Below are 57671 nucleotides of genomic sequence, written 5' to 3' on the forward strand. Positions count from 1 at the left end.
CCATGCCGACGTGGTGCTGATCTCCGGCCACGACGGCGGCACCGGCGCGAGCCCCCTGAACTCGCTCAAGCACGCCGGCACCCCGTGGGAGCTGGGGCTGGCCGAGGCGCAGCAGACCCTGCTGCTCAACGGCCTGCGCGATCGCATCACCGTGCAGGTGGACGGGCAGATGAAGACTGGCCGCGACGTGGTGGTGGCGGCCCTGCTGGGCGCCGAGGAGTTCGGCTTCGCGACCGCCCCGCTGGTGGTCTCCGGCTGCATCATGATGCGGGTGTGCCACCTGGACACCTGCCCCGTGGGCGTCGCCACCCAGAACCCCGAGCTGCGTGAGCGGTACACCGGCACCCCCGAGTTCGTGATCACCTTCTTCGAGTTCATCGCCGAGCAGGTCCGCGAGCACCTGGCATCCCTCGGGCTGCGCTCCATCGACGAGGCCGTGGGTCGGATCGACCTGCTGGACGTGGACGACGCCGTGGGCCACTACAAGCAGCAGGGCCTGGACCTGAGCCCGGTGCTGTCCCAGCCGCAGGTGCGCGAGGGCGATCACGTGCGCCGCATGCGCGACCAGCACCACGCCCTGGAACTGGCCGCGGACCGCCCCTGGATCCAGCAGGCCGCACCGGCCCTCGACCGTGGCGAGCCCGTCGTCATCCGCGACACCCTGCGCAACACCCAGCGCAGCGCGGGAACGCAGCTCGGCCACGAGGTCACCCGTCGCTACCGCGGCGCGGGCCTGCCCGACGACACCATCCGCCTCGAGCTGGACGGCACCGGTGGTCAGTCGCTCGGCGCGTTCCTCCCCTCCGGTATCACCCTCGAGCTGCATGGCGATGCCAACGACTACGTGGGCAAGGGCCTGTCCGGAGGCATCATCGCCATCGGTCTGGGCGGGCAGACCACCTCGGAGCCCATGACCATCGCCGGCAACACCTGCGCCTACGGCGCTACCAGCGGCCGCATGTTCCTGGCCGGTGGTGCGGGGGAGCGGTTCGGCGTGCGCAACTCCGGCGCCACGCTCGTGGTGGAGAGCATCGGCGACCACGGCTGCGAGTACATGACCGGCGGCGCCGTGCTGGTGCTGGGCCCCACCGGCCGCAACCTCGGCGCCGGGATGAGCGGCGGCACCCTGTTCGTGCTGGACCTGGACCCCTCCCGCCTGAACCCCGCCGACGCCGACACCTTCGAGATCACCCCACTGCGCAAGGACCATCGCGGCTTCGTGCTGGAGGCCCTGACCGAGCACGCTCACCGCACCGGCTCCCCGCAGGCCGCAGCACTGCTGGAGGACCCTGAGACCACCCTCGCGCGGATCACCGAGATCGCCCCGCGGGAGTTCCTACGGGTGACCGCCCTGCGCGACCAGGCCGTCGAGAACGGCATCGACCCCGACTCCCACGAGGTGTGGAACACGATCCTGGAGGGCTCCCATGGCTGACCCCCGCGGCTTCCTCAAGCACCGCGACCGCGAACTGCCGCCGCGTCGCCCCGTTCCCGTGCGCCTGATGGACTGGCGTGAGGTGTACGAGATCCGGGAGAAGGGCGGACCCGACGGGCTCAGCCGCGTCTCCCGGCAGGCGGGCCGCTGCATGGACTGCGGGATCCCCTTCTGCCACCAGGGATGCCCCCTGGGCAACCTGATCCCTGAGTGGAACGAACTGGTGTACCGGGAGGACTGGCACGAAGCGGCCGAACGCCTCCACGCCACCAACAACTTCCCCGAGTTCACCGGCCGTGCCTGCCCCGCCCCCTGTGAGTCCAGCTGCGTGCTCGGCATCAACCAGCCCCCGGTGACCATCAAGAACATCGAGGTCTCCATCATCGACCGGGCCTTCGAGGAGGGCTGGGTGCAGCCGGTGGAGCCCACCCGGCAGACGGGGCGCACCGTCGCCGTGGTCGGCTCCGGGCCCGCAGGGCTTGCCGCCGCCCAGCAGCTCACCCGCGCCGGCCACACCGTGGTGGTGCTGGAGAAGGACGATCGCATCGGCGGTCTGCTCCGCTATGGGATCCCCGAGTTCAAGCTCGAGAAGCGCCACCTGGAGCGTCGCCTGGAGCAGATGCGCGCCGAGGGCACCTGCTTCCGCACCGGGATCGAGGTGGGCGGCACAGGGGAGGGTGCCCTCTCCGCTGCGGAGCTGCGTGCTCGCTTCGATGCCGTGATCCTCACCATCGGCGCCCAGGTGCCGCGGGACCTCCCGGTCGATGGACGCGAGGCCACCGGCATCCACCCGGCGATGGACTACCTCACCCAGGCGAACCGCTTCGTGGAGGGTGACTGGTTGGCGGACCCGCTCACCGCCGAGGGCAAGGACGTGGTGATCATCGGCGGCGGCGACACCGGTGCGGACTGCCTGGGCACCGCCCTGCGCCAAGGTGCACGCTCAGTGACCACCCTCGCCATCGGGCAGCAGCCCCCGGCCGAGCGCGACGCCGGCCACCCCTGGCCCACCCACCCGGTGCTGTTCGAGGTCAGCGGGTCCCATGAGGAGGGCGGGGACCGCTCCTTCCTGGCCTCCACCACCGGTTTCGAGGTGGACGAGGCCGGGGCCGTCTCCGGCATCCGGGTGGCCCGCACCCGGTTCGAGGACGGCCGGCGTGTCCCCACCCCCGGCACCGAGCAGGTGCTGCCCGCACAGCTCGTGCTGATCGCCATGGGGTTCTCCGGACCCGGAGGCGACAGCCTGCTCGACTCCCTCGGCGTGGCGCGCGACCGCCGGGGCAACATCGAGCACTCCGCGAACTGGGAGACCGACGTGCCCGGAGTGTTCACCGCAGGGGACTGCGCCCGAGGTCAGAGCCTGATCGTGTGGGCGATCGCCGAGGGACGCGCGGCCGCAGCAGCCGTCGATGCACATCTGATGGGGAGCTCGTCATTGCCGGTCCCGGTACACCCTTCAGCCTCGCCCCTTACACTGTGAACGGATCCCGGTGATGCGACCCCCTGTTCTCAGGAGCACCTACGGGCGTTCCTGTTTCCGGGGAACGCACCCGTACACGCTTCTACAGATGGGTTGACATGCGTAAAGCCAAGATCGTCTGCACACTCGGTCCGGCGACCAACACGTACGAGCAGATCCGGACGCTGATCGAGTCGGGCATGAACGTCGCCCGGATGAACCTCAGCCACGGCACGTACGACGATCACGAGCAGGTGTACGCGAACATCCGTCGCGCCGCCAAGGACCTCGACCGCAACGTGGCCGTCCTGGTGGACCTCCAGGGTCCGAAGATCCGTCTGGGCAAGTTCGAGAACGGCCCCCACCAGCTCGAGGTGGGCGACACCTTCGTTATCACCACCGATGACATCGTGGGCACCAAGGAGCGCGTCTCCACCACGTTCAAGGGTCTGCCCGGCGACTGCCGCCCCGGCGACGTCCTCCTGATTGACGACGGCAAGGTCACCGTGCGCGTCACCGACGTGAGCGACACCGACGTCACCACCGTGGTGGAGGTGCCCGGACCCGTCTCCAACAACAAGGGCATCAACCTCCCCGGCGTCGCCGTCTCCGTCCCCGCGATGAGCGAGAAGGACATCGCTGATCTCCGCTGGGGCTTGGCCCTCGGCGCCGACATGATCGCCCTGTCCTTCGTGCGCGATGCCCACGACATGGACGACGTGCTGCGCATCATGCAGGAGGAGGGGCGTCGTGTCCCCGTCATCGCGAAGATCGAGAAGCCGCAGGCCGTCCGGGCTCTGCGCTCCATCGTCGGTGCGTTCGACGGCATCATGGTGGCCCGTGGCGACCTCGGCGTCGAGCTGCCGCTGGAGCAGGTGCCCCTGGTCCAGAAGCGCGCCATCGAGCTGGCCCGCCGCAACGCCAAGCCCGTGATCGTGGCCACCCAGGTGCTGGAGTCGATGATCACCAGCCCCCGGCCCACCCGCGCCGAGGCCTCGGACTGCGCCAATGCCATCCTCGACGGTGCCGACGCCGTGATGCTCTCCGGTGAGACCAGCGTGGGCGCCTACCCCTTCGAGGCGGTGCGCACCATGGCGCGCATCATCACCAACACCGAGGAGAACGGCGCCGACCGGATCATGCCGCTGGGCACCATCCCGCACACCCGCGGCGGCGCCATCACCCGCGCGGCCGCCGAGATCGGCGACCAGCTCTCCGCGCAGTACCTGGTGACCTTCACCGAGTCCGGCGACACCGCGCGCCGTCTGGCCCGCCTGCGTCCCACCATCCCCCTGCTGGCCATGACCCCCTACGAGGAGGTCGCCCACCAGCTGGCGCTGTCCTGGGGCATCGAGGCGCACCTGGTGCCGATGCAGAAGGACACCGACGCCATGGTGGGCGTGGTGGACGAGCTGTTGCGCGAGCAGAAGGGTCTGCAGAACAACGACCTGGTCGTGATCGCGGCCGGTTCGCCCCCCGGTGTGCACGGCTCCACCAACTCGCTGCGCGTGCACCGCATCGGTGACCTCTCCGGCACCGAGTCGGCCCGCATCGAGGCCGATCGCATCGCCGCTGGGCCCGAGCAGCAGGCCTGATCAGATCCACTGATCACACGAGAACGGCGGCGCCCGGTCACAGGACCGGGCGCCGCCGTCGTCGAACGGTGCCGGGTGCGGGATTCGAACCCGCACGCCCTCACGGACAGTGCATTTTGAGTGCACCGCGTCTACCGTTCCGCCAACCCGGCGCAGCCGCTGAAGCGGCGCTGGACTAGGATAGCGCTGATGACCACCGGTCAGGACCGGCGGGGTTCCCCCCGTGTCCGACCCCCTCGAACGAGACACAGGGTGACATGAACGACGAGACCCCCACTTCCCCCGACGAAAAGCCCCGCCGCACTGCGATCGTCGCTGAGGACGAGTCCCTGATCCGGATGGACATCGTCGAGACCCTCACCGAGGCCGGCTACGAGGTGATCGCGGCGGTCGGCGATGGCGAGAGCGCCATCACGAAGACCCGCGAGCTGCGTCCCGACGTCGTGGTCATGGACGTGAAGATGCCGCAGGTCGACGGTGTCACCGCGGCCGAGAAGATCGGTGAGGAGTCGCTGGCGCCCGTGGTGATGCTCACCGCGTTCTCGCAGGCTGAACTGGTGGAGCGTGCCCGCGACGCGGGTGCCATGGCCTACGTGGTCAAGCCCTTCACCCCCGCCGACCTGCTGCCCGCGGTGGCGATCGCCATCTCCCGGCACGCACAGATCACCCAGCTCGAGTCCGAGATCCAGGACCTGGGGGAGCGCTTCGAGACCCGCAAGCGCGTGGACCGCGCCAAGGGCCTGCTGCAGACCAACATGGGCCTCAGCGAGCCGGAGGCGTTCCGCTGGATCCAGAAGACCTCCATGGACCGTCGTCTGACCATGCGCGAGGTGGCCGACGCTGTCGTCGACCAGCTCGGCGGGGGCCAGAGCAAGGACTGACCTGCCGCGGGGGAGCGGGGAAGGAGTCGGGGCCATGGCAATCTCGCGTCGTGCGCTGATGAGCTCGCTGGGCGCGAGCGTGCTCGGGGCCGGTGCGCTCAGCGGCTGCGGCGAGGGAGGGCTGCGCGGTCGCGGGCGTCGCAAGAAGACGACCCCGCCGCCGTCGGCCGATCCGCTCGCCGAGCCGGACCAGGCCCTCGTGCTGGGTTCGCTCGGGTCCGCACATGGGCGGTCCAGCACCTTCGAGAAGCAGATCTCCATCGCCGTGGAAGAGGCGATGATCGACGTCAACGCCCGCTGGGAAGGGCTGTTCGGTCACGACGTGACGATGGTGCCCCGCCATGTGATGGCCGACCCCGGTGAGGACATCTCCCAAGCGGTCGCCGCTCTGGCCGACCAGGGCGTCACCGCGGTGATCAGTTCCCTGGACGAGGATGCGCTGCTGGCCGCACTGCCGCACTTCGTCGAGGCGGACATCGCCGTGATCGACGTGTTCACCTCCGGAATGACCCTGAGGGGCCCCGAGGTCGACGCCGCCAACATGCTGACGCGTCTGACGCCGAACAACGACATCATCGCCACGATGATCGTGGATGAGTCCAAGAGCGGGGGCAACTCTCCACGCGTCGGTGCGAGCGGCACGATCGTGTACGTGTCGGAGGAGACCACCCAGGGCAAGGACCTGAAGGACAGGATCGTCCATTTCGGGAACCCGGCCCGTGTGAACGTGGTGGCCGAGCACTTCTACCCATTCGGCGAGATCGGGGACATCGGCGCCATCGTGCAGAAGGTGGTCTCCGCCCACCCCGCGCTGCTCGTGGTCAACAGCGGTGCCGAGGCCGGCCCGTTGCTCTCCGCCCTTCACGAGGCCACCCTGGACGAGGGCAACCGCCCCACCATCGAGATCCCGGTGCGCTTGAGCCCTGCGGCCACCGTCGACTACACCAAGGACGAGCTCGCTCCCGAGTGCCTCACCCGCGCCACCGGCTGGGAGCCCGGCGGCGAGCTGACCGATGATCACATCAACATGATGCTGGACCGCGACCGCAATCTGCTGGAGCTGGGCTACGCCTACTCCCAGCAGGCGTACGACGCCGTCGTCCTTGCCTGCCTCGCCGCGCAGAACGGTCTGTCCACCAAGGGCTCGAGCATCGCGGCCAATGTGCAGAAGGTTCTCACCGGCGACGCGGAGTGCACCGACTACGGCTTGTGCCGCCAGACCCTGCGCGATGAGCTCGCGAACGGGTCGCGCGGAACGATCGCCTACCAGGGTCGTACCGGTGCACTGGAAGTCGGCGGCGTCGGGGATGCGGCCAAGGGCAGCATGCGCACCTACACGTTCGGACCGGCCGGCGCACTGATCGCCGGCTCCGCCACCACGTTTGACTCATCGCAGTGACGCGCTGCGGTCGGCGGGGTCAGCGCGGCGGCAGCAGCATGGTGGAGACGATGACGGTGCTCAGCAGAGTGCCCCTGTCGTCGTGCACCTCCACCAGGTAGGTCGCCACCTGACGCCCCGCGTGGCGCACCGTGCAGGTAGCGGTCACCACACCGTCCCGCGCTGAGCGATGGTGCGTCGCGGCGACATTGGTGCCCACCGCCTGCGCGCCCTCGCCATGCACGGATCGGGCCTGCATGATCGCTGCCAGGGAAGCGATGGTCTCAGCCAGGGCGATGGTGGCGCCGCCGTGCAGTAGTCCGGCGGGCTGCGTGTTCCCCGCGACGGGCATGGTCATGGTGCCGCCGTCGGATCCCAGGGTCAGCACTTCCATGCCGCATCGCTCCACCAGGGTGCCCGCCATCAGCGGGGCGAGTCGGGCGGGGTCCGGCACCGGATCAGCAGTCTCAGGGGGCGCGTTCTCAGCCATGGGGACAGCTTTCCACAGTCACCGCCCGGTGCCGCTGTCATGGGAGACTGCTCCCCATGAGTGCGAGCGGAGCCAATGAGCAGCGGATCCTCCTCATCGACGGGCATGCGATGGCCTTCCGGGCATTCTTCGCCCTGCCTGCCGATGGGTTCAGCGACGGGCGCGGGCAGGCCACCAATGCGGTGTACGGCTTCACCCGGATGATCATTAACGTGGTCGCCTCCGAGCAGCCCACCCATGTGGCGGTCGCCTTCGACCTGCCCGGCGGGACCTTCCGCGACCGCATCTACGACCAGTACAAGGCCGGCCGCGAGGTCACCCCGCCGGAGTTCCACGGCCAGATCGCCCTGATCCAGCAGGTGCTGGATGCTCTCGGCGTCTCCTGGTTCACGGTGGAGGACTACGAGGCCGACGACATCATCGCCACCCTCGCCACTCGCACTGCCGCCGAGGGCGGCCAGGCCCTGATCGTCACCTCCGACCGTGACTCGATCCAGCTGGTGGGTGAGAACGTCACCCTGCTGCAGCCCATCAAGGGCGTCACCGAGATGCGGCGCATGGACCCGGCGGCGGTGGAGGAGAAGTATGGCATCCCTCCGGAGCGGTACCCCGATCTCGCCGCCCTGGTGGGGGAGAGCGCGGACAACCTGCCCGGCGTCCCCGGAGTGGGGCCCAAGACCGCCGCGAAGTGGATCACCGCCTACGGCGACCTGCAGGGGATCCTCGCCCACGCCGAGGAGATCAAGGGCAAGGCCGGGCAGTCGCTGCGCGACAACGTCGAGGCCGTGGAGCGGAACCGCCGGATGAACGCCGCGGTCACCGATCTCGAGCTGCCCCAGGACCCGGAGCGCTACTCGCTGGGCCGCGGTGACGCGGTGGCCCTGAACGCCGTGTTCGACGAGCTCGCCTTCGGGCCGACCATCCGCAAGGACGTGCCGGCGGTGCTGCTGGCCGACGGGGAGAGCGCCTCGACGGTCCCGGAGCGCGAGCTGCCTGCCCTGCAGCAGCCCACCGGGGAGCAGGTCGCCGAGGTCCTGGCCCGTGACTTCGCGGCGGGGGCAGCCCTGGTGATCGACGGCAGGTGGGAGCTCGGGCAGGGAGATGCGAGCGCGCTGGCCCTGGCCACCGACGACGCCCTGGCAGTGATCGATCTGGTGGATCTCGACGACACCGCCGAGCGGGCCCTGGCCACGTGGCTCGCCGATCCCGCGATCGCCAAGACCGCGCACGACACCAAGCTCGCCACCCATCAGCTGCGCGGCCGGGGCCTCGACGTCGCCGGCTGGAGCACCGACCTGGCGATCGCCGAGTTCCTGTGCCGCCCCGATCAGCGGCCCACGGACCTCGCCGGTCTCGCCATGCGCCACCTCCAGGAGGACCTCCAGGTCACCTCGGCCGCGGTGCAGCAGGAGCTGGACCTGGACCAGGACGAGTCCGGCAAGGACACCCTGGCCCGTGCCGCAGACGCCGTAGCACGTCTGGGGACCACCCTCCGCGAGGACCTCGAGCAACATGCCGCCGTGGAGCTGCACGACGACCTCGAACTGCCGCTGGCCCGGGTGATCGGCGTCATGGAGGCCACCGGTATCGCGGTGGACGACGACGTGCTCGCCGAGCTCGATGCCCAGCACGAGGCAGAGCAGGAACGGGTCGCGGAGTCGGCGTTCTCGCACCTGGGCGGTGACCGCATCAACCTGGGGTCCCCGAAGCAGCTGCAGGAAGTGCTGTTCGACCGCCTCGGCATGCCGAGGACCCGCCGCACCAAGACCGGGTTCTCCACCGATGCGGAATCGCTGGCGGATCTGCACGAGAAGACCCAGCACCCGTTCCTGACCGACCTGCTGGCCCACCGCGATGTGACCAAGATGCGTCAGATCATCGACACGCTGCGTCGCTTCATCTCGCCGACAGGTCGGATCCACACCACCTTCCACCAGAACATCGCCGCCACCGGGCGGTTGTCCTCGAACAACCCGAACCTGCAGAACATCCCCACCCGCACCGAGGAGGGCCGGCGGATCCGCTCCGCCTTCCGCGCCTCCGACGGCTTCGAGTCGCTGATGACAGCGGACTACTCGCAGATCGAGATGCGCATCATGGCGCACCTGTCGGAGGACGAGGGCCTGATCGAGGCATTCCGTTCCGGTGAGGACCTGCACCGGTACGTCGCCTCGAAGGTGTTCGACGTGGCCCCGGAGGACGTGGACGGCGCGATGCGCTCCAAGACGAAGGCGGTGAGCTACGGCCTCGCCTACGGCCTGAGCGCCTTCGGGCTGGCACGTCAGCTGCGGATCTCCCAGGCGGAGGCCACGGCCCTGCGCGACGGGTACTTCGAGCGCTTCGGCGGGGTGCGGGACTACCTGCGCGAGAGCGTGGAGAAGGCCCGCGCCATCGGGTACACCGAGACCATCCTGGGCCGCCGCAGGCCGCTGCCGGACCTCACCAGTGACAACCGCCAGCGCCGGGAGAACGCGGAGCGGGTGGCACTGAACTCCCCGATCCAGGGCAGCGCGGCCGATATCATCAAGCTCGCCATGCTGCGCGTGGACGAGGGGCTGCGCGATGCCGGGCTCACCTCCCGGGTACTGCTCCAGGTGCACGACGAACTGGTCCTGGACGTCGCCCCCGGTGAGGAGGAGCAGCTGCGGGAGGTCGTTGCAGCCGGTATGGGCTCCGCGTACGAGCTGTCGGTGCCGCTCGAGGTGGGCATCGGCGTGGGTCCGAACTGGCTGGCCGCCGCGCACTGATCAGCCCCGCTCAACCCGTCACGGCGCGCTTGGTCCTTGCCCGGGTTGAACCCACCCCCCTGGACGACACTCCTGCCGCTCCTGCTGCGACGTGCCGCTGAGCCATGTCGACTCGCCGTTCTCACGCTGCGGTGGTGAGGGTGGCGTTCAGGAGGGTGTCGACGCAGTCGGCGAGGCGGAAGCCGTAGCCGCCGGTGGTGCCGGTGATGCGGTCGGGGTGCCCGGTGGGTTCGGGCATGTCAGGGGTGGTGGGGGTGTGGGTGATGTGTTCGAGCATGGCGGGCCAGCGGGCGGTGACGGGCCGGCCGTGCTGGTCGATCACGGTGTAGCGGGGCAGGTGCGGAGCCGCGGGCTGGTCCTTCATGGGGACGAGGTGGTGGCCGCCCTCGTGGACGATCACGTGGTGGCGACGGCACAGCAGTGCCAGGCCGTCGATGTCGGTGGTGCCGCCCTCGGACCACGGGGTGACGTGGTGCGCGTCGAGGTGGCGGGACTGGTGACAGCCGGGGAAGCTGCAGGTGCGGTCCCGAAGGCGCAGGGCCCGACGCTGCGCAGGTGAGGCAAGGCGTCGTGACCTCCCCAGGTGGAGGATCTCGCCGGTGTCGCTGGTGATCTGCAGCGCGATCTTCCCGGTGCAGGCCAGACGCTCGGCGGTCGCCGGTTCGAGCGGGGCGTCGTGACCGACGACGTGGCAGAGGGGCGGGGACGTGGTGGGGTGCGGAGGCGTTCCCGCGGGAACGCTGCGGGTGAGGGCATCGGCGCTGACCTGGACGATCACCAGGTGACGGTCCTCGCCGCAGCGGTCGGTGGGAGCCTGCTCGAGGTAGCCGCGAGCCACGTGCACAAGCGCGTCGGCCTTCCGCTGCTCCACGGTGGGGGTCACGGTCGCCTCCGCGGCACGGGCGGCGAGGTCCTGGGCGTCAGCCTCGTCAACGTCGTCGGTGTCGCGGGGTGCATCGTGGCCGTCGCGGGCCAGGGCGGTGAGGAGTTCGGCGCCTTCTTCGGGTGGGAGTATCGCGCGGATCTCGATCATGCCGTCCTCTCTCGTCATCCAGCGGGCCTGGCGGATCGCGTCCTGGCCCAGCCGGGCCCCGTCCACTGCACGGAAGCTGGAGAGGGTACGGGCCAGTTGGGAGGCGGTCATCGCACACGCGAGGTCCACCAGGACCGTTTCGTCGACGCGGTCGGCGACCCGGGTCATCTCCCGCACCTTCGAGTAGGACAGGCGGCCCTGACTGAACGCGGCGACCGTCAGCGGCATCCCGGGCAGGGCGCGGGCAATGCGGACGTGCTCGCGTGCGGTGCCGGGGGACATGGAGCAGGCCCAGGACAGCCAGTGCGCGGTGGATTTCAGGCCGGCGTACCAGCCGGTGCCTTCCCGCTGGTCGAACTCGGCGAGCATGAGCAGGAACTGGCAGGTGGCCTCCGCGATCAACGCAGCCTGCTGCTGGATCCTGTCGCCGAGCGCTTCTGCGTCGGCACGTGCGAGACGCGCGGGCCCGGAGCTTGAAGGAGCGGGTTTGGTAGTCGGGTCGACGTGGGTAGGTCGGCTGCCGGTGTCGGGTGAGTGGCAAGCGTCCGTGTAGGGCGGGTCGGTGGTGAGAGTCATCGTCGTCTCCCGTCAAACGCCCAGCCCCCTGTACGGGCCAGGTCACGAGAGACCAGTCCACCAACCACCCCCGACAATCGAACCATTCCCGGCACGGGTGTGGACGACCCGCCTGTGGGGAGGAGCCGCGAGCTAGCGGTCCAAGGCCCTCAGGTACCGATCCGTGATCCGGTCCTGGATCTTCTCGGCCACGAAAGGGAAGCTCCGGGCGAGCCGGAACGCGGGCGCGGAGGTCACAGCGATGGTGAACCGGATACGGCCGTCGGCCTCCCGCTCCAGCAGGAATCCCTCGAGCCCGGTCTCCACGTGACCGGGCAGGGTGCCATAGGTGAAACCGGCGCGGTCGGCCTCGTCGATCACGCTGGTGACGCGGCACGGCACACGCAGCGAGAGGGCACCGGGTCCGAGCCGCAGCTGGACCACGCCGCCCTCCCGGACCCGGGGATCCGAGGTGAGGACCGTGAGCCCGGAGCGTGCCTGCACCTGCCAGCCGAGGAGATCCTCCACAGCGCCGGGGAAGTCCCTGCGCCTGAGCATCACGGACCGCACCAGCCGACGGTGGCCAGGATGGTCGAGGCCGGCGGCGGTGAGCCCCGCGGCGACCGCGAACGGGGCCGAACGCAGCCGCGACTGGATGCGGGGCGGAAGGGGACGGACGAGCATCGCCCTAGCGTGGCACGGGGACCTGCTCACGGGGACGAAGCTCACACGCATCGGCCCCGGAGGACATCGATCTACCCGTGCCTGTTAGCCGGAAGCCTGATAGGGTTGTTCAGGTCTGTGCTCAGCCGTGCCCGGATGCCTCTCGGGGCTCCGGCACGAGGATCCTTCCCGAGGGTTCATCGGCCGAGTCGCGGACCGGCCCACCCGGGCCGAGCATGCAACTGACCCTACTCATTTCCTGTCCCGACGGAGTTCTCGACTACATGACCGACACCACCACCCCCCAGATCGCCATCAACGACATCGGTAGCGCCGAAGACCTCATGGCCGCCATCGATTCGACCATCAAGTACTTCAACGATGGCGACATCGTCGAGGGCACCGTGGTGAAGGTGGATCACGACGAGGTCCTGCTGGACATCGGCTACAAGACCGAGGGCGTCATCCCCTCGCGCGAGCTGTCCATCAAGCACGACGTCGATCCCGGCGAGGTCGTCGGCGTCGGCGACGAGATCGAGGCCCTGGTCCTCCAGAAGGAGGATAAGGAAGGCCGCCTGATCCTGTCCAAGAAGCGCGCCCAGTACGAGCGCGCCTGGGGCACCATCGAGCAGATCAAGGAAGACGAGGGCGTCGTCACCGGCCACGTCATCGAGGTCGTCAAGGGTGGCCTCATCGTCGACATCGGCCTGCGCGGCTTCCTCCCCGCCTCCCTCGTGGAGATGCGCCGCGTGCGCGACCTGCAGCCCTACGTGGGCCAGGAGATCGAGGCGAAGATCATCGAGCTCGACAAGAACCGCAACAATGTGGTGCTGTCCCGCCGCGCCTACCTGGAGGAGACCCAGTCCGCGGTCCGCTCCGACTTCCTGCAGACCCTGCAGAAGTCCCAGGTGCGCGAGGGTGTCGTATCCTCCATCGTCAACTTCGGCGCCTTCGTGGACCTCGGCGGCGTCGACGGCCTGGTGCACGTCTCCGAGCTGTCCTGGAAGCACATCGACCACCCCTCCGAGGTCGTCGAGGTGGGCCAGAAGGTCAAGGTCGAGGTCCTGGACGTCGACATGGACCGCGAGCGTGTCTCCCTGTCGCTGAAGGCGACCCAGGAGGACCCGTGGCAGCTGTTCGCCCGCACCCACGCCATCGGCGAGGTCGTGCCCGGCAAGGTCACCAAGCTGGTTCCCTTCGGTGCGTTCGTGCGCGTCGAGGACGGCATCGAGGGCCTGGTGCACATCTCCGAGCTGGCTCAGCGCCACGTGGATCTGCCCGAGCAGGTCGTCACCGTGGACCAGGACGTCTTCGTCAAGGTCATTGACATCGACCTCGAGCGTCGTCGCATCTCCCTGTCGCTGAAGCAGGCCAACGAGGGTGTGGATCCCGAGGGTGACGACACCACCTTCGACCCGGCGCTGTACGGCATGGCCGCCGAGTACGACGAGAACGGCGAGTACAAGTACCCCGAGGGCTTCGACCCGGAGACCAACGAGTGGCTCGAGGGCTACGACACCCAGCGCGAGGAGTGGGAGGCCCAGTACGCGGCCGCCTACGAGCGCTGGAACGCCCACAAGGCCCAGGTCGCCGAGGCCATCAAGGCCGACGAGGAGTCCGCGAACGCTCCGGCCGCCGCGACCACCTCGTCCTCGTCCTCCTCGGAGTCCGCTGCTCCGGCGAGCCAGTCGTCCTACCAGTCCTCCTCCTCGGACGAGGGCACCCTGGCATCGGACGAGGCCCTGGCCGCGCTGCGCGCCAAGCTCACCGGCAACTGATCAGGACCTGATCCCACCGGTGCCCACGGCACCGGGACGACGGGGCGTCACCTTCGGGTGGCGCCCCGTCCTCGTGTGCGAGACTACCGGTATGAACACCGCGCTCGAGGACCGTCCCATCCACTCCTGGCTCACCGACATGGACGGCGTGCTCGTCCACGAGGAGCAGGCCCTGCCCGGTGCCGCCGAGTTCATCACCGAGCTGCGCCGACTGGGCCGCCGCTTCCTGGTGCTCACCAACAACTCCATGTTCACCCCGCGTGACCTCCGGGCCCGCCTCGCCCGCGCCGGGATCGACGTGGACGAGGACTCCCTGTGGACCAGCGCCCTGGCCACCGCGCAGTTCCTGTCCGAGCAGTCCCCGGGCGGCACCGCCTACGTGATCGGCGAGGCCGGGCTCACCAGCGCCATGCACGACGCGGGTTTCATCCTCTCGGACGTGGACGTGGAGTTCGTGGTGCTGGGGGAGACCCGCACCTACTCTTTCGAGGCGATCACCCGCGCGATCCGACTGGTGGGTGAGGGCGCGAAGTTCATCGCCACCAACCCCGACGTCACCGGACCGAGCCCCGCCGGGCCGCTTCCCGCCACCGGTGCGGTGGCCGCCATGATCACCGCCGCCACCGGCATCGAGCCCTACTACGTGGGCAAGCCCAACCCGTTGATGATGCGCACCGCCCTGAACCGGATCGAGGCGCACTCCGAGACCACCGTGATGATCGGCGACCGCATGGACACCGATGTGAAATCCGGGCTCGAGGCCGGCATGCGGTCGATCCTGGTGCTCACGGGCTCCACCCGCGAGGAGGCCATCACCTCCTTCCCCTTCCGCCCCACCACCGTGCTCCCGTCGATCGCCGAGGTGGCGTCGCTGGTGGAACGCACCGCGCCCACCCGGGAGCAGGAGCTCGGGGAGGACTGACCCTCCCGGCGCTCACCCACTGCGTGGACCTGCGGAACCGCCCACGGGCGGACGTGGAAGAATCGCCCCCATGCTGCGCTGGCTCACGGCCGGGGAATCCCACGGCCCCTCTCTCATCGCCCTGCTCGACGGCGTCCCCGCCGGGATCGAGCTGACCACCCAGGACCTGCGGGACGCCCTCGCGCGTCGCCGCCTCGGCCACGGCCGCGGCTCCCGCCAGAAGTTCGAGCAGGACGCGCTCACCGTCCACGGCGGCCTGCGGCACGGCCGCACCCTCGGCTCGCCCCTGGCGATCGAGATCGCCAACTCCGAATGGCCCAAGTGGGAGAAGGTGATGAGCGCCGACCCGGTGGCCCGCGAGGACCTGATGATCGACGCCGGCACCGGCGACGAGCGCGAGATCGCCCGCAACCGTCCCCTGACCAGGCCCCGGCCCGGGCACGCGGACCTTGCCGGCATGCTCAAGTACGGCTTCACCGAGGCCCGACCGGTGCTCGAGCGCGCCAGCGCCCGGGAGACCGCCGCCCGCGTCGTCGCCGGTCGCGTGGCCGCCGCGATCCTCGAGCAGACCGCCGGGATCCGCCTGGTCTCCCACACCCTGTCCGTCGGCCCCGTGCGCGTGCCGGACGACGCCGCGCTGCCCACCCCCGAAGACGTCACCGCGCTCGATGCGGACCCCCTGCGCTGCTTCCACCCGGCCACCTCCGAGGCGATGGTCGCCGAGGTCGATGCCGCCAAGGCCGACGGCGACACCCTGGGCGGTGTGGTGGAAGTGCTCGCCTACGGCGTCCCCGTGGGCCTGGGCTCCCACACCCAGTGGGACCGCCGGCTGGACGGGAAACTCGCCCAGGCGATCATGTCCATCCAGGCGATGAAGGGCGTGGAGATCGGTGACGGCTTCGCCACCGCCGCCCGCCGTGGCTCCGCCGCCCACGACGAGATCCTGACCGGGGACGGCACAGACGGGGCCGACGGCACCACCCGCCGCGAGTCCAACCGCGCCGGTGGCCTCGAGGGCGGCATCAGCAACGGCCAGGTCATCCGGGTGCGCGGGGCGCTGAAGCCCATCTCCACGGTGCCCCGGGCCCTGCGCACCGTGGACGTGGTCACCGGCGAGCAGACCACCGCCAATCACCAGCGCTCCGACGTGTGCGCCGTTGCGCCCGCCGCGGTGATCGCCGAGGCCGTGGTTGCCCTTGCCCTCGTGGATGCGCTGCTGGAGAAGACCGGCGGGGACAGTGTGGCCGAGATCCGTGCCCATCTCACCGGCACCGAGCAGCTGCAGGCAAGCCTGCTGCAGCGGGAGGACCGGTGAGCTCCACCGCCCTCAGCGCGGTGCTGATCGGACCGATGGCGGCCGGGAAGACGGCCGTGGGCCGGGAGCTCGCCCGGCGTCTCAGGGAGCCCTTCGCCGACCTGGACGCCCTGATCGTCGAGGCCGCCGGGAAGTCGATCCCCGAGATCTTCGCCGAGGACGGGGAGGGGTACTTCCGGGACCTGGAGGCGCGATTGCTGGCCGAAGCGCTCGTGGCCCGCACCGGAGTGCTGGCTCTCGGCGGTGGGGCGCCGGTCCGCTTCGAGTCCGGCGATCTGCTGCGCGGGGGGCCCGTGGTGCTGCTCCGGGTCGACGAGGAGACCGTGGCGACGCGCCTGCGCCGCACCCAGGACCGCCCGATGCTGGTCGGTGAGGACCCGATGCAGCGCTGGCGTGACATCACAGCCGAGCGCATGCCCCACTACCGCGACGTGGCCCGCTGGGTCGTCGACACGCACCGCCAGCCCCCAGCGGCCCTCGCGCGCCGCATCCACGACCTGATCCGTGAGGATCCCCCGAAGGAGACCGCATGAGCACCACCGTCATCCCTGTCACCACCCCCACCGGCGGCTACGAGGTACTGGTGGGCCGCGGGCTGCTGGGCAGCATCGCCGACCACGTGCCCGCTCGGGTGCGGCGCATCGTGGTGGTCCACCAGCCCTCCCTGCGCGGCGTCGCAGAGGAGGTGCGTGAGCAGCTTTCCACCGACGGCCGGCAGGCGTTCCTGGCCGAGGTTCCCGACGGTGAGGAGGCCAAGACCGCGCAGGTGGCCGGTTTCCTGTGGCAGGTGGCCGGGCAGGCCGAGATCGGCCGCACCGACCTTTTCGTGGGGCTCGGAGGCGGCGCCGCGACGGACCTGGCCGGTTTCGTGGCCGCTACCTGGCTGCGAGGCGTGGACGTGCTGCAGGTCCCCACCACCGTGGCCGCGATGGTCGATGCCGCGGTGGGAGGCAAGACGGGCATCAACACCTCCGAGGGCAAGAACCTGGTGGGCTCCTTCCACCCGCCGATCGCCGTGATCGAGGACCTCGACGTGCTCGCTGGGCTCGGCACCAATGACGTCACCGCCGGTCTCGCCGAAGCGGTCAAGGCCGGTTTCATCGAGGACCAGCGGATACTCGAGATCGTCGAAGCCGATCCGGCGGCCGCCCTGGATACCGGCTCCGATCAGTTCCGGGAGATCGTGGAGCGGGCCATCGCGGTCAAGGCCCGGGTGGTCTCGGCCGACCTGCGCGAGGCCGGGGAGAGGGAGATCCTCAACTACGGGCACACCCTCGCCCACGCCATCGAGCGCAACGAGCGGTACCTGTGGCGCCACGGTGCGGCCGTGTCCGTGGGGATGATGTTCGCCGCCGAGCTGTCCCACCTGGCCGGCAAGCTGTCCGAGGCCGAGGTGGACCGTCACCGGGAGATCCTCACCTCCCTGGGGCTGCCGGTCACCTACCGCGGCCGCCAGTGGCCCAAGCTCGAGGACTCGATCAAGCGCGACAAGAAGACCCGCGCCGGGCTGCTGCGATTCGTGGTGCTGGACCGCATCGGTCGCGCATCCCGCCTCGAGGGCCCGGATCCGGCGCTGCTGCTGTCCGCCTACGCCGCGATCACCGAGGACTGAGCGTGACGGCCACCGTGCGAGTGCCCGGGCGCAGCATCGTGCTGGGGGAGGGCAGGCCCGAGATCATCGTGCCACTGACCGGTGCGGACATCACCCGCGTGCTGGAGCAGGTGGAGTTGGCCCTGGAGGCCCCGGCACGGATCCTGGAGTGGCGCATCGACCTGTACCGCCAGGAGCTCGATGCCGTGCAGCACCGCGCCGAGGTCCTGGCGGCGCTACCCGCGGTGAGGGGGGCGATGGGGGAGAAGCATGCCCTGCTGGTCACGCTGCGCACCTCGGCCGAGGGCGGGGCGCGCGAGGTGAGCGACCAGGGGCTCGCTGAGATGCTCGAAGCCGTGATCGCCTCCGGCCACACCGATCTGGTGGACGTGGAGACCTCGCGGGGGGCCGAGGTAGTGGCGCACGTGGTGGCGGCCGCCCGGGAACAGGGTGTGCTGGTCGTCGGCTCCTTCCACGACTTCGACGCGACCCCGGGGGAGGACGAGCTGGTGGAGCTGCTGCGCTCCCAGCGCCGCGCAGGGGCCGACGTGCCCAAGATCGCTGTGACACCCCGCCATGCCAATGATGTGCTGCGGCTGCTCGCCGCGAGCCTGCGGGTCGCGGCCGACGGCGACGGTCCGCACATCGCCATCAGCATGGGCACGCTCGGTGCGGTCAGCCGGGTCGCGGCCGAGGTCTTCGGATCCGCGGCGACATTCGCGACCGTCGGGGACGCGGCGCAGGGAGGGGCCTCGGCGCCCGGTCAGCTCGCTGCCCGGGACGTGGAGCGGATGCTGGAACTGCTTCGACCCTGAGGGCTCCTCAGTGCCCGATGGGGTTCGGGATCTCGTTGCCCTCATCGTCCCGCCGGACCCACTGGTCCTCATCCGAGGCCATCTCTTCGTCGACCTTCTGCTCCACCTTCTCGTCGACCTTCTCCTCGACCTTCTGCGTGATCTCCTCGTCGACGGGGTCCTCGGCATCCGCCTCGGGGATCAGGTCCGGGCCGTCCTCGCCGAGCACGCGACGCGCGTACTCCTCGGCCGACTCCTCGAACGCGGTGTCGTCGGCCAGGTCGTCCTCATTGGCGGCCACGACGGAGATGGCGCCGGTCTCCTTGGCCACCTTCGCGCGCTCGGCCCGACGGATGCGGCGCACCATCGCCTTCAGCTGCGAGGCCGACATCGTCACCTCCCATTCGCTGTGCGCCGGAAGCGTCCAGCGCCGCCAGGCCGCCACCATCGCGAGGCCCGCGCCGGCCGCGACGGCCACCAGCACCCATGACGCGTCCAGCCCCAGGGCCACCACGGCCCAGGTGAGCACCGCGGTGACCAGGGCACCGGTGGCGTACAGGGGGCCGCCGCCGAACACCGCCGGGATGCGACCCACCATCACGTCACGCAGGATGCCGCCGCCGGTGGCGCTGGCGAGGCCCAGCAGGATCGCCGGAAGCACGTCCAGGCCGTACCCCAGGGACTTGGCGGTGCCGGTCGCAGCCCACAGGCCCATGGCGGTGATGTCCGTGGCGGTCACGATCCGGCGCCACCAGTGATGCTCGGAGTTCACCACGAAGGAGAAGGCGGACCCGGCCAGGGCGCAGGTGAGGTACCAGGGACCGGAGAACGCGGCCGGGACGCCGTAGTCGAGGATCAGGTCTCGCACCAGGCCCCCGCCGAGACCGGCGATGATCCCGATGATCGCGAAGCCCACCACATCGAAGTTCAGCCGCGCAGCGAGACCGCCGGCGGCCACGCCCATCACGAACACCCCGATGAGGTCGAGAGCGCGCAGGACGTCGTTGGTGATCAGCAGTTCGAGGGGATCCACAGGACGACGGTAGTGCCCATCCGCAGATCGTGTCAGAGGCGCCCGGCTGGCACGTGGCGAAGGCGACGTGGTTAGCATCGGGGCATGACTGCATCCTCGACCCCGCGCCGTATCGGATTGACCGGAGGCATCGGCTCGGGCAAGTCCACGGTGGCCGGGATCTGGCGCGAGGCCGGGCACCGGGTGATCGACCTGGACGCCTACTCGCGGGCCGTGCTCGACGAGCCGGGGCCGGGCGTGGAGGAGGCCGTGGCCCGCTTCGGGGAGCAGTACCGCACCGCCGGCGGCACCATCGATCGTGCGGCCCTGGCGCGGCTGGTGTTCGCCGATCCCGCAGCCCGCGCGGACCTGGAGGGGATCGTGCTGGGCCGGGTGGACCAGGCTGTGCGCGAGGAGGAGGAAGCGGCCCGTGCGGCGGGGGAGGCGGTGGTGGTCCATGACAACCCGCTGCTGCTGGAGAAGCACCGGGAGGGGGAGTACGACGCGGTGATCGGGGTGATCGCGCGGCACCGCGACCGTATCGACCGAGTGGTGCGCGACCGCGGACGTGATCGAGCGTACGTCGAGTCCGTGATGGCCGCACAGGTCACCGACCTGGAGCGGACACACCGCTGCGACCTGCTGATCCTCAACAACGCCGATCTGGGTGAGCTGCGGGAGCGGTCCCTGCGGGCGCTGCGTCGGGTCCTCGTGCCCAGGGCGTGATGCCCGGCCGTCAGGGGCGGGACGTAGCATCGACCCATGCGTCCTGTCACCGATCTGGTCCGCGCCGAGCACCCCTTCGAGGTGGTCTCGGAGTACTCACCCTCCGGCGATCAGCCGCAGGCGATCAAGGAGCTCACCGAGCGCATCAACAGCGGTGAGCAGGACGTGGTGCTGCTGGGTGCCACCGGCACCGGCAAGAGCGCCACCACCGCCTGGCTGATCGAGCAGGTGCAGCGCCCCACCCTGGTGATGGCGCACAACAAGACCCTCGCCGCGCAGCTGGCCAGCGAGTTCCGCGAACTGCTGCCCCACAACGCGGTGGAGTACTTCGTCTCCTACTACGACTACTACCAGCCCGAGGCGTACGTGCCGCAGTCGGACACGTACATCGAGAAGGACTCCTCGATCAACGCCGAGGTGGAGCGGCTGCGGCACAGCGCCACGAACTCCCTGCTCACCCGGCGGGACGTGGTGGTGGTGTCCTCGGTGTCATGCATCTACGGCCTGGGCACGCCCCAGGAGTACGTGGATCGCATGGTGCGCCTGGCCCGCGGGGACCAGATGGACCGCGACGACCTCCTGCGGCGCTTCGTGGACATGCAGTACGACCGCAACGACGTGGCCTTCGAGCGCGGCACCTTCCGGGTGCGCGGCGACACGGTGGAGATCATCCCCATGTACGAGGAGCTCGCACTGCGCATCGAGTTCTTCGGCGACGAGATCGACGCACTGTACACCCTGCACCCCATGACCGGGGAGGTGATCCGGGAGGAGGACCAGATCCACGTTTTCCCCGCCTCCCACTACGTGGCAGGTCCCGAACGGCTGGCCCGCGCGATCGACTCGATCGAGGTGGAGCTGGAGCAGCGCCTGGAGGAACTGGAAGGGCAGCAGAAGCTGCTGGAGGCGCAGCGGCTGCGGATGCGCACCAGCCACGACCTGGAGATGCTGAGGCAGACGGGCAGCACCAACGGTGTGGAGAACTACTCGCGGCACCTGGACGGCCGCGCACCCGGTACCGCGCCGAACACCCTGCTGGACTACTTCCCCGAGGACTTCCTGCTGGTGATCGACGAGTCCCACGTGACCGTCCCCCAGATCGGTGCGATGTTCGAGGGCGACCGCTCCCGCAAGCGCACCCTGGTGGACTTCGGGTTCCGCCTCCCCAGCGCGCTGGACAACCGCCCGCTCACCTTCGGGGAGTTCACCGAGCGCACCGGGCAGACGGTGTACCTCTCCGCCACCCCCGCCGCCTACGAGCTGGACCGGGCCAACGGGGTGGTCGAGCAGATCATCCGCCCCACGGGCCTGGTGGACCCCGAGGTGATCGTCAAGCCCGTCAAGGGACAGATCGACGACCTGCGCGAGGAGATCGAGAAGCGGGTCGCCGCCGACGAGCGCGTGCTGGTCACCACCCTCACCAAGCGCATGGCCGAGGACCTCACCGATTATCTGCTGGAGAACGGGGTACGGGTGCAGTACCTCCACTCCGACGTGGAGACCCTGCGCCGGGTGGAGCTGCTGCGGTCCCTGCGCAAGGGTGAGTACGACGTGCTGGTGGGCATCAACCTGCTGCGTGAGGGACTGGACCTGCCCGAGGTGTCACTGGTGTCGATCCTCGACGCCGACAAGGAGGGCTTCCTGCGCTCGCGCACCTCGCTGATCCAGACCATCGGCCGCGCGGCCCGCAACGTGTCCGGTCAGGTGCACATGTACGCCGACACCATCACCGACTCCATGCAGGCGGCGATCGACGAGACCAATCGCCGTCGTGAGAAGCAGATCGCGTACAACACCGAGCACGGCATCGACCCCACCCCGCTGCGCAAGCGCATCGCCGACGTCACCGACATGCTGGCCCGCGAGGACATCGACACCGACACCCTGATGTCCACCGACTACCGTTCGGGCAAGGAGCGGGTGGCCCGGGACAGGGCCCGCGCCAACGCGGTGGATGCCGTCAGCGGGCGCAGCGTGGACCTGGGCGACGACCCGGTGGGGGCGCTCACCGGGATGATCGACGAGATCACCGCACAGATGCACCAGGCGGCGGAGTCACTGCAGTTCGAGGTCGCTGCGAGGCTTCGTGACGAGGTGCAGGAGCTGAAGAAGGAGCTGCGGCGAGTTCAGCGCTCTTCGTGATCCTGGTGATCACGCGGAGCGCTACGGGGATGACGGCCACCGCGATGACCCCGGACAGCAGCTTGTCGGGCATCGATGTCGACAGGTTGGTGAGGAACACCGTCACCCACTCCGGTTCGATGCGGCCGTTGAAGATGTTCTGCAGCTGACCGGCCGTGTGTCCGCCGAAGCCGTGGAAGCGGAGCCACAGCATCGGGGTCGCCACCACCGAGCAGCACAGCCCGACCAACAGGTGCAGCCCGATCGGCGGGGTGAGTGCGCCTCGCTGACGGAGATGGCGCCAGACGTAGCCCCATACGAGGGCGAGGGCCGCGACGGCGATGCCGATGGTGTCGAAGTATAGCGGCAGGCCGGTCGCCCGGATGACCAGGATCCCCACCAGGTTGAGCACCACGCAGCCGGCCAGGAGCAGGAGCCTGGTCCCTTGCGCCGGTGCCGGGTCTGCGGGCGCCGGCGGCAGGGGATCCGCCGCAGGCACCGGGCCCGGCTCCGCATCCGGCGTCGGATCCCTGGTCGGCTCGTCGTCGACGTCATCGGTCGCTATCGGGCGGAGCCGGGACTCCTCGAGTGCATGCTGGATCCGTCCGCATCGATCCCGCCAGGACCGAGGGTCCGGAGCGTCCAGTGCTTCGGCGATGTCGGCGACCAGGGCACCGTCCATGCGGGAGCGGCCTGCACGGAACGTGTCGTAGACGGTGGTGCGTGCCGGGCGGGCCCGGCCCGGGTCCGTGCCCCGGGCCTCTCGCACCTGGCCCACGCGGACGGCGATCTCGGTGAAGGAGGGGGACCCGGCGGCATGGCGCAGGGCCCGGAGGTCCTCGGCGAGAGCGTCGTAGCTGTCTGTCCCTTCGACGGCGCTCATCCGATCCCCTTCCTGACGACCAGGAGCGGCCTCCTTCCAGGGATCTTACCGAGAGCTTCCAGGTGCTATGGGCCCCTTGGTCCCTGTGATGGCCCAGGGCGGGATCATCGACTCAGGGAGCAGCGGTCAGTCGATCCGTCCGTAGGAGCTGACGTGGTCGGAGAGCGGGTTGCTGCAGGTGGGCATGTGCACCTCGACGAGGTACGCGAGCTCGAGGACGTAATGGCGGGCGCAGAACGGGTGGGCCTCGGGCCGGTCCGTGCCCGGGTAGGTCACCTGGTGGGTGGGGGTCTCGGTGCACACGGAGCGCTCCCAGCTGCAGCCCCGTGGCCGATCTCCATCGAATCCGTCGAAGACGTCGATCCCGTCGTGGGTCAGTTCACTGCGCGTCGGCATGGCGCTCCCTCTCCTGCTGGATGTGGTGGTCGACGGCGGACTCGGCTCGCTCCATGGCAGCGGCCACGTTTGCGGGGTCCACCGGCCTGTCGTCGTCGAGGAACTCCCCCCAACGCCTGTCGAACCGGTCCTCGAGCTCGAGCCTCCGTGCACGCTGCTCGGAGGAGGCGACACGGATCGACACCTGGGAGCCGTCCCCGTCGACGTCCACGATCAGGTTGCTCACGGAGGCAGGGAACGGGAGCACGCACCGGGTCCCGGTGACGTGGATGAGCAGCCAGGGGGTCTCGCGTGCTCCCGACCCCGGGTTGTCGGTGAGATGCGGGAGCACGTCATCCGCATCCAGGACCAGATCTGCCCTGTGGCCCAGGATCGTGTGTCCGGAGGTGCGGACATGGATGTAGGGCGAGAGCCCGTGGGGGAAGCCAGGGATGCTGTAGAACTGGTCGACCGGCAGGTCGCTCGCCAGGGGAACCGGGCGGTACCCGGCGATCTGGTCGTCCTGGATCATGCAGAGCATCCGCCCGATGAGCTTGCCGTCGGTTCGCAGAGGCATGTCCGCCAGTGGATGGACCGTGACGGATACCTGGGTGTCGGCGAGGTTGGTGTCGAGCCATGCCTGCGCGTCGGCCACCCGGCGCAGTTCCGACCCGGAGCGCTCTCGCTGGTCGTACGCGGTGATGCCGTGCCCGGCGCGCTCCAGCATCGCCTGCACCGATGTGCGCTCCCAGCTGCGTTCGCGTCGAGGTGCGGACTCAGCCTGGAGTGCGCAGAAGTGGTCGAACCACTCCTGCGCGGTCGCCGCGGGCTCGTCGAGGGTCTTCCGGTAGGGATGGAGGAAGCTGTACGGCCGACCATCGAGCAGGCACGTCATCGCGTCCTTCTCACCCGTGAGACGGACGTCGAGCTCGGCGGCGGCCGTCAGCACCCGTGCTCGCCACCGGTCGTCGTGGTGCTCGAAGTCCTCGGCGCGCAGGGTGGACCCGTACACCGGCAGGGCATCGGGGTCCAGCAGCTCCCGGAAGGACGAGGCGGTGGAGCTGTCGCTGTGCGTCACCGTGGATCCTCCTGTTTCGATCGGGTTACCCGTGGCTCGATGAGAGAGTCCGCCTTCTGCGGTATGACCAGGGCGTGCTCCGAGTACCCGTCGGACCGGTGGCGTGGTGCAGCACCCCGGTCCCGTCACGGTGTCCGGCGCGGGCCGGGAACGTACGGAGTCGTCCGAGAAGGCCTGCGATTCTGGTCAGAGGCGGCCCCGGGGGCGGCTGCCTACTTCGCGGGGGACCGTTCGGTGATCTCCAGATCCAGGGGGAAGTCGACCGGTGACCCGGGGAACAGGAGCCGCCCGGCGGCGTCGGCCGCGTCCCGGACGGCCTGGGCCGCGGCTTCTGCCTGGGATGCGGGGGCGTGCACGATCACCTCGTCGTGCAGGAAGAAGGCGAGATGGGCGCGGCGGGAGAACGCCGGCCCCGAAGCGTGGGCGGCGTCCTCGACGGGCACCTCATCGAATCCGGCGAGGGCCAGCCTGAGCGCTGCCATCCAGCTGAGCGCCCATTCGGCCGCGGTTCCCTGCACCACGAAGTTGCGGGTGAAGCGCCCGCGATCCCTGGCCGAGCGCCGGGCCCGTTCCTGTTCGGCAGGGGTGGCCTCCGGCCGGTTGGAGTGCAGTTGAGCATCGGTCCAGGACTGCTCCGGGGGAGGGCTGGAGCGGCCCAGCAGCGTGGAGACGGTCCCGCCTCGTTCCCCGGTCTCGGCGGCCTGGTCCACCAGGCGCATGGCGTTGGGGAAGGTGCGTCGCAGGCGGGGCACGATCCGGCCGCTGTCGCCGGTGGTGCCGCCGTAGAGCGCGCCCAGCACACCAACCTTCGCCTCCTGCCGGGTGGTCACCACCCCAGCGGCGACGATCCCCGCGTACAGGTCGGTTCCGGCACCGGCCCGAGCCATCGCCCGATCACCGGCCATCGCGGCCAGCACCCGCGGTTCCAGCTGGGACACGTCGGCGCTGACCAGGCGCCACCCGGGATCAGCGCGCAGGGCGGGCCGCAGTTGACGTGGGATCTGCAGTGCGCCGCCACCGCTGGAGGCCCAGCGCCCGGTGACCACCCCGCCGGGGACATAGACCGGTCGGTACCGTCCCTCGCGGACCCACTCGTCCATCCATGCCCAGCCGTTCGCCGTGAGCAGGCGGGACATCTTCTTGTACCGCAGCAGCGGCTCGATCGCCGGATGCTCGTGAACGGCGAGCTCCCAGCGGGAGGTGGAGCGCACGTCGATCCCGGCGCGATGCAGTGCCCGCAGCAGCTTGGGTGGGGAATCGATGCTCAGCAAGGGGTCGCCCAAGGCCTCCCTGACCTGCGCGGCGACCTCGACCATCAGGGTGGGGGCGTGACCGGGTCGGGGGCGGGGGCCGAGGTCCGCCGTGAGGATGCGGTCGTGCTCGGCCACGTCCCAGGGGATCCCGGCGTTCTGCAGCTCCACGGCGATCAGTGCCCCGGCGCTCTCCGCCGCCACCAGCAGCCGCAGCCGCCCCGGATCGCGGGCGTCCTCGATCGCTCGGCGCTGGCGCTCGAACTCCTCGAGCACATCGTCGATCGCCATCGGGACGCCGCCGCGGGTCGAGGTACCGCCATCGAGATCGAACAGCGTCGCGCCGATGGGTTCGGTCCCCACAGGAGGCAGGACCGGGACGTCCCATCGTTCCGCAGCCCGGATCGGGCGCGGGTCAGTGACCAGCTGCGAGTGCCGCAGGACCGTATGGATCAGGCGCAGGTCGTGGCAGCGCTGCACCCGCACGCCGGAGGCGAGCAGTCCGGGGTACCAGGCGGGGGCGTCGGACCACACCCAGCGTGGGGGAGCGGCGCCCGCCTGCACGGCCCGGTGCTGCCTGCGAGTGATCTCGCTCGGCAGGTCCGCAGGTGCCAGGATGCGGGGGGAGCCCGGCGTGCCGTCATCGGCGATGTCGACGAGTGCCACCTGGCCGCCTGCCGTGCGGCCGATGGCGCACCAGGGCGGGACAGGTGCGTCGCGTTCACCGGGTCCGGTCAGACGCCCTGCATCCACGGCATCCCCCTCGTCCCTCGCTGCATCCGGTCCGTGACCGGACCGGGACCACACTACTGACAGGAGTCTCTCCCACCGCGCTGTGGATCCTCGAGCCGGAGCTGCACACCGCCCACTGAGACAGAGCTGATGCAGCGGCCCCCGATCACGGTCGGGCGCCGCTGTGCGCCCGCGTCAGCGGGGCAGGCCCGGACGGGAGCGGCCACCGGCCTTTCGACGGGTAGCCACCCCGACCACGACCCCCACCACCGCCAGCGCGGTCGCAGAGGCGAACATCGCCGCGTACGGAGCGGGGGAGGTCTCCCCGCGGTCCTGCAGCAGCACCTGGAACGCCACTCCCGTCAGGGCCAGCATCACCGACTGGGTGAGGGCCTCTGCCACCTGCAGTGCAGCAGAGTTGCGGCCCTGCCGGGCGGGATGGGAGCGGCGCATGGTGAGGATCGAGGTGGAGGTGAACGCCAGACCCATCCCCAGGCCCGTGAGGCACCAGGTGAGTCCTGCCAGCCAGGGGGAGTGACCGCCCAGCAGCAAAGCGGCGGTGGCGAGGGTGCCCACGGCCATCGCTGCGGCTCCCGCCGGGATCCGGGCGCGCTCCGGCAGCATCTCGCTGCCGGCCATCCAGGCCCCGACGAACCAGGTCACGGTGGAGACGGTGAGGATCAGGCCGGCGTGTGCCGGGCTCATGCCGTATCTGGCCACCAGCTGCAGGGGCAGGTACACCTCGGCCAGCACGAAGGATGCCGCCAGCACTCCGCGCGCCATCACCAGGCGTCCCACCCGGTCCGGGGAGAACAGCACCCGGCGCGGCAGCAGTCGCGGCACCGTGAGCGCTACCAGCACCAGTGCCACGAGCAGCAGGGGAACCGTGGCACCGGAGAGTGATCCCTCCGCCTGCTCACCGATCACCGAGAGCGCGGCCACGCCCAGGGCCGCCGCGCAGGCCGCGAGCAGCGGGGGACGGGTTGTGCTGGAGTCCGTCCCGGACGCGGACCCGGTCGGGGACCCCGTGGGGACGAGGTCGCCGTCGGCCGCTTCCTCGCCCGGCACGGAGGCGGCCCCGGTCGGGTCCTGCAGCAGCAGCCTGGCCGGCAGCACCAGGAACGGCACCGCGAGGAACACGATCCGCCAGCCCGCCACCTCGGTGACCCAGCCGGCCAGTGCCGGGCCAACGAGGCCGGGCACCACCCACGCCGCGGAGAGCACGGTGAACATGCGCGGCTGCAGCGACGGCGGGTACAGCCGGGCGATCAGCACGTACAGCGACACCGTCACGAAGCCCATGCCCAGGCCCTGCAGTGCTCGGCCCGCCACCAGCACCGCCATCGACGGCGCCAGGCCCACGACGAACAGGGCTGTGCAGAACACGACCAGGCCCACGGTCATCACCCGCATCGGGCCCTGCCGATCGTTCCACTGCCCGGCCACCACGATGCTCACCAGACTGGTGGCCAAGGGGGCCGCGAACACCAGCGGGTACAGGCTCACACCACCCAGCTCCTCCGCGGCGCGGGGCATCACGGTGGAGACCGCGAGCGCCTCGAAGGCCACCAGGAACGGCAGCGCCGCCAGAGCGATCGTCGAGCGGCGATGGGTGGGGGAGAACAGGGAGGGCGTGCTCACCATCCCCGTTCGCGCCACGTCGGCAGCTGCGGACGCTCCGCACCGAGGGTGGTGTCGTCGCCGTGCCCGGGGTACACCCAGGTCTCGTCCCCGAGGCGCTCGAAGATCCGGGCCTCGACGTCGGCCAGCAGCTGGTCGAAGCGCTCCCGGTCTCCCTGGGTGGCCCCCACCCCGCCGGGGAACAGGGAGTCTCCGGTGAACAGGTGGTCACCGTCTTCCCCGCCGCGCCACAGCAGCGCCACCGAGCCGGGGGTGTGGCCCCGCAGCGAGATCACCTCGAGGTCGTTGACGCCCACCCGCACGACGTCGCCGTGCTGCAGGGGGGTGGTGGTGGGGGTGCGGATGTCGGGCACGTCCGCGGCACCCGCGGCCGTGCGGGCACCGGTGGCGCCCACCATGGCGGCCAGTGCTCCCACGTGGTCGTGATGGCTGTGGGTGGTGACGATGGTGTCCAGCCGGCCGGTAGGGGAGCCCTCCCGCACCAGTTCCAGCAGGCGCGGGGCGTCCGCCGCGGCGTCGATCAGCAGCTGGGCTCCGGAGACCGAGCAGGTGAGCAGGTAGGCGTTGTTGTCCATCCCGCCCACCGACGCCTTGCGGATGGTCAGGGTGGAGCACACCCGCGTGTCGGAGGTGCCACCGGGCTCGACATGACCGTCGTACTCTCTGATGTCCATGTCAGAAGTATCTCCGGTCGGCGCCCTCTCGTGTGTCGGGCCCCGCTCGTAGGATGGGCCGGTGAGTGAAACGCTGGTCGTCCGTGGTGCCCGAGAGCACAACCTCAAGAACATCGACATCGAGATCCCCCGCAACAAGCTGGTGGTGTTCTCGGGTCTGTCCGGATCCGGGAAGAGCTCCCTGGCGTTCGACACCATCTTCGCCGAGGGGCAGCGGCGCTATGTCGAGTCCCTCTCCAGCTATGCCCGGCAGTTCCTGGGCCAGATGGACAAGCCCTCGGTCGATCTCATCGAGGGGCTGTCCCCGGCGGTCTCGATCGACCAGAAGTCCACCAACCGTAACCCCCGCTCGACCGTCGGCACCATCACCGAGGTGTACGACTACCTGCGCCTGCTGTTCTCCCGCACCGGCATCCAGCACTGCCCGGTGTGCGGTGAGGTGGTCCGCTCCAGCTCGGCCGAGCAGATCGTCGACACCCTCCTGGAGCAGGAGACCGGCACCCGCTTCCAGCTGCTGGCCCCGGTGATCCGCGGCCGCAAGGGCGAGCACGTGGAGCTGCTGAGCTCCCTGCGGTCCCAGGGCTATGCGCGTGCTCGCATCGACGGTGCCGTGCGACGGCTCGACGAGGAGATCACCCTCGATCGCAAGCTCAAGCACACCATCGAGGTGGTGGTGGACCGCCTGGCCGCCAAGCCCGATTCGCGCCGCCGCCTCACCGACTCGGTGGAGACCGCTCTGCGGCTGGCCGAGGGCCTGGTCGTCGTGGACTTCGTGGACCTGCCGGAGGACGATCCGGACCGTACCCGCCGCTTCTCCGAGAAGCTCTCCTGCCCCAACGACCACCCCCTGGCGGTCGACGACATCGAACCGCGGGCGTTCTCCTTCAACGCGCCCTACGGCGCCTGCCCCGAGTGCACGGGCCTGGGCGCCCGCCTCGAGGTGGACCCGGAACTGGTGATCCCGGACGAGGACCTCACCCTCGCCGAGGGCGCCATCGCCCCGTGGACCATGGGCTCCTCCGACCACCACCAGGAGATGATGGCGGGCCTGGCCGAGGAGCTGTCCTTCTCCATGGACACGCCGTGGCGGGCCCTGCCCGAGCGCGCCAGGGAGGCGCTGCTGCACGGCAAGGACCACAAGGTCCACGTGAAGTACCGCAACCGCTTCGGCCGGGAGCGCCGGTACTCCACCGGCTTCGAGGGCGTCATGCACTTCCTCTCCCGCCGCCACGACGACACCGAGTCGGACTGGGCCAAGGAGCGCTACGAGCAGTTCATGCGCGAGGTGCCCTGCCCCGCCTGCAAGGGCGCGCGCCTGCGCCCGGAGATCCTCGCGGTCACCGTGGGCGGCAAGTCCATCGCCGAGGTGTGCGAGCTGTCCATCCGCGACGCGCACGAGTTCGTCACCGGCCTCCAGCTGAGCGAACGCGATGCGACCGTGGCCGACGAGGTGCTGCGCGAGGTGCGCTCCCGCCTGGGCTTCCTGCTGGACGTGGGCCTGGAGTACCTGACCATGGCCCGCGCCGCCGGCACCCTGTCCGGCGGCGAGGCCCAGCGCATCCGCCTGGCCACCCAGATCGGCTCCGGCCTGGTGGGTGTGCTGTACGTGCTGGACGAGCCCTCCATCGGGCTGCACCAGCGCGACAACGAGCGCCTGATCGCCACCCTCACCCGCCTGCGGGACCTCGGCAACAGCCTGATCGTGGTCGAGCACGACGAGGACACCCTCGGCGCGGCCGACTGGGTGGTGGACATCGGCCCCCTGGCCGGCGAGCACGGCGGCAAGGTGGTCCACTCCGGCTCCGTCGAGGACCTCAAGAAGAACCCCGAGTCCCTCACCGGCCGGTACCTCTCCGGCGACCTCGAGATCCCCCTGCCGCTCACCCGGCGCCCGATCGACCCGGAGCGTGCCGTCACCGTCGTGGGCCCGAAGGCCAACAACCTGCGCGGCACCGACGTGTCCTTCCCGCTCGGGGTGCTCACCGCCGTCACCGGTGTGTCCGGCTCCGGCAAGTCCACCCTGGTCAACGACATCCTGTACTCGGTGATGGCCAAGGAGCTGAACCGGGCCCGCATCGTCCCCGGCCGCCACAAGCGCGTCATCGGGCTCGAGCACCTGGACAAGGTGGTCCACGTGGACCAGTCGCCCATCGGCCGCACCCCGCGCTCCAACCCCGCCACCTACACCGGGGTGTGGGACCGGGTGCGCACCCTGTTCGCGCAGACCACCGAGGCGAAGATGCGCGGCTACACCGCTGGGCGCTTCTCCTTCAACGTCAAGGGCGGCCGCTGCGAGGCATGCTCCGGTGACGGCACCCTGAAGATCGAGATGAACTTCCTGCCGGACGTGTACGTCCAGTGCGAGGTGTGCAAGGGCAAGCGGTACAACCGCGAGACCCTCGAGGTGCACTTCAAGGACAAGAACGTGGCCGAGGTGCTGGAGATGTCCATCGCCGATGCGCTGGAGTTCTTCGACGCCGTGCCCGCCATCCGCCGTCAGCTGCAGACCCTGGTGGACGTGGGCCTGGGCTACGTGCGCCTGGGCCAGTCGGCCACCACCCTGTCCGGCGGTGAGGCGCAGCGCGTCAAGCTCGCCTCCGAGCTGCACAAGCGCTCCAACGGCCGCACCGCCTATGTACTGGACGAGCCCACCACAGGCCTGCACTTCGAGGACGTGCGCAAGCTGCTGGAGGTCCTGGGCGGCCTGGTGGACAAGGGCAACACCGTGATCGTCATCGAGCACAACCTCGACGTGATCAAGAGCGCCGACCACATCATCGACCTGGGCCCCGAGGGCGGCGCCGGCGGTGGGCGGATCGTGGCCACCGGCACCCCGGAGGACGTCGCGAAGGTCAAGGGCTCCTACACCGGGCACTTCCTGGCGCCGATGCTCGGGGCAGGCCGCGCCGGCAAGGGCTGAGCATGGCCGATCCAGCCACCTACCGTCCCGCCACCGGCACCATCCCCACCTCCCCGGGGGTGTACCGGTTCCGGGACGACGACGGCCGCGTGATCTACGTGGGCAAGGCGAAGAACCTGCGTCAGCGCCTGACCAACTACTTCCAGGACCTCGCGGTGCTGCACGAGCGCACCCGCCGCATGGTCACCACCGCCTCCTCCGTGGAGTGGACGGTGGTGGGCACCGAGGTGGAGGCCCTGACCCTGGAGTACACCTGGATCAAGGAGTTCGACCCGCGGTTCAACGTCAAGTTCCGTGACGACAAGTCCTACCCCTACCTCGTGGTCACCATGGGGGAGGAGGTGCCGCGGGTGCACATCACCCGCCGCACCCCCCGCAAGGGCGACCGGGTCTTCGGCCCCTACACGCAGGTGTGGGCCATCCGGGAGACCCTGGACCTGATGCTGCGGGTGTTCTCCATCCGCTCCTGCAGCGCCGGGGTGTACCGCCGGGCCGAGCGCGCCGGTCGCCCCTGTCTGCTGGGCTTCATCGGCAAGTGCGCAGCCCCCTGCGTGGGGGAGATCTCCGTCCAGGAGCACCGCAAGCTCGCCGAGCAGTTCTGCGACTTCATGGCCGGGAACACCTCGACCTACACCCGCCGCATCGAGAAGCAGATGCGCGAGGCCGCCGCCGGGATGGACTACGAGGCCGCCGCCGCCCTGCGGGACGACCTGATCGCCCTGGACAAGGTGATGGAGAAGAACTCAGTGGTGCTCTCCGACGCCACCGACGCCGACCTGGTGGGCATGGTGCAGGACGAGCTCGAGGCCTCCGTGCAGGTGTTCCATGTGCGTGGTGGCCGGATCCGCGGTCAGCGCGGCTGGATCGCCGAGATCCTGGACGACTCCGGTCCAGCCGACCTCATGGAACGGGCCCTGACCACCCTGTACGCCGAAGGGACCGCTCCCAAGGAGGTGCTGGTCACCACGGAGCCCGCCAACCGCGATCAGGTGCAGGCACTGCTGGGTTCCCGCACCGACGTGCGGGTGCCTCGCCGCGGGGAGAAGAAGGACCTGCTGGGCACCGTCACCGCGAATGCCGACGAGGCGCTGCGCCTGCACCGCCTGCGCCGCACCGGGGACCTCACCGCTCGCACCAAGGCCCTGGAGGACCTGGGGCAGGCTCTGGACCTCGCCGAGCCGCCCCTGCGGATCGAGTGCTTCGACATCTCCCACTCCCAGGGCACCAACGTGGTGGGGTCGATGGTGGTGTTCGAGGACGGCCTGCCGCGCAAGAGCGAGTACCGGCGGTTCTCCGTCAGCGGTGACGCCGCCCGGGACGACACCGCCTCCATGCACGACGTCCTCACCCGGCGCCTCAAGCACCACCTGGACCCGCCGAAGCCCGAGAGCGAGGAGGAGAAGCGCCGCTTCGCCTACCCGCCCTCCCTGATCCTGGTGGACGGCGGGCCGCCGCAGGTCGCCGCCGCACAGCGGGTGATGGACGAGCTGGGCATCACCGACATCGCCCTGGCCGGTATCGCCAAGCGTCTGGAGGAGATCTGGCTGCCCGGTGACGACTACCCGGTGATCCTGCCGCGCACCAGCGAGGCGCTGTTCCTGGTGCAGCGCCTGCGCGACGAGGCGCACCGCTTCGCCATCTCCTACCACCGCTCCAAGCGCGGGCGGGCCATGCAGACCAGCGCGCTGGACGGCATCCCGGGCCTGGGGCCGGCCCGCCGCCGCGCCCTGCTGGACCGCTTCGTGACCGTCAAGGCCATCCGTGAGGCCGAGGTGGAGCAGCTGCAGGAGGTGGACGGCATCGGCCCCGCCCTCGCCGCCCAGATCAGCAGCGCGCTACGATCCGAGGGTGCGGAGGATGTCGCCGTCGACATGGCCACCGGTGAGATCATCGGTGGTTGACCTGGCTCGTACCCCCTCGAAGCCCACGCCCACCCGCAGCAGAAGGAGCAGCTCGTGAGCAAGGACCCGCACCCCGGTGACGACGCCTCCGTCGTCACCGATCAGCACCGCGGCGCCGGTGATGCCGCCCAGCGCAGGGGCGAGATCATCATCATCACGGGACTGGCCGGCGCCGGCCGGGAGACCGCCGCCCACGCGCTGGAGGACCTGGGCTGGTACGTGGTCTACAACATCGTCCCCCAGCTGATCCCCACCCTGTACGAGCTGCAGGCCACCGCCGAGGGGCGCGACAACCGCTTCGCCGTCGTGGTCGATCCTCGCTCCGGACCCTTCTTCGGGGAGCTCGCCGACGTCGTCGCCCAGCTGCGGGAGGCCGACCTGCGGCTGCGCCTGGTGTTCCTCACCGCCGACGAGGCGACCCTGGTGCGCCGCTTCGACTCGGTGCGCAGGCCCCACCCCCTGCAGGGCGAAGAGGGCGTGTTGGAAGGCATTCGCCGGGAGCGGGAGGTGCTGGCCCCCTACCGCCGCATGGCGGACGTGGTGATCGACACCTCGCCGCTGAACGTGCACGAGCTGACCATGAAGATGCGCTCGACCTTCGGCACCCAGGCCGAGCAGCGCCTCACCGTGACCATGCTGTCCTTCGGCTTCAAGTACGGGATCCCGCTGGAGGCGGACCATGTCAGCGACGTCCGCTTCATCCCCAACCCGTACTGGGTGCCGGAACTGCGCCCCAAGCGAGGCACCGACAAGGAGGTCTCCGACTTCGTCCTGGGCGACGCCAACGCCGCCGAGTTCGTGGACCGCTACCTGGAGATGATCATCCCCGTGCTGCGCGGCTACACCACCGAGAACAAGCACTCCACCACCCTCGCGATCGGGTGCACCGGCGGCAAGCACCGGTCCGTCGCGATCTCCGAGAAGATCGGTGAGGAGCTTCGCCGTGCCGGCCACGCGGTGCGGATCCGCCACCGGGATCTGGGGCGGGAATGAGCATCGCCCATCGCAAGGGCGGCGTGCGCCTGCGCAACGTCGACCGTGCCTCCAGCGCCCGCCGCGGCCGCCGCGACACCCCCGATGAGCCACTGCGGGTGGTCGCCCTGGGCGGCGGCCACGGCCTCGCCGCGAACCTGCGGGCGCTGCGCCTGCTGGCCGACGAGATCACCGCGGTGGTCACCGTCGCCGACAACGGCGGTTCCTCCGGTCGCATCCGCAACGAGATCCCCGTGCTCCCGCCCGGCGACCTGCGGATGGCGCTGGCGGCCCTGTGCGAGGACTCCGACTGGGGGTCCATCTGGGGCGACGTGATCCAGCACCGCTTCTCCACCGGCGGCCAGCTGGACGGTCACTCCCTGGGGAACCTGATGATCGTGGCCCTGTGGCAGATCCTCGAGGATCCCATCGAGGGCCTGGACCAGATGGCCGAGCTGCTCGGCGCCCGCGGCCGCGTGCTCCCGATGGCCCTGGACCCCCTGGACATCGAGGCCGACGTGCGCGGGGCCGACGGCACCGTGCGCACCGTCAGCGGGCAGTGGCAGGTCGCCACCGCCGAGGGCAAGGTCGAGGCGCTGCGCCTGTCCCCGCTGCGGCCCCGCGTGCCCGCGGCCACCCTGGAGGCCATCGAACGTGCCGACTGGATCATCGTCGGCCCGGGGTCCTGGTACACCTCCGTGCTGCCGCACCTGATGATCCCCGAGATCGCCGCCGCGATCCGCTCCAGCAGCGCCCGGCGCTGCATCACCATGAACCTCTCGGTGGGACAGCAGGAGGCCGAGGGCATGAGCAGTCAGAACCTCCTGGACACCGTGCTGGAGCACGCGGGCGGCACCCGCTTCGACGCCCTGATCGCCGACCCCACCGCACTCGAGGACGCCCTGGACCTCGCCCAGGCCGCACAGCAGCGCGGGCTGCGGGTGCTGCTGCGGCAGGTCAGTGTGGGCGACGGCTCCCCGAACCACGATCCGGTGCGCCTGGCAGCGGCGTACCGTGACCTGTTCGACGACGTGGTGGGGGACGTCGCCGGCGATACGTCCCCGCTGCCTGACCACGGCGAACCCGTTTCACAGGAGGATCATGATGGCGCTGACCGCTGACGCCAAGGAGGAGCTGAGCCACCTGGAGGTGAACCGGCCCTCCGCCCGCAAGGCCGAGGCGTCGGCGATGCTGCGCTTCGCCGGTGGCCTGCACCTGGTGGGCGGGCAGGTCGTGGTCGAGGCTGAGCTGGACTCCGCGGCGGTGGCCCGCAGGCTCCACGGCATCATCGCCGAGATGTACGGGCATCGTGCCGAGCTGGCTGTGCTGGCCCCCTCCGGTATCCGCCGCACCACCCGCTACATCGTGCGGGTCGAGCGTGAGGGCGGGATGCTCGCGCGCCAGACCGGCCTGCTGGACGCGCGCGGTCGCCCCGTGCGCGGCATGCCACCGGCCGTCGTCGGAGGAGCGGCGGTCGATGCGGAGGCCGCCTGGCGCGGCGCTTTCCTGGCCCGGGGGTCGCTGACCGAGCCCGGCCGGTCCGCGGCACTGGAACTGTCCTGCCCGGGACCCGAGGTGGCCCTGGCGATGGTGGGAGCCGCCCGCAGGCTCGGCGTCGCCGCGAAGGCCCGGGAGGCCCGGGGCGGCGACCGGGTGGTGCTGCGCGACGGCGATGCCATCGCGGCGCTGCTGACCCGCATGGGAGCCCACCGCACCGTGCTGACCTGGGAGGAGCACCGCACCCGTAGGGAGGTGCGCGCCACCGCCCACCGCCTGGCGAACTTCGATGACGCGAACCTGCGACGCTCGGCCCGCGCCGCGGTCGCCGCGGGGCAGCGGGTGCAGCGGGCCCTGGAGATCCTGGGCGACGAGGTGCCCGAGCACCTGTTGACGGCCGGTCGCCTGCGGTTGGAGCACCGGCAGGCCAGTCTCGAGGAGCTGGGGCGTCTGGCTGATCCGCCTCTGACCAAGGACGCGGTGGCCGGCAGGATCCGTCGCCTGCTGGCGATGGCGGACAAGCGCGCAGAGGATCTCGGGGTCCCCGGGACCGAAGAAGTGGTGGATGAGGACCAATTGCCGCCGTCGCCCGATCCCAGGGATTGATAGGATCGACTCGGTCGTCGGTACACGCCGGCACCGTACGAGCGTACGAGGGCGTGCGCGCCACCCGTCCATATTTCACAGAATCGCTGTGAACAAGGAGGAACCGTGACCATTAAGGTCGGAATCAACGGATTCGGTCGTATCGGGCGCAATTTCCTGCGCGCCGCCATCCAGCAGAACGCAGACATCGAGATCGTGGGTGTGAACGATCTCACCGACACCAAGACCCTCGCGCACCTGTTCAAGTACGACTCCACCACCGGGCGCTTCCCGGGCGAGGTCAGCCACGACGATGACTCCATCACCGTCAACGGCGACAAGTTCAAGGTGTTCTCCGAGAAGGACCCCGCCAACATCCCGTGGGGCGAGGTCGGCGCGGACGTCGTGATCGAGTCCACCGGCTTCTTCACCGACGCCACCAAGGCCAAGGCCCACATCGACGGCGGCGCCAAGAAGGTCATCATCTCCGCTCCGGCGAAGAACGAGGACGCCACCTTCGTGATGGGCGTGAACCACGAGGACTACGACCCGGCGAAGCACAACATCGTCTCCAACGCGTCCTGCACCACCAACTGCCTGGCCCCCATGGCCAAGGTGCTGAACGACGAGATCGGCATCGTCAAGGGCCTGATGACCACCGTGCACGCGTACACCGGTGACCAGCGCCTGCTCGACGCCCCCCACTCGGACCTGCGTCGCGCCCGCGCCGCCGCTCTGAACATCATCCCCACCAAGACCGGCGCCGCAGCTGCCGTGGCCCTGGTCCTGCCGGAGCTGAAGGGCAAGTTCGACGGCTACGCCCTGCGCGTGCCCGTCCCCACCGGCTCCGTCACCGACCTCACCTTCGAGGCCTCCAAGGAGACCTCCGTCGAGGAGGTCAACGCGGCGATCAAGAAGGCCGCCGAGGGTCCCCTCAAGGGCATCCTGGCCTACTCCGAGGAGCCGCTGGTCTCGAAGGACATCGAGGGTGACCCCCACTCCTCGATCTTCGACGGCCTGAGCACCAAGGTGATCGGCAACCAGGTCAAGGTCGTCTCCTGGTACGACAACGAGTGGGGCTACTCCTGCCGCACCGTGGACCTCGCCCTCCACATCGGCAAGTCCCTCTGAACCTGACGGTTCTCACCGAGCCCGCCCGGCGCCGCCCTGTGGGTGGAGCGTCGGGCGGGCTCCGCCGTCCGTACCCCTGATCGACCAGTTCTCTGCTCCATTCCTCTTTCCTGAAGGAGACGCAGTGCTCAAGACCATCGACGCCCTCGGCGATCTGCGCGGCAAGCGTGTGATCGTCCGGGCCGACCTCAACGTGCCGCTGGACGGCACCACCATCGCCGACGACGGTCGCATCCGCGCCGCCGTCCCCACCCTGAAGCGCCTGCTGGACGCCGGCGCCAAGGTCGTAGTGATCTCCCACCTGGGCCGCCCCAAGGGCGCGCCCGAGGAGAAGTACTCCCTCAAGCCCGTCGTCTCCCGCCTCGGTGAACTTCTGGGCACGGAGGTCGCCTTCGCGACCGACACCGTGGGCGACTCCGCCCGCGAGACCGTGCGCTCCCTGGACGAGGGCGGCATCGCCCTGCTGGAGAACCTCCGCTTCAACCCGGGGGAGACCGCCAAGGACGAGGGCGAGCGACGCGTGTTCGCCCAGGCGCTGGCCGACATGGGCGACGCGTACGTCTCCGACGGCTTCGGCGTGGTGCACCGCAAGCAGGCCTCCGTGTACGAGCTGGCGCAGCTGCTGCCCTCGGCCGCCGGCGAGCTGGTGCTCAAGGAGGTCGAGTCCCTGCGCAAGGTGACCGACGACCCGGCCCGCCCCTTCGTGGTGGTGCTCGGCGGCGCCAAGGTCGCCGACAAGCTCGCCGTGATCGACAACCTCCTCGGCAAGGCCGACCGGATCCTGATCGGCGGCGGCATGGCCTACACCTTCCTGAAGGCCAAGGGCTACGAGGTGGGCCAGTCGCTCCTGGACGAGGAGAAGGTCGACACCGTGCGCGAGTACATGGAGCGCGCCGAGAAGGAGGGCGTGGAGCTGATCCTGCCCGTGGACAACGTCGTGGCCGGGGAGTTCTCCGCCGACGCCGAGTCCACCGTGGTCGGTGCCGATGGCATCCCCGCGGACCAGGAGGGCATGGACATCGGTCCGAAGACCGCTGAGCTGTTCGCCTCGAAGATCAAGGACGCGGCCACCGTGTTCTGGAACGGCCCGATGGGCGTCTTCGAGTTCGAGAAGTTCGCCGGCGGCACCAAGGCCGTGGCACAGGCTCTGGCCGACGCCGAGGGCTACACCGTGGTCGGTGGCGGCGACTCCGCCTCCGCCATCCGCAATCTCGGATTCGACGAATCCCTGTTCTCGCACATCTCCACCGGCGGCGGTGCGAGCCTCGAGCTGATCGAGGGCAAGGAGCTGCCGGGCATCGCGATCCTCGAGGAGGGCACCAAGTGACCACCCGCACCCCGCTCATGGCGGGCAACTGGAAGATGAACCTGGACTGGAAGCAGAGCCTGTCCCTGGTCGAGGAGCTGGGCGAGGCCCTGCGCGAGGTCGACACCACGGTGGTCGAGGCCGCCGTGCTGCCGCCCTTCGTGAACATCCGCACCGTCCAGACCGCTGTCGAGGCCGGCGACCTGCCGATCTCCTACGGCGCCCAGGACATCTCGGCCCACGAGTCCGGCGCGTACACCGGGGAGATCTCCGGCAGCATGCTGACCGCTCTGGGCTGCACCTACGTGGTCGTGGGCCACTCCGAGCGCCGCGAGTACCATTGTGAGGGCGAGGTCGAGACCAACGCCAAGGTGAAGGCTGCTCTGTCCGTGGGCCTGTCCCCGATCTTGTGCGTGGGCGAGCCGCTCGAGGAGCGCAAGGCCGGCAAGCAGGTCGAGTACTCCCTCGCGCAGCTCGAGGGCGGCATCGAGGGCCTCTCTGCCGAGGACGTCGCGAAGGTCGTCGTGGCCTATGAGCCGGTGTGGGCCATCGGCACCGGCGAGGTCGCCACCCCGGACGATGCCCAGGAGGTGTGCGCTGCGATCCGTGATCTGGTGCGCACCAAGCACGGCGACGCGACCGCTGACGCCCTGCGCGTCCTGTACGGCGGCAGCGTGAAGTCCTCCAACGTCGCCGAGCTGATGACGAAGGAGGACGTCGACGGCGCCCTCGTGGGCGGCGCCTCCCTGAAGGCTGAGGAGTTCGCGAAGATCGTCGGCTACCAGGACAGCAACGCCTGATCGACGTACTGCTCGCATCACACGGGCCGGGCCTCTTCGGAGGCCCGGCCCGTGGCGTATGCTGGATCGGTCCATCCGCTTCCCGAAAGCAACTCAGAAGAAGGTTTTGCCCCCGTGGATCTGCCTCTGATCAAGCTCGTCCTGCAGGTTCTGCTGGCCCTGACCAGCCTGCTGCTGATCCTGCTGGTGCTGTTGCACAAGGGACGCGGCGGCGGCCTGTCGGACATGTTCGGTGGCGGCGTGTCCTCCACCGCGAGCGCCTCGGGCGTCGCCGAGCGCAACCTGAACCGCCTCACCGTGGGCATGGCCGTGGCCTGGGGGGCCTTCTGCATCGGCCTGGGGATCATCGAGCGCGTGCTCTGATCCCGGCGCGGGCCTGACCCGCACATCGAGAAGGACGATTCCGTTCCCGGATCTTGCGATCGTGGAACGGAATCGTCCTTTCTGTGTCCGACGGGCCCCGGGCGGTCAGAGGTCCTTCGCCGCGGCCTTGTCGAGGTACCAGGTGGTGCTCTCCAGTGAGTATTCGTAGTCGTGGGAGCCACCGAATCTTGCTCTTGGGGACCGCCGATCGTGCCGACGGGGGCCAGTAGCCGCCGCGGTGGGGACCACTGGCTCCCGCCGGCATCGGGTCACTGGGGCAGTGCGGTGTGTTCTCGCATGTTCCTGTCGCCGGTGTCGATCCAGATTGTGTTGTGCACGATGCGGTCCATGATCGCATCGGCGTGGACTGCTCCACCGAGCCGGGCGTGCCAGTCCTTCTTCGGGTACTGGGTGCAGAACACGGTCGAGCCGGTGTCATAGCGGCGCTCGAGCAGTTCCAGCAGCATCGAACGCATTCCCTCGTCAGGATGGTCCAGCAGCCACTCGTCGATCACCAGCAGCGAGAACGTGGAGTACTTCCGCAGGAACTTCGTCTGGCCCTGCGGCTTGTCCTTTGCCAGGGCCCAGGCCTCTTCGAGGTCGGGCATTCGGATGTAGTGGGCTCGGAGCCGGTGCTGGCAGGCCTGCTTCGCCAGCGCGCAGCCGAGGTAGGACTTCCCTGAGCCGGTGAAGCCCTGGAAGACCACGTTCTGTTGCCGCTGGATGAAGGAGCAGGTTGCCAGTTGCGCGATCACGTTCCGGTTCAGTCCCCGTTCCTCGACCAGATCCAGCCGCCGCAGGTCCGCTCCGGGATAACGCAGCCCCGCCCGGTGAATATTCGCCTCGCTGGGGTCCGCTGATCGAGGGTTCGGGTGCCACGTCGCTGCCGTAGCGGTGGCGTCGTTCGGGACCACCAGTGGTGTCGTTGGGGCCGCTCTGTCTACGCTCCTTCCGCCGTGTGTATAGGGCACGCGGCGGAAGGAGCAATCTGGAATGGTACGGAAGATCAGGGCGAAGCTGGTGCTCCAGCTGCGCGCAGAAGGTCTGTCGGGGCGAGCGATTTCGTCCTCGCAGGGCATGTCCCGCAAGTCCGTGAGGGCGGTGTTCGAGGCCGCTGACGCTGCAGGGATCGGGTGGGGCGATATCGCGGACGTCGCCGATGAGCAGGTGTATGCCCGGTTGTTCCCGGGCCGGGGCGAGCACGAGAGCGTGTTCGCACAGCCGGACTGGGAACAGGTCCATCGAGAGATGGCCAGGGTCGGCGTGACGCTGAAGCTGTTGCACGGCGAGTACTTCGACGCGACCACGGCGGCTGGGGATCCGGCGATGGGGTATGACCGGTTTTGCCGCACCTACCAGCACCACGTCATGGTCACCGGTGCCGCTTCGAGAGTCGGTCACAAGGCCGGCCAGAGCGTGGAGGTCGACTGGTCCGGCCCCACGATGGAGCTGGCCGATCCGGTCACCGGCGAGGTCTCGAAGGTGTTCTTGTTCGTTGCCTGCCTGCCTTTTTCTCGTTACGCGTTCTGCTTCCCGGCGCTGGATATGCGCCAGGAGTCCTGGCTGCGAGCGCACGTAGCGATGTTCGAGGCGCTGGGCGGGACGGTCCCGAGGATCGTTCCGGACAACCTCAAGACCGGTGTGGTGAAGCACCCCCGCGAGGGCGAGATCGTCCTGAACGATGCGTATCGCGAGATGGCAGCGCATTACTCGGCGGCGGTGCTCCCGGGGAGGGTGCGGAAACCGAAAGACAAGGCGAGCGTGGAGAACACCGTCGCGCACGTCGCGACCTGGGTCATCGCCGGGCTGCGGGATCAGCGATTCACGTCCCTGCCCGAACTTGCAGCCGCCATCGGGCAGCGGATGGAGGCCTATAACGCGGAGCCGTTCCAGAAGCGGCCCGGATCCCGCGCCAGCGTGTTCGACGCGGAGGAGCGGCCGCTGCTGACGCCGCTGCCGGCGGTGCCCTACGAGATCTCGACATGGCACTACGGACGACGAGTGGGCAGGAACGGGCACGTCACGTTCGCGCGGAACTTCTACTCCGCGCCGTTCGCGCACATCGGCGCGAAGGTCGATCTGCGCATCACGGCCCGGACGCTGGAGATCTATCAGGGCAGCCAGCGACTGACCAGTCACCTGCTGCTCCCGGAGACCGCGAGCAATGAGTACCGCACCAACGACGCGGACCTACCTGCGGGCGAGCGTTTCCAGGCCTGGGACGCGCAGAGGGTGCGGGCGTGGGCAGATCGGGTCGGGCCGGCCACGGTGATCGTGATCCAGCGGATCTTCGAGTCCGTGCCGATCGTGGAACAGGGCCTGGATCCCGCGTTGGCGGTGCTACGGCTCTCTCGCCGCTTCTCCGTAGATCGGGTCGAGGCGGCCTGCGCACTCGCGCTGACGGGACGGGTCCGTTCACCGCGCTATGCGCATCTGCACCCGATCTTGGCCACCGGGCAGGACAAGGTCGCCGCCCTGCGTCCACCCCGCGAGGAACCCGCGGAAGACGGCGGATACGTCCGTGGCGCCGACTACTACGCCGGAGGTGTCCGGTGAGCGTGATCGATAACGACACGAAGCGGAAGCTGCGCGAGATGGGCGCGACCGCGCTGCTGGACGCGATCGATGCCCAGGATGAGGCTCACGTGCTGGGGATGTCGTTCCAGGAACGGCTCCAGCTGATCGTGGACGAGGCGCATTCCATCTTCAATCATGGAAAGGTCGAGGGTCTGATCCGCCGGGCGGGGCTGCGTTATCCCGGAGCGGACCTGCGGCGGCTGGATCTGGTCGAGGAACGGGGACTGAACCGGAACGTGATCGCGCAACTGGCAACCTGCTCCTTCATCCAGCGGCAACAGAACGTGGTCTTCCAGGGCTTCACCGGCTCAGGGAAGTCCTACCTCGGCTGCGCGCTGGCGAAGCAGGCCTGCCAGCACCGGCTCCGAGCCCACTACATCCGAATGCCCGACCTCGAAGAGGCCTGGGCCCTGGCAAAGGACAAGCCGCAGGGCCAGACGAAGTTCCTGCGGAAGTACTCCACGTTCTCGCTGCTGGTGATCGACGAGTGGCTGCTGGACCATCCTGACGAGGGAATGCGTTCGATGCTGCTGGAACTGCTCGAGCGCCGCTATGACACCGGCTCGACCGTGTTCTGCACCCAGTACCCGAAGAAGGACTGGCACGCCCGGCTCGGTGGAGCAGTCCACGCCGATGCGATCATGGACCGCATCGTGCACAACACAATCTGGATCGACACCGGCGACAGGAACATGCGAGAACACACCGCACTGCCCCAGTGACCCGATGCCGGCGGGAGCCAGTGGTCCCCACCGCGGCGGCTACTGGCCCCCGTCGGCACGATCGGCGGTCCCCAAGAGCAAGATTCGGTGGCTCCCACGACTACGAATACTCAGCCCGGCGGATCAGACCCTCGACCTTTCCATGATTGAAGATGGAATGCGCCTCGTCCACGATCAGCTGGAGCCGTTCCTGGAACGACATCCCCAGCACGTGAGCCTCATCCTGGGCATCGATCGCGTCCAGCAGCGCGGTCGCGCCCATCTCGCGCAGCTTCCGCTTCGTGTCGTTATCGATCACGCTCACCGGACACCTCCGGCGTAGTAGTCGGCGCCACGGACGTATCCGCCGTCTTCCGCGGGTTCCTCGCGGGGTGGACGCAGGGCGGCGACCTTGTCCTGCCCGGTGGCCAAGATCGGGTGCAGATGCGCATAGCGCGGTGAACGGACCCGTCCCGTCAGCGCGAGTGCGCAGGCCGCCTCGACCCGATCTACGGAGAAGCGGCGAGAGAGCCGTAGCACCGCCAACGCGGGATCCAGGCCCTGTTCCACGATCGGCACGGACTCGAAGATCCGCTGGATCACGATCACCGTGGCCGGCCCGACCCGATCTGCCCACGCCCGCACCCTCTGCGCGTCCCAGGCCTGGAAACGCTCGCCCGCAGGTAGGTCCGCGTCGTTGGTGCGGTACTCATTGCTCGCGGTCTCCGGGAGCAGCAGGTGACTGGTCAGTCGCTGGCTGCCCTGATAGATCTCCAGCGTCCGGGCCGTGATGCGCAGATCGACCTTCGCGCCGATGTGCGCGAACGGCGCGGAGTAGAAGTTCCGCGCGAACGTGACGTGCCCGTTCCTGCCCACTCGTCGTCCGTAGTGCCATGTCGAGATCTCGTAGGGCACCGCCGGCAGCGGCGTCAGCAGCGGCCGCTCCTCCGCGTCGAACACGCTGGCGCGGGATCCGGGCCGCTTCTGGAACGGCTCCGCGTTATAGGCCTCCATCCGCTGCCCGATGGCGGCTGCAAGTTCGGGCAGGGACGTGAATCGCTGATCCCGCAGCCCGGCGATGACCCAGGTCGCGACGTGCGCGACGGTGTTCTCCACGCTCGCCTTGTCTTTCGGTTTCCGCACCCTCCCCGGGAGCACCGCCGCCGAGTAATGCGCTGCCATCTCGCGATACGCATCGTTCAGGACGATCTCGCCCTCGCGGGGGTGCTTCACCACACCGGTCTTGAGGTTGTCCGGAACGATCCTCGGGACCGTCCCGCCCAGCGCCTCGAACATCGCTACGTGCGCTCGCAGCCAGGACTCCTGGCGCATATCCAGCGCCGGGAAGCAGAACGCGTAACGAGAAAAAGGCAGGCAGGCAACGAACAAGAACACCTTCGAGACCTCGCCGGTGACCGGATCGGCCAGCTCCATCGTGGGGCCGGACCAGTCGACCTCCACGCTCTGGCCGGCCTTGTGACCGACTCTCGAAGCGGCACCGGTGACCATGACGTGGTGCTGGTAGGTGCGGCAAAACCGGTCATACCCCATCGCCGGATCCCCAGCCGCCGTGGTCGCGTCGAAGTACTCGCCGTGCAACAGCTTCAGCGTCACGCCGACCCTGGCCATCTCTCGATGGACCTGTTCCCAGTCCGGCTGTGCGAACACGCTCTCGTGCTCGCCCCGGCCCGGGAACAACCGGGCATACACCTGCTCATCGGCGACGTCCGCGATATCGCCCCACCCGATCCCTGCAGCGTCAGCGGCCTCGAACACCGCCCTCACGGACTTGCGGGACATGCCCTGCGAGGACGAAATCGCTCGCCCCGACAGACCTTCTGCGCGCAGCTGGAGCACCAGCTTCGCCCTGATCTTCCGTACCATTCCAGATTGCTCCTTCCGCCGCGTGCCCTATACACACGGCGGAAGGAGCGTAGACAGAGCGGCCCCAACGACACCACTGGTGGTCCCGAACGACGCCACCGCTACGGCAGCGACGTGGCACCCGAACCCTCGATCAGCGGACCCCAGCGAGGCGAATATTCACTCCAGCCCCCGCACTGCCGAGGCTGGGGTGTTCCACGGGTCGATGTCCCCGTGCGCGCGGGCCGCGGCCGCGGCCTTGTCCTCACCGGCGACCAGGACGCCCACGTGACGGGCCGAGTTCAGCACCGGCCACGTCAGCGAGATCCGCTCCGTTGGCGGTTTGGGGGAGTCGTCCACACCTACTGCACTGGCCCCGGTCTCCCGCTGATCGGGATGCTCCGGGAACAGGGAGGCCACGTGCCCGTCGGGCCCCATGCCCAGCCACAGCACGTCGAAGAACGCCCTGCCCCGGGTGCGGAACGGCTGGTCGCCGCCGGCGAGGTCCAGCTGCTGGCCGTACCAGGCAGCACCCTCCTCACGGGACACGCCGTCGAAGGGGGAGGGCATGCGGTGGATGTTGCGCTCCGGCATGCCCGCCTCATGCAGCGGCACCAGCAGGCTCTCGCGCACCTGCTTCTCGTTGCGATCATCGGACTCCGGGTCCACGAACCGCTCATCGCCCCACCACACGTGAAGGCCCTCGAGGGCAGAGTCCCCGCCGGTATTCCCCGTCGCCGTCCCCTTCAGGGCCGAGCGGAGCGCACTGGGCAGCGCAGCCGCCGCCTTGGTGCCCACGGTGCCGCCGGTCACCACCAGGTGGGCGACACTGCGCTCGGTGAGCGCCTGGACGAGGCGGGCAGCGGCATCCTCCGCAGCCGCCTGGGCGACCGCGTCGGCATCGTCCAGCACACGGTCCTGAGGATCGGGCTTGCCACCGGCGAACACGGCGGCGTCCTCGATCCCGCTGAAGGCATGGGCGAGCACCTCGCCGTACACCTCGTCGGGGTCCAGGCGCCGCAGCTCCTCCGCCAGCAGCTCGTACAGCGAGCGCCGCGGCATGGTGACGTGCTGACCGTCCTCATCGCCCGGCAGGCTCATCACGATCGCGTCCTCGTCACCGTCCTTGCCGGGGGTGCGGGCCAGGGAGATGGTGCCGTCCTCACGGTCCAGGTGCACGCCGAGCACACCGGGACCATCGGCCTCGCCCTCACCGGGAGCGGCGATCTCCACCTCGATGTCCAGCGCGTGCTCGAGCCAGGAGGCCATCAGCACCACCGAGGGATCGTCCTTGTGGCCCACCACCCGGATCGCCTTCGGCGTGGTGGCCGGAGGGATCTCGAACACGCTGGCCACCAGGCCGCGCCAGTTGGTCAGGCGCGACCAGGCCAGGTCCGAGTCGCCGCTGGCGTAGCCGCGGCGCAGGCGCTTCAGGGTGGCCAGGGGGTCCTCGCAGGCGGCGGCATCGGTGATGCGACGCTGCGACATGGAGCCCAGCACGTCGTGGACGGGGGAGGAGGGCGCACCTTCCGGCCACCAGGTGACGATCGGGGCGTCGGCCAGCAGCAGCGGCATGATCAGGGTGTCCAGGGAGTACAGGATCTCCCCGCGGGCCCGCAGGATCACGATCTCGCCGGCCCCGGCGTCGCGGCCCACCCGCACCTCGGCGTCCAGGCCGCTGGAGGCGGCATCGGGGTCGGTGTCCACCACGATCACCCGCGCGGGGTGCTCGTGGCTGGCTCGCACGGCGGCCTCGACGGGACCGTCGATGTCGTCACCGGTGGCGACGATGATGAGGGTGAGGACCCGGCCGATGGTGGTCGCGCCGAAGGTCTCCCGCATCTGCATCATGGTCTTCTCGACCTCGGATGCGGTGGTGTCGGTAAGGGTGGTGATCACGGTCGCCTCCAGGTGCGCCCGTCGCGGGCGAGCATCTCGTGTGCGGTATCGGGTCCCCAGGAGCCGGGGCGGTAGGGGGCGGGCCTGAGGTTCTCGGCCCAGAACTCGGTGATGGGGTCGAGGATCTTCCAGCTCAGCTCCACCTCCTTCTGGCGGGGGAACAGTGGCGGGTCGCCCAGCAGCATGTCCAGGATCAGGCGCTCGTACGCCTCCGGGGACTCCTCGGTGAAGTTCATGCCGTAGGCGAAGTCCATGGTCACGTCCCGCACCTCCATCTGGGTGCCGGGCACCTTGGACCCGAATCGCATGGTCACGCCCTCGTCGGGCTGCACCCGGATCACGATGGCGTTCTGCCCCAGGTCAGCGGTGTCGGTGGAGCGGAACGGCAGGAACGGGGCACGCTTGAGGATCACCGCGATCTCGGTGACGCGGCGGCCCAGGCGCTTGCCGGCCCGCAGGTAGAACGGCACCCCGGCCCAGCGGCGGGTGGCGATGTCCAGACGGATCGCGGCGAAGGTCTCGGTGGTGGAGTCGGCGGGGATGCCGTCCTCCTCGAGGTAGGACCTGACCTTCTCGCCGCCCTGCCAGCCGCCCACGTACTGCCCGCGCGCGGTGTGCGCGGCGAGGTCCTCGGGCAGTTCGACGGCGGAGAGCACCTTCTCCTTCTCGGCCCGCAGGTCCGAGGCGCGGAAGGAGACCGGCTCCTCCATGGCCGTCAGGGCCAACAGCTGCAGCAGGTGATTCTGGATCACGTCACGGGCGGTGCCGATGCCGTCGTAGTAGCCGGCGCGGGAGCCGATGCCGATGTCCTCGGCCATGGTGATCTGCACGTGGTCCACGTAGGTGGCGTTCCACACCGGCTCGAACATCTGGTTGGCGAAGCGCAGCGCCAGGATGTTCTGCACCGTCTCCTTGCCCAGGTAGTGGTCGATGCGGAACACGTCCTCGGGACGGAACGCCTTCTCGACGACGTCGTTGAGCTCGCGGGCGGAGGCCAGGTCGTGGCCGAAGGGCTTCTCGATCACCACGCGACGCCAGGAGCCGTCACGGGGAGTGTTCAGGCCGGAGTCCGCCAGCTGCTGGCACACCTCGGGGAAGGCGCTGGGCGGGATCGACAGGTAGAAGGCGTGGTTGCCGCCGGTGCCGCGGGTGGCGTCCAGCTCCGAGACCACCTCGGTGAGCCGTTCGAAGGCCGCCGTGTCGTCGAACTCGCCGGTGACGAACCGGAGCCCGCCGCGCAGCTGCTCGAAGACGCTGTCGGTGAAGGGGGTGCGGGCGTGCTCGGAGACGCTCTTGCGCACGTAGTCCTGGAAGTCCTCGTCGGACCAGTCGCGACGACCGAAGCCCACCAGGCCGAAGCTGGGTGGCAGCAGGCCGCGATGGGTGAGGTCGTAGATCGCCGGCAGCAGCTTCTTGCGCGCCAGGTCGCCGGTGACACCGAACATCACCATGGAGCTGGGTCCGGCGATCAGCGGCAGGCGCCGGTCACGGGGGTCGCGCAGCGGGTTGACCGCCGTGGGTTCGGGGGAGTCGGTCACTAGGGGTCCTTTCAGCAAGGGAAGCTGAGCAGCAGGGGAGAGCGACGGGGGCGGTCCACCGCACTGGTGGCCCGCCCCCGTGGCGGGTACGGGGTCAGCCCCGCGTGTCCTCGATGGTGGCCTTGACGGTGGAGAGCAGCTCCTCCCAGGCCTTCTCGAACTTCTCCACTCCCTCGCGCTCCAGCACGGCGAACACGTCGGCCAGGTCCACCCCGGCCTCGGCGATCGCATCGAGCACCTTCTCGCCCTTCTGGGCGGTCTCGGCGCTGAGCGGCTCCCCGGGCTCGGAGTGGTCGGCGACGGCGTCGAGGGTCTTGCCCGGCATGGTGTTCACGCTGGGGTCGGCCACCAGGGAGTCCACGTACAGCGTGTCGGGGTACTCGGGGTTCTTCACCCCGGTGGAGGCCCACAGCGGCCGCTGCACGTTGGCGCCCTTGGCCTTCAGCTCCTCGAAGCGCTCCGAGCCGAAGGCCTCCAGGTACTCCCCGAAGGCGGCCTGGGCGTTGGCGACGCCGGCGGAGCCGCGCATCACCTCGGCCTCACCGCCCAGCGCCGCGAGCCGTTCGTCGATCTCCGTGTCCACGCGGGAGACGAAGAACGAGGCGACCGAGTGGATGGTGGACAGGTCGTGGCCGTTCTCGGTGGCCTGCTCGAGACCGGCCAGGTACGCCTCGATGACGTCCTGGTACCGGGCCACCGAGAAGATCAGGGTCACGTTGACGCTGATCCCCTTGGCGATGGTGGCGGTGATGGCCGGCAGCCCTGCCTCGGTGGCGGGGATCTTGATCATCACGTTCTCGCGGCCGACGATCCCGTGCAGGCGCTCGGCCTGCTCGATGGTCGCCTCGGTCTCGTGCGCCAGGCGCGGGTCCACCTCGATGGACACGCGACCGTCGTAGCCGCCGGAGGCCTCGTACTGCTCCTTGAACAGGTCGCAGGCGGAGCGCACGTCGTCTGTGGTGAGCACCTCGACCACGGCCTCCACGTCCTTGCCCTCACCGGCCAGGCGCGCGATGTCCTCGTCGTACACGGAGACACCGGCGATGGCCGCCTGGAAGATCGAGGGGTTGGTGGTCACGCCCACCACGTCACGGGTGGCGATCAGCTCGGCGAGGTCGCCGGAGGTCATCGCCTGCCGGGAGAGGTCGTCGAGCCAGATCGACACGCCGGCCTCGGACAGGGCGCGGGTGCGGGGGTTTCGCTGATCGTTCATCTGGTCCTCCTCAGGACTCTCGACGTCTCAGGCCTTGGCCGCGGCGATGGACTCGTGGGCGGCCTTCACGACCGCCTCCGGGGTCACGCCGTACTTCTCGAACAGCACCTTGTAGTCGGCGGAGGCGCCGTAGGTCTCCACCGAGACGGCTCGGCCGGCGTCGCCCAGGTAGCGGAACCAGGGCATCGCGATGCCGGCCTCGACCGAGACGCGGGCCCGCACGGACTTCGGCAGCACCGACTCGCGGTACGCCTCGTCCTGCGCGTCGAACCACTCGAAGGAGGGGACCGACACCAGTCGCGTGGGCACGCCCTCGGACTCCAGCTGCTTCTGCGCCTCGGCGGCGATCTGCACCTCGGAGCCGGTGGCCAGCAGGATCAGCTGCGGCTCGCCGCCTTCGGCCTCCTTCATCACGTACGCACCGCGTGCCAGGCCCTCGGCGCCGGCGTACTCGGAGCGGTCGAAGGTGGGGACCGCCTGACGGGTCAGTATCAGGCCCACCGGGCCGTCGCGGTGCTCGAGGGTGGCCTTCCAGGCGGCAGCGGTCTCGTTGGCATCGGCCGGACGCACCACGGACAGACCGGGGATGGCACGCAGGGCCGCCAGGTGCTCGATCGGCTGGTGGGTGGGTCCGTCCTCGCCCAGGCCGATGGAGTCGTGGGTCCACACGTAGATGCTGGGCACGCCCATCAGGGAGGCCAGGCGCACCGCGGGCCGCATGTAGTCCGAGAACTGCAGGAAGGTGCCGCCGTAGGCCCGGGTGAGCCCGCCGATAGTGATGCCCGAGAGGATCGCGCCCATGGCGTGCTCACGGATGCCGAAGTGGAGGGTGCGGCCGTAGGGGGTGCCGGTGAACTCGTCGGTGGAGTGCTCGGCGGGGATGAACGACGGCTCGCCCTCCATGGTGGTGTTGTTGGAGCCGGCGAGGTCGGCGGAGCCGCCCCACAGCTCGGGCAGCACAGCGGCCAGGGCGTTCAGGACCGTGCCGGAGGCGGCGCGGGTGGCGACACCCTTGGCGTCGGCCTCGAAGGTGGGCAGCTCCTCGGCCCAGCCCTCGGGAAGCTCCTGGGCGCTCAGGCGGTCCAGCAGCGTGGCGCGCTCCGGGTTCGCCTCGCGCCAGGCGCTCACCTTCTCGTCCCACTGGCGGCGGGCCTCGGCGCCGCGCTCGCGCAGCTCCCGGGTGTGGGCCAGGACCTCGTCGGCGACCTCGAAGTCCTTGGCCGGATCGAAGCCGAGCACCTCCTTGACGGCCTTGACGGCCTCGGTGCCGAGCTTGTTGCCGTGCACCTTGTGGGTGCCCTGCAGCTCGGGGGTGGGCCAGCCGATGATGGTGCGCAGGTCGATGAAGGAGGGCTTGTCGGTGACCTTCTGGGCCTCCTCGATGGCCTTCTTCAGCGCGGCGACGTCCTCGACGTACTCGGTGCCGCCGTTCGTCCAGTCCACCGTCTGCACGTGCCAGCCCAGGGCCTCGTAGCGGGCCGCGGTGTCCTCGGTGAAGGCGATGTCGGTGTGGCCCTCGATGGTGATGTCGTTGTCGTCCCACAGCACGATCAGGTTGCCCAGCTGCTGGGTGCCGGCGATGGAGGAGGCCTCGTTGGAGATGCCCTCCTGCATGTCGCCGTCCGAGGCGATCACGTACACGAAGTGGTCGAAGGGGCTCTGGCCGGGGGCGGCGTCCGGGTCCAGCAAGCCGCGCTCGCGGCGCTGGGCCATGGCCATGCCCACGGCGGTGGCGATGCCCTGGCCGAGGGGACCGGTGGTGGTCTCGATGCCGTCGGTGTGGTGGTACTCGGGGTGGCCCGGGGTCTTGGACCCGTAGGTGCGCAGCGCCTCGATGTCCTCGATCTCCAGCCCGAAGCCGCCGAAGAACAGCTGGATGTACTGGGTCAGGCTCGAGTGACCGGCCGAGAGCACGAACTTGTCGCGGCCCAGCCAGCGGGAGTCGGCCGGGTCGTGGCGCATGACGTCCTGGTACAGGAGGTACGCGGCCGGGGCCAGGCTCATCGCGGTGCCGGGGTGGCCGTTGCCCACCTTCTCCACGGCGTCGGCGGCGAGGACGCGGGCGGTGTCCACCGCACGTCGATCCAGCTCGGTCCAGCCCTCGGGTGCCTTGAACGTATCGGTCACGGGGATTCCTTTCGTCGGGGGAGCGGCGTCGAAGCCGCTCAGGTCGACCGCCGCGCGCATAGGCACGCGGAACACCCTCCTAGCCTAGTCCGGTGCGGCGCACGCGCCACGGGGTGCCCGCGGTTGCCGGACCGACCGGCAGGGCCGGGCGATGGCGGGTGCCTGGTCTCACGCCGCCGTTCCGGGACCTCTCGGGAACCTCTGCATACACTGGACCGGATGCACTCCGGCAGGACCATCGGACGGTCCGGTATGCCGGGACCACGAGGAAGGACGGTGGACGGTGACCGCCACCCAGGGCACGTCGTCGATCCCGAGCAGGGACCAGCGAGCCGGTGACGGCAACCGCAGCAGCGGCCGCAAGGGTCGCACGGACGGTCCCGGGCGTCGTGAACGCTCCGTGGGCTCCGTGATCAAGGCCTACGTGGCGCTGACCAAGCCGCGCATCATCGAGCTGCTGCTGATCACCACCATCCCCACCATGTTCCTGGCGGCCGGCGGGTTCCCCTCCCCGTGGTTGATCCTGGCCACCGTGGTGGGCGGCTACCTCGCCGCCGGTGGCGCCAATGCGCTGAACATGTATCTGGACCGCGACATAGACGCCCAGATGAAGCGCACCCGCAACCGGCCCCTGGTGACCGGGCAGATTTCCCCGCGAGACGGGCTGATCTTCGGGATCGTGCTGTCGATCGTCTCCACGGTGTGGCTGGGCGTGCTGGTGAACTGGGTGTCCGCGGCGCTGGCCCTGGCCGCGATCCTCCTGTACGTCGTCTTCTACACGATGATCCTCAAGCGCCGCACCAGCCAGAACATCGTGTGGGGCGGAGTGGCCGGCTGCATGCCCGTACTGATCGGCTGGTCGGCCGTGACTGGCACCGTGTCCTGGACCGCGGTGCTGCTGTTCGCCGTGATCTTCTTCTGGACCCCGCCGCACTACTGGCCGCTGGCCGAGAAGTTCTCCAAGGACTACGCCGACGCCGGCGTGCCGATGCTCCCCGTGGTCGCCTCCCGTTCCAAGGTGTCCGCACAGATGGTCATGCACACCGTGCTAATGATCGTGGCGAGCCTGGCGATCATCCCGCTGGGCGACACCGGCTGGGTGTACGGGGTCTCCGCCGTACTGCTGGGCGGGTGGTTCGGCTACCTCGTGGTGCGGTACGCGCACCGCGTTCGTAAGGGCGCCAGCGGCAAGAAGCTGGCCCCCATGAAGGTGTTCCACGCCTCCATCACGTACCTGTCGCTGCTGTTCATCGCACTGGCAATCGATCCCTTCGTCACCCTGTGACGACGTCCCAGCGGTGACGGGCCATCGACGGTGAGGGACGGCCGGCGATGAGGGACGGTGACCGCCGCATCCTCGAGCAGTATCTGAGCCACCTGCGCATCGAGCGCGGCCTGGCCGCCAACACCGTCGCCGCCTACCGGCGCGACCTCACCCGTTACCTCGCGTACCTCGAGACCCAGGGCATCGACCCCCTCGCCGTGCAGCCCGCGCAGCTCTCGAACTGGCTGCAGGCCGTGCGGTCCGGTGCGGACTGCGGCGCCGCCCTTTCCGCCTCCAGCGCTGCCCGTTCCCTGGCCGCCGTGCGCGGTCTGCACGGGTTCCTGGACTCGGAAAGGGCCTCAACCAGCGGTGACCCCACCCGCCTGCTGCCGGCCCCGGCCCGGCCCGGTCGGCTCCCGCACCCTCTTCCCATCGATGACGTGCTGCGACTGCTGGATGCCGCAGGCAGACCCAGCACCGGGCAACTGGCCACCGAGCGGGCACTGCGCGACCGGGCCCTGCTGGAGCTGCTGTACGGGATCGGTGCCCGCATCTCGGAGGCCACCGGGCTGGACCTGGACGACGTGGACCGCGAGCAGCGATCCGTGCTGCTGCGCGGCAAGGGCGACAAGCACCGCACCGTCCCGGTGGGCCGCTACGCCCTGGACGCCCTGGACGCCTACCTCACCCGGGGCCGGCCCGCACTGGCAGCTCGTGGCCGCGGCACCCCTGCCGTGTTCCTGGGATCCCGCGGCACACGACTGACCCGCCAGGCCGCCTGGCAGGTGGTCCAGCGCGCCGGCCGTGACGCGGAGATCAGCGAGCAGATCAGCCCCCACACCCTGCGCCACTCCTACGCCACCCACCTGCTGCACGGCGGGGCCGACGTGCGTGCCGTGCAGGAGCTGCTGGGGCATGCCTCGGTTACCACCACCCAGCTGTACACGCAGGTGACGGTGGATTCCCTGCGGGAGATCCACGCCACGGCCCACCCGCGTGCACGTCGCCGTCCCGCCCGGTCGGGGAGCACCGATGGGACCGCTGAGGAGAACCCCCGGGGGCCCGCCGGGAACCCCACGGGCGAGCAGGGCCCGTGAGTAGACTGGCCCGGCATCATGTGGGCCCCGGCCCGCAGCACCAGACCGCTCGACGACAGGAACACGCACAGTGAGCCCGACCGCTAACCAGCAGCTCGACATCGACCTCGGCCCCACCGGCCGGCCGATGCCCGAACTGCCGCAGCCAGCGCCGCTCGAGAGCCACGGCCCGGCCCGCGTGATCTCGATGGTCAACCAGAAGGGCGGCGTCGGGAAGACCACCAGCGTGATCAACCTGGGGGCGGCCCTGGCGGAGCTGGGACGCAAGGTGCTGCTGGTGGACCTGGACCCGCAGGGCGCACTCAGCGCCGGCACGGGGATCAACTCCTTCGACCTCGACGTGACGGTCTACAACCTGCTGATGGACCGCAGCCACGACATCCGCGAGGTCATCCACGAGACCGAGACCGAGAACCTCGACGTGCTGCCGGCGAACATCGACCTCTCCGCCGCGGAGGTGCAGCTGGTCAACGAGGTGGCGCGCGAGATGGCCCTGGCCCGCGTGCTGCGCCCGGTGGCCGACGACTACGACGTGATCATCATCGACTGCCAGCCCTCCCTGGGCCTGCTCACCATCAACGCGCTGGCCGCGAGCCACGGCGTGATCATCCCGCTGGAGGCCGAGTACTTCGCGCTGCGAGGCGTGGCGCTGCTGGTGGAGACCATCGAGAAGGTGCAGGACCGCATCAACCCGCGCCTGGAGGTGGACGGGATCCTGATCACCATGTTCGACCCGCGCACCCTGCACTCCCGCGAGGTGTGCCAGCGCGTGGTCGAGGCCTTCCCCGACAAGGTCTTCCACACCACCATCAACCGCACCGTGAAGTTCCCCGACGCCTCCGTGGCGGCCGAGCCGATCATCTCCTTCGCGTCCTCCACCAAGGGGGCCGATGCCTACCGGCAGCTGGCGCGCGAGCTGATCTCCCGCGGCTCCGCGGCCTGAGCCCGCCGCCCATGGCTGATCGCTCCAGGTCCTCCTCCTCGACCGGTTCGCCGGCACCGAAGAAGCGGCGCCGTAGCGCCTTCACCCCGCCGCGCACGGTGCGCCTGCGCGACGATCAGGGGGAGAGGGTCCGATCGGGTGGCGACACCGTGCAGGCTGAGGACGGGGAACGGCTGCAGAAGGTGCTGGCCCGGGCCGGATTCGGCTCACGCCGCGCCTGTGAGGCACTGATCTCCTCCGGCCGCGTCACGGTGGACGGCCAAGTCGTCGTCACCCAAGGTGTCCGGGTGGATCCAGCCCGCCAGGTGGTGCATGTGGACGGGCGCCGGCTCCAGCTGGATGAGGGCAAGACCACTGTGGTGCTGCACAAGCCCCGCAAGGTGGTCTCCGCTATGAGCGACCCCGAGGGGCGCCGCGACCTCAGCGAGTTCGCGGGCAGGTACGAGCAGCGGCTCTACCACGTGGGCCGCCTGGACTACGAGACCGAGGGTCTGCTGCTGCTGACCAACGACGGGGAGCTCGCCCACCGCCTCACCCACCCCAGCTTCGAGATCGCCAAGACCTACGTGTGCCGCTTCGACGCCCCCGGCGGGCCGCCCCGCTCCCTGGTGCGCACGCTGCGTGAGGGCGTGGACCTCGAGGACGGCCCGGCCCGCGCCGACAAGGCCCGGGTGCTAGCACAGGACGGCCGCGAGGCGGTGGTGGAGGTGACGCTGCACGAGGGCCGCAACCGCATCGTGCGTCGCATGTTCGCCTCCCAGGGCTTCGAGCTGACCCGGCTGGTGCGCACCCGCATCGGGCCGGTACTGCTGGGCGAGCTGGCGCCGGGGGAGATGCGCGAGGTCACCGACAAGGAGCTGGGCACGCTGATGGCGGAGGTCGGGTTGTGAGCTTGGTCCCCTCGCCGGTGCGGGTGATCGGCACCGGCCTGATCGGCGGTTCCCTCGGCATGGCCCTGATGGGGACCGGCGTGCGCGTGCAGGTGGAGGACGCCTCCCCGGGGACCACCGCCCTCGCCGTCGAGATGGGGGTCGGTTCCCGGCCCGGACCCGACGACCCGGACCCCGCCCTGGTGCTGGTGGCCGCCCCGCCGGATATCACCGCGCAGATCGTGGCCCGCGCCCTGACCACCTGGCCCCGGGCCATCGTGGCGGACGTGGCGAGCGTGAAGAAGACGGTGCTGGACGCCGTACGGGAGTCGGTCGACGAGGAACTGCTGACCCGCTACATCGGCACCCACCCGATGGCCGGACGCGAGGTCTCCGGAGTGATCGCCGCCCGCGGCGACCTGTTCCGCGGCCGCCCCTTCGTGATCGTCCCGCACGAGGGCACGCTCCCGGAGGCCACCACCATGCTGAAGGGACTGGCCACCGAGATCGGATCCGTGCCGGTGGTGATGGAGGCCGCCGCGCACGATGTCGCCGTGGCCCACGTGTCCCACGTCCCCCAGCTCCTGGCCAGCCTGCTGGCGACCACGCTGCTCACGCCCACGGAGACCGCGATGGGCCTGGCAGGACAGGGACTGCGCGACACCACTCGCATCGCCGACTCCGACCCCCGCCTGTGGGTGGAGATCCTGGGCGCGAACGCCGAAGCCATCGCCCGGGTGCTGGGGCAGGTGCGCACCCGCCTGGACGGCGTGATGGACGCGCTGGACTCCCTGGCCGGTGACCCCGATCCGGCCGTCGGCTCCCGCAGGGCCCTGGCGGACCTGGTGGCCGACGGCAACCGGGGTGTGCGCCGCATCCCCGGCAAGCACGGCGGCGCCGGCGACGACTTCGGCACCCTGACGGTGCTGGTGCCCGACCGACCCGGCGAACTGGCGCGCCTGCTCACCGAGATCGGC

Annotated in this window: 46 protein-coding genes, 1 tRNA gene and 2 pseudogenes (2 of these 49 cut by a window edge); 30 read left to right on the top strand and 19 right to left on the bottom strand. The window is 69.8% G+C overall.

Going from position 1 to position 57671, the window contains the following annotated elements; all coding sequences use genetic code 11:
- The 3 genes from gltB to pyk all read left to right on the top strand — a co-directional run.
- Window positions 1-1435: the end of a glutamate synthase large subunit gene (gene gltB, locus JOD52_RS06865; RefSeq protein ID WP_204409162.1), read on the top strand. The gene continues 3131 nt to the left of window position 1, outside the view; 1435 of the gene's 4566 nt are visible here — the last part of the coding sequence; its start codon lies beyond the left edge, outside the window; it ends in the stop codon at window positions 1433-1435.
- Window positions 1428-2915: a glutamate synthase subunit beta gene (locus JOD52_RS06870; RefSeq protein WP_017823599.1), complete on the top strand. Its 1488-nt coding sequence runs from the start codon at window positions 1428-1430 to the stop codon at window positions 2913-2915. Before gltB ends, JOD52_RS06870 begins: the two co-directional genes overlap by 8 nt.
- A 98-nt stretch (window positions 2916-3013) precedes the next feature.
- On the top strand, window positions 3014-4489 hold the full coding sequence (gene pyk, locus JOD52_RS06875; RefSeq protein WP_017823598.1) for a pyruvate kinase: 1476 nt from the start codon (window positions 3014-3016) through the stop codon (window positions 4487-4489).
- 69 nt (window positions 4490-4558) lie between these two features.
- On the opposite strand, the gene JOD52_RS06880 is transcribed toward pyk, so the two are convergent.
- Window positions 4559-4641: transfer RNA gene (locus JOD52_RS06880), tRNA-Leu, on the bottom strand.
- Window positions 4642-4746: 105 nt separating this feature from the next.
- Here JOD52_RS06880 and JOD52_RS06885 point away from each other — a divergent pair.
- Window positions 4747-5370 carry an ANTAR domain-containing response regulator gene (locus tag JOD52_RS06885; RefSeq protein ID WP_017823597.1) on the top strand — a complete coding sequence of 208 codons (624 nt, stop codon included), beginning with the start codon at window positions 4747-4749 and terminating at the stop codon, window positions 5368-5370.
- A gap of 34 nt (window positions 5371-5404) precedes the next feature.
- Window positions 5405-6769, top strand: a complete 1365-nt coding sequence (locus tag JOD52_RS06890) for an ABC transporter substrate-binding protein (RefSeq protein WP_204409163.1) — start codon at window positions 5405-5407, stop codon at window positions 6767-6769.
- Window positions 6770-6788: 19 nt separating this feature from the next.
- Here JOD52_RS06890 and JOD52_RS06895 read toward each other — a convergent pair whose 3' ends face one another.
- Complete coding sequence (locus tag JOD52_RS06895) at window positions 6789-7238, bottom strand: hotdog fold thioesterase (protein WP_017823595.1); 450 nt, start codon at window positions 7236-7238, stop codon at window positions 6789-6791.
- Window positions 7239-7294: 56 nt separating this feature from the next.
- Between JOD52_RS06895 and polA the strand changes: the two genes are divergently transcribed.
- Complete coding sequence (gene polA, locus JOD52_RS06900) at window positions 7295-9985, top strand: DNA polymerase I (protein ID WP_204409164.1); 2691 nt, start codon at window positions 7295-7297, stop codon at window positions 9983-9985.
- 121 nt (window positions 9986-10106) lie between these two features.
- Here the strand turns inward: polA and JOD52_RS06905 are convergent, their stop codons facing one another.
- Both JOD52_RS06905 and JOD52_RS06910 read right to left on the bottom strand, forming a co-directional pair.
- Window positions 10107-11420, bottom strand: a complete 1314-nt coding sequence (locus tag JOD52_RS06905) for an HNH endonuclease signature motif containing protein (RefSeq protein ID WP_204409165.1) — start codon at window positions 11418-11420, stop codon at window positions 10107-10109.
- Window positions 11421-11726: 306 nt separating this feature from the next.
- Window positions 11727-12257: a DUF1990 family protein gene (locus JOD52_RS06910; protein WP_204409166.1), complete on the bottom strand. Its 531-nt coding sequence runs from the start codon at window positions 12255-12257 to the stop codon at window positions 11727-11729.
- Window positions 12258-12520: 263 nt separating this feature from the next.
- Between JOD52_RS06910 and rpsA the strand changes: the two genes are divergently transcribed.
- The 6 genes from rpsA to aroD all read left to right on the top strand — a co-directional run bounded on the left by rpsA (window position 12521) and on the right by aroD (window position 18657).
- On the top strand, window positions 12521-14014 hold the full coding sequence (gene rpsA, locus JOD52_RS06915; RefSeq protein WP_204409167.1) for a 30S ribosomal protein S1: 1494 nt from the start codon (window positions 12521-12523) through the stop codon (window positions 14012-14014).
- Between the two features lie 91 nt (window positions 14015-14105).
- Window positions 14106-14936 carry an HAD-IIA family hydrolase gene (locus tag JOD52_RS06920; RefSeq protein WP_204409168.1) on the top strand — a complete coding sequence of 277 codons (831 nt, stop codon included), beginning with the start codon at window positions 14106-14108 and terminating at the stop codon, window positions 14934-14936.
- 70 nt (window positions 14937-15006) lie between these two features.
- Window positions 15007-16251 carry a chorismate synthase gene (gene aroC, locus JOD52_RS06925; protein ID WP_017822650.1) on the top strand — a complete coding sequence of 415 codons (1245 nt, stop codon included), beginning with the start codon at window positions 15007-15009 and terminating at the stop codon, window positions 16249-16251.
- The gene (locus JOD52_RS06930; protein WP_204409169.1) at window positions 16248-16784 is read left to right on the top strand and encodes a shikimate kinase; all 537 of its coding nucleotides are present in this window, start codon (window positions 16248-16250) and stop codon (window positions 16782-16784) included. The genes aroC and JOD52_RS06930 overlap by 4 nt, the downstream gene beginning before the upstream one ends.
- The gene (gene aroB, locus JOD52_RS06935) at window positions 16781-17863 is read left to right on the top strand and encodes a 3-dehydroquinate synthase (protein WP_204409170.1); all 1083 of its coding nucleotides are present in this window, start codon (window positions 16781-16783) and stop codon (window positions 17861-17863) included. The genes JOD52_RS06930 and aroB overlap by 4 nt, the downstream gene beginning before the upstream one ends.
- A gap of 2 nt (window positions 17864-17865) precedes the next feature.
- On the top strand, window positions 17866-18657 hold the full coding sequence (gene aroD / locus JOD52_RS06940) for a type I 3-dehydroquinate dehydratase (RefSeq protein WP_017822647.1): 792 nt from the start codon (window positions 17866-17868) through the stop codon (window positions 18655-18657).
- Window positions 18658-18664: 7 nt separating this feature from the next.
- On the opposite strand, the gene JOD52_RS06945 is transcribed toward aroD, so the two are convergent.
- Window positions 18665-19669 carry a trimeric intracellular cation channel family protein gene (locus JOD52_RS06945; RefSeq protein ID WP_017822646.1) on the bottom strand — a complete coding sequence of 335 codons (1005 nt, stop codon included), beginning with the start codon at window positions 19667-19669 and terminating at the stop codon, window positions 18665-18667.
- A gap of 84 nt (window positions 19670-19753) precedes the next feature.
- Between JOD52_RS06945 and coaE the strand changes: the two genes are divergently transcribed.
- Together coaE and uvrB are read left to right on the top strand one after the other, a co-directional pair.
- On the top strand, window positions 19754-20374 hold the full coding sequence (gene coaE, locus JOD52_RS06950; RefSeq protein ID WP_204409171.1) for a dephospho-CoA kinase: 621 nt from the start codon (window positions 19754-19756) through the stop codon (window positions 20372-20374).
- 36 nt (window positions 20375-20410) lie between these two features.
- The gene (uvrB, locus tag JOD52_RS06955; RefSeq protein WP_017822644.1) at window positions 20411-22516 is read left to right on the top strand and encodes an excinuclease ABC subunit UvrB; all 2106 of its coding nucleotides are present in this window, start codon (window positions 20411-20413) and stop codon (window positions 22514-22516) included.
- On the opposite strand, the gene JOD52_RS06960 is transcribed toward uvrB, so the two are convergent.
- The 6 genes from JOD52_RS06960 to JOD52_RS06985 form a co-directional block, all read right to left on the bottom strand.
- Complete coding sequence (locus tag JOD52_RS06960) at window positions 22401-23378, bottom strand: hypothetical protein (protein WP_204409172.1); 978 nt, start codon at window positions 23376-23378, stop codon at window positions 22401-22403. The two genes, uvrB and JOD52_RS06960, sit on opposite strands and share 116 nt — an antisense overlap.
- Before the next feature lie 126 nt (window positions 23379-23504).
- On the bottom strand, window positions 23505-23681 hold the full coding sequence (locus tag JOD52_RS06965) for a hypothetical protein (protein ID WP_204409173.1): 177 nt from the start codon (window positions 23679-23681) through the stop codon (window positions 23505-23507).
- Window positions 23682-23757: 76 nt separating this feature from the next.
- Window positions 23758-24831 carry a hypothetical protein gene (locus JOD52_RS06970; RefSeq protein WP_204409174.1) on the bottom strand — a complete coding sequence of 358 codons (1074 nt, stop codon included), beginning with the start codon at window positions 24829-24831 and terminating at the stop codon, window positions 23758-23760.
- A 212-nt stretch (window positions 24832-25043) separates the two neighbouring features.
- Complete coding sequence (locus JOD52_RS06975) at window positions 25044-26819, bottom strand: bifunctional 3'-5' exonuclease/DNA polymerase (RefSeq protein WP_239552174.1); 1776 nt, start codon at window positions 26817-26819, stop codon at window positions 25044-25046.
- A gap of 189 nt (window positions 26820-27008) precedes the next feature.
- On the bottom strand, window positions 27009-28454 hold the full coding sequence (locus JOD52_RS06980; RefSeq protein WP_204409175.1) for an MFS transporter: 1446 nt from the start codon (window positions 28452-28454) through the stop codon (window positions 27009-27011).
- Entirely contained in the window at window positions 28451-29128 is a 678-nt protein-coding gene (locus tag JOD52_RS06985) for an MBL fold metallo-hydrolase (protein ID WP_017822640.1), read from the bottom strand. The genes JOD52_RS06980 and JOD52_RS06985 overlap by 4 nt, the downstream gene beginning before the upstream one ends.
- Window positions 29129-29189: 61 nt before the next feature.
- On the opposite strand from JOD52_RS06985, the gene uvrA reads away from it, so the two are divergent.
- From uvrA to secG, 9 genes are all read left to right on the top strand, one after another.
- The gene (gene uvrA / locus JOD52_RS06990; protein WP_204409176.1) at window positions 29190-32048 is read left to right on the top strand and encodes an excinuclease ABC subunit UvrA; all 2859 of its coding nucleotides are present in this window, start codon (window positions 29190-29192) and stop codon (window positions 32046-32048) included.
- Window positions 32049-32050: 2 nt separating this feature from the next.
- Entirely contained in the window at window positions 32051-33949 is a 1899-nt protein-coding gene (gene uvrC / locus JOD52_RS06995; protein WP_204409177.1) for an excinuclease ABC subunit UvrC, read from the top strand.
- A gap of 144 nt (window positions 33950-34093) precedes the next feature.
- Window positions 34094-34942 carry an RNase adapter RapZ gene (gene rapZ / locus JOD52_RS07000; protein WP_042342757.1) on the top strand — a complete coding sequence of 283 codons (849 nt, stop codon included), beginning with the start codon at window positions 34094-34096 and terminating at the stop codon, window positions 34940-34942.
- Window positions 34939-36042: a gluconeogenesis factor YvcK family protein gene (locus tag JOD52_RS07005; RefSeq protein ID WP_204409178.1), complete on the top strand. Its 1104-nt coding sequence runs from the start codon at window positions 34939-34941 to the stop codon at window positions 36040-36042. The genes rapZ and JOD52_RS07005 overlap by 4 nt, the downstream gene beginning before the upstream one ends.
- Complete coding sequence (gene whiA / locus JOD52_RS07010; RefSeq protein ID WP_017822635.1) at window positions 36026-37024, top strand: DNA-binding protein WhiA; 999 nt, start codon at window positions 36026-36028, stop codon at window positions 37022-37024. The genes JOD52_RS07005 and whiA overlap by 17 nt, the downstream gene beginning before the upstream one ends.
- Before the next feature lie 105 nt (window positions 37025-37129).
- Window positions 37130-38134 (top strand): type I glyceraldehyde-3-phosphate dehydrogenase, encoded by a 1005-nt coding sequence (gene gap / locus JOD52_RS07015; RefSeq protein ID WP_017822634.1) that lies wholly within the window; start codon window positions 37130-37132, stop codon window positions 38132-38134.
- A 124-nt stretch (window positions 38135-38258) separates the two neighbouring features.
- A complete protein-coding gene (locus JOD52_RS07020; RefSeq protein ID WP_204409179.1) occupies window positions 38259-39461 on the top strand; it encodes a phosphoglycerate kinase in 1203 nt (400 codons plus the stop codon).
- The gene (tpiA, locus tag JOD52_RS07025; protein WP_204409180.1) at window positions 39458-40240 is read left to right on the top strand and encodes a triose-phosphate isomerase; all 783 of its coding nucleotides are present in this window, start codon (window positions 39458-39460) and stop codon (window positions 40238-40240) included. The genes JOD52_RS07020 and tpiA overlap by 4 nt, the downstream gene beginning before the upstream one ends.
- A 114-nt stretch (window positions 40241-40354) precedes the next feature.
- The gene (secG, locus tag JOD52_RS07030) at window positions 40355-40603 is read left to right on the top strand and encodes a preprotein translocase subunit SecG (protein ID WP_376983498.1); all 249 of its coding nucleotides are present in this window, start codon (window positions 40355-40357) and stop codon (window positions 40601-40603) included.
- Window positions 40604-40708: 105 nt separating this feature from the next.
- Here the strand turns inward: secG and JOD52_RS07035 are convergent, their stop codons facing one another.
- Window positions 40709-40852, bottom strand: a complete 144-nt coding sequence (locus tag JOD52_RS07035; RefSeq protein ID WP_204409181.1) for a hypothetical protein — start codon at window positions 40850-40852, stop codon at window positions 40709-40711.
- A gap of 20 nt (window positions 40853-40872) precedes the next feature.
- A pseudogene (locus tag JOD52_RS07040) lies at window positions 40873-41448 on the bottom strand (ATP-binding protein); the annotation flags it as partial.
- 148 nt (window positions 41449-41596) lie between these two features.
- Here JOD52_RS07040 and istA (JOD52_RS07045) point away from each other — a divergent pair.
- Entirely contained in the window at window positions 41597-43159 is a 1563-nt protein-coding gene (istA, locus tag JOD52_RS07045; protein WP_204408388.1) for an IS21 family transposase, read from the top strand.
- Window positions 43156-43902, top strand: coding sequence for an ATP-binding protein (locus tag JOD52_RS07050; protein WP_338124028.1), 747 nt, complete (start codon window positions 43156-43158; stop codon window positions 43900-43902). The genes istA (JOD52_RS07045) and JOD52_RS07050 overlap by 4 nt, the downstream gene beginning before the upstream one ends.
- A 112-nt stretch (window positions 43903-44014) precedes the next feature.
- Here the strand turns inward: JOD52_RS07050 and JOD52_RS07055 are convergent.
- The 6 genes and pseudogenes from JOD52_RS07055 to tkt form a co-directional block, all read right to left on the bottom strand.
- A pseudogene (locus tag JOD52_RS07055) lies at window positions 44015-44206 on the bottom strand (ATP-binding protein); the annotation flags it as partial.
- Window positions 44203-45765: an IS21 family transposase gene (gene istA, locus JOD52_RS07060; protein WP_204408388.1), complete on the bottom strand. Its 1563-nt coding sequence runs from the start codon at window positions 45763-45765 to the stop codon at window positions 44203-44205. The gene istA (JOD52_RS07060) and the pseudogene JOD52_RS07055, both read right to left, overlap by 4 nt.
- Window positions 45766-45924: 159 nt before the next feature.
- Entirely contained in the window at window positions 45925-47643 is a 1719-nt protein-coding gene (pgl, locus tag JOD52_RS07065) for a 6-phosphogluconolactonase (RefSeq protein WP_204409182.1), read from the bottom strand.
- Window positions 47640-49181 carry a glucose-6-phosphate dehydrogenase gene (gene zwf / locus JOD52_RS07070; RefSeq protein WP_204409183.1) on the bottom strand — a complete coding sequence of 514 codons (1542 nt, stop codon included), beginning with the start codon at window positions 49179-49181 and terminating at the stop codon, window positions 47640-47642. The genes pgl and zwf overlap by 4 nt, the downstream gene beginning before the upstream one ends.
- Window positions 49182-49275: 94 nt before the next feature.
- Complete coding sequence (gene tal / locus JOD52_RS07075) at window positions 49276-50394, bottom strand: transaldolase (RefSeq protein WP_204409184.1); 1119 nt, start codon at window positions 50392-50394, stop codon at window positions 49276-49278.
- Window positions 50395-50421: 27 nt separating this feature from the next.
- Complete coding sequence (tkt, locus tag JOD52_RS07080; RefSeq protein ID WP_204409185.1) at window positions 50422-52521, bottom strand: transketolase; 2100 nt, start codon at window positions 52519-52521, stop codon at window positions 50422-50424.
- 283 nt (window positions 52522-52804) lie between these two features.
- Between tkt and JOD52_RS07085 the strand changes: the two genes are divergently transcribed.
- From JOD52_RS07085 to JOD52_RS07105, 5 genes are all read left to right on the top strand, one after another.
- On the top strand, window positions 52805-53806 hold the full coding sequence (locus tag JOD52_RS07085; protein ID WP_017822626.1) for a heme o synthase: 1002 nt from the start codon (window positions 52805-52807) through the stop codon (window positions 53804-53806).
- Window positions 53807-53853: 47 nt separating this feature from the next.
- Window positions 53854-54882 (top strand): site-specific tyrosine recombinase XerD, encoded by a 1029-nt coding sequence (locus tag JOD52_RS07090; protein ID WP_204409186.1) that lies wholly within the window; start codon window positions 53854-53856, stop codon window positions 54880-54882.
- A gap of 70 nt (window positions 54883-54952) precedes the next feature.
- Window positions 54953-55825: a ParA family protein gene (locus JOD52_RS07095; RefSeq protein ID WP_017822624.1), complete on the top strand. Its 873-nt coding sequence runs from the start codon at window positions 54953-54955 to the stop codon at window positions 55823-55825.
- Window positions 55826-55836: 11 nt separating this feature from the next.
- Window positions 55837-56715, top strand: coding sequence for a pseudouridine synthase (locus tag JOD52_RS07100; protein WP_017822623.1), 879 nt, complete (start codon window positions 55837-55839; stop codon window positions 56713-56715).
- A protein-coding gene (locus tag JOD52_RS07105) for a prephenate dehydrogenase (RefSeq protein WP_204409187.1) crosses the window boundary here: on the top strand, window positions 56712-57671 show its 5' portion. 147 nt of this gene lie beyond the right edge of the window; 960 of the gene's 1107 nt are visible here — the first part of the coding sequence; the start codon lies at window positions 56712-56714; its stop codon lies off the right edge, out of view. The genes JOD52_RS07100 and JOD52_RS07105 overlap by 4 nt, the downstream gene beginning before the upstream one ends.

This window comes from Brachybacterium muris, from assembly GCF_016907455.1.
In the GTDB taxonomy this organism is placed as follows: Bacteria; Actinomycetota; Actinomycetes; order Actinomycetales; family Dermabacteraceae; genus Brachybacterium; species Brachybacterium muris.

Bases quoted from the DNA above. Each gene is read 5' to 3' on its own strand.
- JOD52_RS06885 (WP_017823597.1), top strand. From the start codon at position 4,747: ATGAACGACGAGACCCCCACTTCCCCCGACGAAAAGCCCCGCCGCACT.
- JOD52_RS07090 (WP_204409186.1), top strand. From the start codon at position 53,854: ATGAGGGACGGTGACCGCCGCATCCTCGAGCAGTATCTGAGCCACCTG.
- JOD52_RS06910 (WP_204409166.1), bottom strand. From the start codon at position 12,257: ATGCTCGTCCGTCCCCTTCCGCCCCGCATCCAGTCGCGGCTGCGTTCG.
- istA (WP_204408388.1), top strand. From the start codon at position 41,597: ATGGTACGGAAGATCAGGGCGAAGCTGGTGCTCCAGCTGCGCGCAGAA.
- aroC (WP_017822650.1), top strand. From the start codon at position 15,007: ATGCTGCGCTGGCTCACGGCCGGGGAATCCCACGGCCCCTCTCTCATC.
- istA (WP_204408388.1), bottom strand. From the start codon at position 45,765: ATGGTACGGAAGATCAGGGCGAAGCTGGTGCTCCAGCTGCGCGCAGAA.
- JOD52_RS07005 (WP_204409178.1), top strand. From the start codon at position 34,939: ATGAGCATCGCCCATCGCAAGGGCGGCGTGCGCCTGCGCAACGTCGAC.
- pyk (WP_017823598.1), top strand. From the start codon at position 3,014: ATGCGTAAAGCCAAGATCGTCTGCACACTCGGTCCGGCGACCAACACG.
- JOD52_RS06870 (WP_017823599.1), top strand. From the start codon at position 1,428: ATGGCTGACCCCCGCGGCTTCCTCAAGCACCGCGACCGCGAACTGCCG.
- rpsA (WP_204409167.1), top strand. From the start codon at position 12,521: ATGACCGACACCACCACCCCCCAGATCGCCATCAACGACATCGGTAGC.
- JOD52_RS06895 (WP_017823595.1), bottom strand. From the start codon at position 7,238: ATGGCTGAGAACGCGCCCCCTGAGACTGCTGATCCGGTGCCGGACCCC.
- whiA (WP_017822635.1), top strand. From the start codon at position 36,026: ATGGCGCTGACCGCTGACGCCAAGGAGGAGCTGAGCCACCTGGAGGTG.
- coaE (WP_204409171.1), top strand. From the start codon at position 19,754: ATGACTGCATCCTCGACCCCGCGCCGTATCGGATTGACCGGAGGCATC.
- tal (WP_204409184.1), bottom strand. From the start codon at position 50,394: ATGAACGATCAGCGAAACCCCCGCACCCGCGCCCTGTCCGAGGCCGGC.
- polA (WP_204409164.1), top strand. From the start codon at position 7,295: ATGAGTGCGAGCGGAGCCAATGAGCAGCGGATCCTCCTCATCGACGGG.
- JOD52_RS07100 (WP_017822623.1), top strand. From the start codon at position 55,837: ATGGCTGATCGCTCCAGGTCCTCCTCCTCGACCGGTTCGCCGGCACCG.
- JOD52_RS06985 (WP_017822640.1), bottom strand. From the start codon at position 29,128: ATGGACATCAGAGAGTACGACGGTCATGTCGAGCCCGGTGGCACCTCC.
- JOD52_RS06890 (WP_204409163.1), top strand. From the start codon at position 5,405: ATGGCAATCTCGCGTCGTGCGCTGATGAGCTCGCTGGGCGCGAGCGTG.
- uvrB (WP_017822644.1), top strand. From the start codon at position 20,411: ATGCGTCCTGTCACCGATCTGGTCCGCGCCGAGCACCCCTTCGAGGTG.
- JOD52_RS06920 (WP_204409168.1), top strand. From the start codon at position 14,106: ATGAACACCGCGCTCGAGGACCGTCCCATCCACTCCTGGCTCACCGAC.
- aroB (WP_204409170.1), top strand. From the start codon at position 16,781: ATGAGCACCACCGTCATCCCTGTCACCACCCCCACCGGCGGCTACGAG.
- JOD52_RS06960 (WP_204409172.1), bottom strand. From the start codon at position 23,378: ATGAGCGCCGTCGAAGGGACAGACAGCTACGACGCTCTCGCCGAGGAC.
- uvrC (WP_204409177.1), top strand. From the start codon at position 32,051: ATGGCCGATCCAGCCACCTACCGTCCCGCCACCGGCACCATCCCCACC.